Genomic DNA, 57184 nt, shown 5'->3' with positions numbered 1-57184 from the left:
GACGTCGCGCGCACCGTCGTGCGCGTGAACGCGGTGGGATCCGCCGACATCGCCGACGACCTCGCCGCCGTCGCGGCGACCCCGTTCCGCACCGTGATGCTGGCCAAGGCGGAGTCCTCCGAGCAGCTGGACGTGCTCGCCGACGCCCTCGATGGTGTGCGCGTGATCGCCTTGTGCGAGACGGCCCGTGGGGTGCTGGCCGCACCGGAGCTCGCGCGACACCCCGCCGTCGGCGCTCTCATGTGGGGCGCCGAAGACCTCGTCGTGTCGCTGGGCGGGGCATCCAGCAGGATGCCGGACGGCACCTACCGCGAGGTGGCGCGACACGCGCGCTCCGTCGTGCTCCTGGCCGCCGGTGCTGCGGAGGTCGACGCCATCGATGCGGTGCACATCGATCTCGACGATCTCGGCGGCCTGGCCGCCGAAGCACGGGATGCCGTCGCGTCGGGGTTCGCCGCGACCGCCTGCCTCCACCCGATGCAGGTCGGCGTCGTGAGGGCGGCGTACCGCCCGACGGACGACGAGGTGGCAAGCGCCCGTGCCGTGCTCGCTGCCGCAGACGGATCCCAAGGAGCCTTTCGTCATGAGGGTCGCATGATCGACGAGCCGCTGATCGCCCAGGCTCGCGCGGTGCTGCGTCGCGCCGGAGCGGAGAGACGCGAGCCGCCGCGAGCGTGAGGGTATCGACGCTGGCCGAGGCATCCCGGTCAGCGGTCGCGTTCCGCGGCTCCGGCTCGGAGCGGTCGCGTTCCGCGTGTGCGGCTCGGAGCGGTCGCGTTCCGCGACTCCGGCTCGGAGCGGTCGCGTTCCGCGACTCCGGCTCCGAGCCGGCGCTCCGCCCGCTGCCGCTAACGTTTCAGGCATGACCCGCACGCTGCGCAAGCCGCTCTGGCGCTGGGAGCCGGGCCCCTACGTGCTTCTCATCCTCCTGCTCATCGCGACCGGATCGATTCCGCCGCGACGCCTTCCGGTCCTCTACACCGTGCTCTTCGTGCTCACGGCGGTCGTCGCCGTCGTGCTGCTCGTGCTTCTGGTGCGGCAGGGCCTGCGGGGCAGGCGGAATCCGGACTCCGCGGGCATCCTGAACAGCCTCGACGACCTGGAGCTTGTGCCGCTGAGCGCGACGGATGCCCCGATCACCCCGGTCGCCGACACGGCGCGACACCAGGCGGCGCTGGAGAGCGTCAGGGTCAGGGCCGGCGCCTCGCCGGTCGCCGTGCTCGTTCCGGATGCCACCCGCTGGCTGGGCCTGCGCATCCGCATCGCCGTGCACCTCGTCGCAGGAGACCGGGTGTACCACGCCGGGTTCCTGCCGGATCGCGCCACCGAGCGCTACAACGAGGGACTGCGTGCGCTGGCCGCACGGCGGGCCTACGTCAGCGCCCGCTCCACCATCACCGGCGCCGCCGCACGGTACGGGCTGGACGTCGACCTCGGCGCCCTTCCCGCGCTTCTCGACACGGCCGGTTCGGAAGAAGCGCGAGCGTAGCATCTGCTGGACGCCGAACGCGCCTCGCCAGGCGACGGAGTCTCATTGTGGACTGTCGGCTGCCCCATGGCGGGTGCCCAGCCTGTCGGCAGCCGGCATCCAGCAGGCTCCGCCAAGCTGAGGCCATGTTCCGGCGGCATCCCTTTCTCAGTGTTCTGACGCTGATCTACCTGGCTGCCGTCGCCTGGATCACGCTCGGCCCCCAGCCGCAGGTGGCGAGCAAGAACAGCATCGTCATGCAGGTGCTGCGAGTGCTCTGGGAGCATCCCGCCACCGAGTGGATTACGTACAACGGGGTCGAGTTCACCGCCAACATCGCGATGTTCGTGCCGATCGGCCTCTTCTTCCTGCTCCTGTTCGGTCGCAGCAGATGGTGGCTCGCGATGGGCATCCCCTTCCTCATGACGCTCGGCATCGAGACAGCTCAGATCTGGGTCCCTGGACGAGTGTCCGACATCCGGGATGTGATCTCGAACACGCTGGGCGCGATGGTGGGCGTGCTCGTCGGGCTCGCGCTGACGGCGCCCAGGGCACGCAGGGAGCGCGCGTCCGCACGTGCGACGGCCTCGCTGACGCACCGCTGACCGACGCGGTCGGGCCGCGATGCCCTTCTCCCCCGACGGCTTCCGGCTGAGTAGCGTTGGACCGATGTCCGACACCATCGTGAAATCGAACGCGGATGCGCCCCCGCGCTTCTTCGAAGCGGAGGCGGCGGGACTCGCGTGGCTCGCCGACGCCGGCGGCGCCCGCGTGGTGCGGGTGGTGCACGTCGAGCCGGGCAGCATCGAACTGGAACGGATCCACACGGGCCGGCCTCAGGTGCGCGCCGCACGCGAATTCGGCTCCGCGCTCGCGGTGACCCACGACGCAGGCGCGGCAGCATTCGGCGCGCCGCCTCACGGCTGGAACGGCCCCCTCTTCATCGGCCGTCGGCCGCTCAGTGCCGCGCACGAGAGCACGTGGGGCGGGTTCTACGCCCGCGAGCGGGTGCTGCCGTACCTCGAGCTCGCGATCGAGTCGGGAGGGGTCGGCCGGGGCCAGGCATCCATCGTGCGACAGGCCTGCGAGGAGGTGGCGGCAGGCGTGTTCGATGACGACGACCCGCCCTCGCGCATCCACGGCGACCTGTGGAACGGCAACGTGCTGTGGTCGCCGACGGGCGTCGTGCTCATCGATCCGGCAGCGCACGGTGGACACCGCGAGACGGATCTGGCGATGCTCGCGCTGTTCGGATGCCCGTACCTCGACGAGATCGTCGAAGGGTACGAGCAGACGCATCCGCTCCGCCCCGGCTGGCGGGAGCGCATCCCGCTGCATCAGCTGCACCCGCTCGCCGTGCACGCCGCCGGCTACGGCCGGGGGTATGGGGACGCGCTGGCGGATGCCGCGGCTCGCGTGATCGCACTCGCGGACGCCACACGCCGTTGAAGAGGCCGGGCACTAATCGTCGGCGCAGACCGTGGTGCTGCCCACGGCCGCGCCGGCCGTGGGCTCCCGGGCCCGGAACCACCCTCTCTGCTAGGATCGTCAAGGTTCACGTACCACATGAAACTCGCCCTGCGGATCAGGCAGGCAGCTGGTCCTCGGTGGTGGAATCCCAACCGCACTCCGTTTCCGCTTCGATGGCGGCCGGCACTGGTGCGGGTGGTGCTCTTCTACTGATGGCCGGCGCGGAGCGACCTCGCTCGGTTACGCCTGTTCTCCCGCACGTTCGGCGAGCGCGCCACGTCCACACGGGACGGCGCACGAACAAAAGGAGAAGAGACCTTAAATGGAAGGTCCAGAAATCAAGTTCGCCGAGGCCGTTCTCGACAACGGCCGTTTCGGCACCCGAACGGTCCGGTTCGAGACCGGGCGGCTGGCCCAGCAGGCGCAGGGCGCCGTCGCCGCCTACCTCGACGAAGACACCATGCTGCTGTCTGCGACCAGCGTGAGCAAGCACCCGAAGGACAACTTCGACTTCTTCCCGCTCACGGTCGACGTCGAGGAGCGCTCGTACGCTGCTGGCAAGATTCCCGGCTCGTTCTTCCGTCGCGAGGGACGTCCTTCGACGGAGGCCATCCTGGTCTGCCGTCTCATCGACCGCCCGCTGCGTCCGTCGTTCGTCGACGGCCTGCGCAACGAGGTGCAGATAGTCGTCACGGTGCTGAGCATCGCGCCCGACGAGTTCTACGACGCGCTCGCGATCAACGCGGCGTCCGCGTCGACGCAGATCTCCGGACTTCCGTTCTCCGGCCCGATCGCGGGTGTGCGCATGGCGTTCATCCCGGGCAACGGGGCGCACGAAGACCAGTGGGTCGCGTTCCCGAAGGCATCGCAGCTCGAGGAGGCCGTCTTCGACATCGTCGTCGCCGGTCGCGTGCTGACCAACGATGACGGCTCCGAGGGCGACGTCGCGATCATGATGGTCGAGGCGGAGGCCACCGAGAACAGCTGGAACCTCATCCAGGCCGGTGCCACCAAGCCCAGCGAGGACATCGTCGCCCAGGGTCTGGAGGCGGCCAAGCCGTTCATCCGCCAGCTCGTGGGAGCACAGGTCGTGCTCGCGCAGCAGTCGGCGAAGGAGATCGCCGAGTACCCGGTGTTCCTGCCGTACTCGCAGCTGAGCTACGACAACGTCGCGGGCCTCGCCTACGACGAGCTCGTGAACGTCTACCAGATCGCCGACAAGATCGAGCGTCAGAACGCCGACGACGCGCTCAAGGAGCGCACGAAGGCCGCCGTCGCCGAGAAGGTCGAGACCGGACACCTGCCGGTCGAGGTGCTCGAGCAGTTCTCCGCCGCGTACAAGGCGGTCACGAAGGTGGTCGTGCGTGGTCGCATCCTCCGTGAGGGCGTGCGCATCGACGGACGCGGTCTGCGCGACATCCGGCCGCTCGACGCCGAGGTGCAGGTCATCCCGCGCGTGCACGGCTCCGCGATCTTCCAGCGCGGCGAGACCCAGATCCTGGGCGTCACGACTCTGAACATGCTCAAGATGGAGCAGCAGATCGACTCCCTGTCGCCGGTGACGAAGAAGCGCTACCTCCACCACTACAACTTCCCGCCGTACTCGACCGGTGAGACCGGCCGCGTCGGCAGCCCCAAGCGTCGCGAGATCGGGCACGGCTACCTGGCCGAGCGCGCGCTCGTGCCCGTGCTGCCCAGCCGCGAGGAGTTCCCGTACGCGATCCGTCAGGTGTCCGAGGCGCTCGGCTCCAACGGGTCCACGTCGATGGGTTCGGTGTGCGCGTCCACGCTGTCCCTGCTGAACGCGGGTGTGCCGCTTCGCGCCCCCGTCGCCGGCATCGCCATGGGCCTCGTCTCCGACACGGTCGACGGCGAGACCCGCTATGCGGCCCTCACCGACATCCTTGGCGCGGAGGATGCCCTCGGCGACATGGACTTCAAGGTGGCGGGCACGAGCGAGTTCGTGACGGCTATCCAGCTCGACACCAAGCTCGACGGCATCCCGTCGTCGGTGCTGGCCGGCGCGCTGCAGCAGGCGAAGGATGCCCGCACCACGATCCTCTCGGTGCTCAACGCGGCGATCGATCGTCCGGACGAGATGGCGCCGACCGCTCCGCGCGTGATCAGCGTTCAGATCCCCGTCGACAAGATCGGCGAGCTGATCGGGCCGAAGGGCAAGACGATCAACGCGATCCAGGACGAGACCGGCGCCGACATCTCCATCGAGGAGGACGGCACCGTCTACATCGGCGCCGTCGACGGTCCGAGCGCCGAGGCGGCTCGCGCGCAGGTGAACGCGATCGCGAACCCCACCAACCCGGAGGTCGGCGACCAGTTCCTCGGAACCGTCGTGAAGATCGCCACGTTCGGTGCGTTCGTCTCGCTGCTGCCGGGACGCGACGGCCTTCTGCACATCTCCGAGGTGCGCAAGCTCGCCGGAGGCAAGCGGGTGGAGAACGTCGAGGACGTGCTCTCGGTCGGACAGAAGATCCTGGTGCAGATCACCAAGGTCGACGACCGCGGCAAGCTGTCCCTTCAGCCCGTCGTGGCCGAGGAGGCCGCCGGTGATGCAGCCGGCTCCGCCCCTGAGGGCGCTGCGGCGACGACGGTGGAGTCGACGGAGAACGTCGAGGCCTGACCTTTCGTTCGCATGATGCGCCCGCCCGGCTCCGGCCGAGGCGGGCGCGTTTGCGTATGTGGCCGCTGCTACGCGCCCCGTTCGGGGCGAGGAGTCGCACCTGCGGGTGCGCAGCATGCCATGTCTCGGCGCAATTTCAAAGATTTGGTAACGGTTCAATCGTTTCGACCGTGTCGCGGCCGACCCGTCAATTACGCTCGCAGCAACAGATGTGATGCGGCATCCCGCGTCGTGTCGGCTCGTGGGGGGCCTGGAGAGCTGGAGGGGTGATGGCACAGCCGTATCCCGTACGCGCACGGGAGCACGCCGGCCGTGGTGCCTCCGGTGTCGGTCCGGTGTTCGATGCTCGCATTGCGCCGGCCGACTACGACGGCGTCGCCACCGCTCCGCTGCCCATCGTCGCTCCTCGCCGGCTCGGCGAGACCGAGCTCGCGGTGTACCCGCTCGGCCTCGGCACCGCGGCACTGGCGCGGGCCGACGACATCGAACACGCGCAGGCGGTTCTCGACAGGTATCTGCACCTCGGCGGCAACCTGATCGTCACGTCGGACGCGCATGCGCTAGGTCTCGGCAACGCGATCGTGGGCGGCTGGATGCACCGCAGAGACTCGAGAGACGAGGTCGTGCTCGACCTCAGGGTGGGACGCGGAGACGAGAGTCCCGGACTGGGACAGGTCAATCTGGTGCGTTCCGTCGAGTCCGCACTGCGCAGGCTCGGCACCGACCGGGTCGACATCGTGACGCTCGAGGGCCCGGATCCCGACACGGCACTCTCCGACACGCTCGCCACCGTCGAGTGGCTCATCGACTCCGGAAAGGCGAGGTTCGTCGCATTCTCCGGCTTCGCGGCCGAGAGCCTCATGGAGGCGCGCGTGCTGTCCTCGTTCGGACTGCCGAAGGTCGCCGCCATCGAGGTGCCGTACAGCCTGATGAACCGCGCCACGTTCGAGGGCGATCTCCGTATCGTCTCGTCCGCCCAGTCGCTCGGCGTGCTCCCCGTCACCCCGCTCGCCCATGGCTTTCTGGCGGGCGCGTACCGTTCACGCTCAAACCTGGATGCCGCGGCTCGCCTCGCAGGAGTCGGAGGCTACCTCGGGCGGCGCGGACATCGCGTGCTCCAGGTGCTCGACCGTATCGCCGCGGAGCACGGCTGCAGCATGGTCACCATCGCGGTCGCGTGGCTCCTGGCCAAGCGCGGCGTGGTCGCTCCCATCGTGAATGTGGCGTCGGCGGTCGAGGTCGACGACCTGATGTCGGCATGCAGCGTGAGCCTGAGCCGCACCGACATGCTGGAGCTCGACCGGATCTCGGAGTGAACCGTCCAGGGTCCGCCTTCGGTCAGCGTGGTTCCCGCACGCTCGTAGCCTGTCCGCTTGTAGCCCGTCCGTTCGCGGTCGCGTCTGCTCGGCGCTCCGTTCGTTCGCGGTCCCGGTTCGTGCACCGGGCGCCGGTCAGGGGAGCAGTCGCTGCAGCGTGCGGTGAAGCGACGCTTCCGTCGCTGCCGGGTCGGCGACAGGGGCACCGCCGAAGGCGCCGTCCCTGGCCAGCAGGAGGTCGTCGGCCGCCGCCTGCGGGTCGGCCGACCCGGAGTCGGAGAAGAGGTCCACGAGGGTCGAGCGCAGCCACTCTCGCCACGCGGTGACGGCAGGTGTGACTGGGCCGGCGGCATCCAGCTGCGACGTCATCGCGTCCGTGAACGGACACCCGCGGAAGGGGCCGCGCCGCGACTCGGCGGCGACGCGGTCGACCATCGCACGCAGCACCGCTGCGGAGTCGTCCAGCGTCTCGCGGTCGGCCGCGACGGCTTGCTGCTCGCGCTCCGTGCGAGCCGTGACGACCGCGGCGATGAGGAGGTCCTTCGAGCGGTAGTGCTTGTAGAACGTCGCCTTCGTCACGTGCGACTGGGCGATGATGCGATCGACGCCGACGGCATGGGCGCCCTCGTCGTAGAAGAGACGGTCGGCCGTGACGAGGATCTTCACCTTGGCGGGAGCGGGCGGGCGCGAAGCATGGGCAGCCTGGTCTGGCATCCGTTCTTCCTCAACTCGGTGGGCTCGGGTTGTTCCACGACGAGTTCCCGTCGGAGACCTGCTGCAATTATAAAGAGGTAGACAATACGGTTTGTCCTCAAGAATGCGGACAGGTTGTCACCCGATTTCCTCGCCGGCCGACCTTTGAATGCGGTTATCGCGACTTCGTCACTCAGCGACTCAATCGGGCCCGGGGATGACGCGAGCGTCATCCCCGGGCCCTCAATCGCCGTTATCGCGACTTCGTCACTCAACGACTCAATCGGGTCGGCTGATGACGCAAGCGTCCTCAGCCAACCCTCAATCGCCGTTAGGCTGAGGGTGATGAACGGTGCCGTTGACCTCCCACTCGACCGCGCCGATCTCACGTTCGCGGCGTCCGGCGACGCCCTCGTCTCCCGCACGGTACTGCCGAGCGGGGTGCGGGTGCTGAGCGAACGCGTGCCCGGCGTACGCAGCGCGACGATCGGCTTCTGGTTCGGCGTCGGATCCCGTGACGAGACCGGCGAGGTGCCGGGCTCGACGGGGCATCCGTCGAGCTTCGGATCCACCCACTTCCTCGAGCATCTGCTGTTCAAGGGCACCAGCTCGCGCACGGCGTTCGACATCGCGATCTCGTTCGATGCGGTGGGCGGCGAGCACAACGCACTGACCGCCAAAGAGCAGACCTGCTACTACGCGAAGGTGCAGGACCGCGATCTGAGCATGGCGACAGCGGTGCTGGCCGACATGGTCACCTCGTCCGTACTCGATCCCACCGAGTTCGAGAACGAACGGGGCGTCATCCTCGAAGAGCTCGCGATGGCGGAGGACGACCCGGCTGACGCGGTCAACGAGAGATTCTTCTCGAGCGTCCTCGGCACGCATCCGATCGCGCGGCCCATCGGCGGCAACCCGGGCACGATCAACTCGGCGACGCGGGATGCCGTCTGGCAGCACTACCGCGCGAACTACCGGCCGCACGATCTGGTGGTGGCGGCTGCGGGGGCGGTCGACCACGCCACACTGGTCGCCGACGTCCAGCGAGCGCTCGCTGCAGGCGGCTGGCCGATGAGCGAGGCGTCCGCGCCGGTCGCCCGTCGCAGCAACCAGGAGGCCACGCTGGAGGGCGCGAGGCAGCTGGTGACGGCACGACGACCCATCGAGCAGACCCACCTCGTGATCGGTTCGCAGGGGCTGCGCGCGACCGACGACGCTCGCACCACCATGAGCGTTCTCAACGCCGTGCTCGGCGGCGGCATGTCGAGCAGGCTGTTCCAGGAGGTGCGCGAGAAGCGCGGACTCGCGTACGCCGTGTACTCGTTCGCAGCCGGATACTCCGACACCGGCGTCTTCGGCATGTACGCGGCGTGCGCGCCGCAGAAGACCCGGTCGGTCGCCGGCATCATGCTCGACGAGCTGCGCAGGCTCGCCGCCGACGGCATCGACCACGACGAGCTGGTCCGGGCCGTTGGTCAGCTCTCAGGCGGCTCCGCTCTCGCCTTGGAGGACTCCGACACGCGCATGACCAGGCTCGGCCGCTCCGAGCTCACGACCGGGGAGTTCGCCGACCTCGACGAGACCCTGCGCAGGCTCGCCCTCGTCACGGCGGACGACGTGCGCGAGCTGGCTTCGACTCTCGCGTCCCGTCCGCTCACCATCGCCGCAGTCGGAGCCGTCGACGACGACGTGTTCTCCGGCCTCATCTGATCGCCCCGATCCGTAAGGAACCGCAGTTTGCCCCACTACCTCTACCTCGTGCGTCACGGCGAGCAGCAGGATGCCGAACACGGCATGCCCGACGGCCCGCTCTCGCCGCGCGGCAAGCGCCAGGCCATGCTCATCGCCGAGCGGCTGGGCGGCGTGCCGTTCACGTCCGTCTACCACTCGCCGCTGCGCCGGGCCGAGGAGACGGCGAAGATCATGGCGGAGCGTCTGCCCGCGCTCGAGCCGGAACCGTCCAGCCTGCTCTTCGACTGCATCCCGTCCGGTCCGACCCCTGACATGCCCAAGGCGTTCGAGTCGTTCTTCGGCGGCATCACCGAAGCCGAGATCGAAGCCGGCCGCGCCCAGATGGCGGATGCCGTGAGCGAGTTCCTCGCACCGGCTCGCGCGGACCGCCACGACCTCCTCATCACGCACAACTTCGTGATCGGATGGTTCGTGAGGCACGTCTTCGACGCTCCTGAGTGGCGGTGGCTGGGTCTGAATCAGGCCAACTGCGGTCTCACCATCATCAGGGTGCGCTCGGCGAAGCCGCCGGTGCTCGTCGTGCACAACGACCTCGGGCACCTCCCCGTCGAACTGCGCACCGGGATGCCGGAGCTGCAGTCCGTCTGACCGCGCCGGGTCGGGCGGCCGCCGGCGAGTGCCGACCGGCGAGGGCCGGCCGGCGAGTGCGGCATCGAGTGCGGGCCAGCAGCGTGGCATCGAGTGCCGGCTAGCGCCGCCCGCGGTGGCCGTCGCCGACGGTCGGCCGCAGGTTCGCCCGGCGTCGCCCTCGGTCAGGCGGGACGATCGACGTCCTTCGCGTACCAGTGCGTGGCGTTCGGGTTGTCGTTGTACGGCTCGACCGAAACGTACCCCATGGTGCGGTACAGGTGTCCGGCCGCCTGCAGGCTCTCGTGCGTGTCCAGCACGAGCCGCCGTGCTCCGAGGCCGATCGCGCGGCGCTCCAGCTCCGTCAGCAGGGCACGGCCCCTTCCTCCGCCGCGTACAGCGGGGTCGAGCCAGAGGTGCTTGATCTCGAACCGGGGGAGCGGCTCTCCCGTCTCGTCGACGCCGTCCGCGATCCTGCGCACGCCGCCGCATCCGCATGGCGTGCCGTCGACGGCGACGACGAGGAACTCGCCGGCCGGCGGAACGAACGCCTCGGGATCGGGCATCGTGATCGTGTACCCGCGGTGCACGTCGGGGAACGACTCGGACCGGTCGGTGAAGTAGCGCCTGAGCAGGTCCTCCGCGACAGGGTCATCCGTGCGGGCACTCGTGAACGTCAGCATCGGTGACAGCTTACGGTTTCGGGACCATCGCCCGCCGAGGCGAGCGTCTGGGCGCGGTCCCCGGCGTGCCGCCGTTGATATCGTGAATCGCATGTCCATTCGTGTGGCCGTCGTCGGCGCGACCGGAAAGCTCGGCAGCGTCGCGGTCGACCTCATCGAGGCGGCTCCCGACCTCGAGCTCGTCGCCGCTCTCGGCTCCAAGAGCGATCTCGCCGACATGCTCGGCACCGAAGCGGCGCCGTCGGAGGTGGTGCTCGACGTGTCGGTGCCGGCCGTGAGCCCGACCATCGTCGACTACGCGCTGGATGCCGGCAGGAACGTCGTCGTGGGCACGTCGGGCTGGTCGGCAGCACGGCTGGCACCTCTGGGCGCGCGTCTGCGAGACCTGCCCGAGCTCGGCGTCATCGTGGTGCCCAACTTCTCGCTCGGCTCGGCGCTGGGCACCGCGTTCGCTGCGACCGCAGCGAAGTACTTCGACTCGATCGAGATCGTCGAGGCGCACGCCGCGTCGAAGATCGATTCGCCGTCCGGGACCGCCGTCCGCACGGCGGAGCTCATCGCCAGGGCCAGGGATGAGCGCGGACCCGTCGTCGCGCCGCACACCGACCAGCGGGCTCGCGGCCAGCAGGTGGCCGGTGTCGCCGTGCACAGCCTGCGCCTCGACGGGGTGATCGCGAAGCAGAGCGTCGTGCTCGGCGGGCAGGGTGAGACGCTGACCATCACACACGACACGACGGACCCGCGGGCCTACGCCGCAGGCATCCTGCACGCGCTGCGGTCGGCACCCGCTGCGCGCGGGCTCACCGTCGGCCTCGATCAGCTCCTGGGCCTGTGAGGGGGCGCGTCGCGGCCATCGTGATGGCCGTGCTCCTCGTGCTGTACCTCGTGCTCGTGGTCCGCTACGGAGTCATCCTGCTGGTCAGCGGATCCGGGGTCGGGGCCGCCATGGCGATCGCGCTGTTCGTGTTGTCGGCGATCGCGGCCTGGGCTCTGCTTCGCGAGCTGTGGTTCGGCGTGCAGACGCAGAGGCTCGTGCGCCTTCTCGAGGCCGAAGGCGGCCTTCCGGTCGACGACCTCCCGCACAGGGCGAGCGGGCGCCCGCTGCGCGACGCGGCCGACGAGGAGTTCCCGCAGTACAAGGCGGAGGTCGAGAGCGCGCCGGAGAGCTGGCGTGCCTGGTTCCGGCTCGGGCTCGCCTACGACGCCTCGGGCGACAGACGCAGGGCGAGGCACGCCATGCGGGAGGCGATCAAGCTCCACAGGGCGCATCCCGCGCCGTCCCGGTGACCGCCCGGCCGCGCTGAGAAGCCGCTGCCTCAGTTCAGCTCGGCCTCGATGGTGATCGGGATGCCGGCAAGCGCCCTCGACACCGGGCACGTGCGTTTGGCTTCGTCGGCCAGCTTCTGGAACTCCGATTCCTCCAGCCCGGGAACCGAGGCGTTGACGAGCAGATGGCTCCCCGTGATGCCCTGGGCGGCATCGAACGTGACGGCAGCCGTCACCTGGATGTTCTCCGGCGGTGTTCCGTGCCCGGCCAGGATGTTCGAGAACGCCATCGCGAAGCACGCGGAGTGAGCGGCGCCGATCAGCTCCTCTGGCGTGGTGACGCCTGCCTCGCCTTCTGACCGGGCTCGCCAGTCGACACCGAAGTGCGCGGCGTTCGACGAGTCGAGACTGACCTCGCCCGACCCGCTGAAGAGCTCTCCCCGCCAGACGGTGGTCGCTTCGCTCGTGATCGCCATGGTCGCTCCCTTGCTCGTTGCCGGTTGTGATGTCGATGTCCTGCACGCCTGCCTCGACCGGCCGGCGAGAAAGGACCTCACGCGCCGCCGCGGTACTGCGTGCGGGCGCCGTCGCTCCAGCGTAGGTGCGGGCGGTGGCGGCCGGAAAGTGGTTCGCGCAGGCCGGTCGTCACGCATCGCGGCCCGCCGCGGCCGCTGGAAGCTCCGCATGAGCGGGGTGTTAGGCCTCGGCGCGGCCCCGCCCTCCGATGCCGGTGCGAACGAGCACGAGGTACAGCTGGCATCCGAGGCAGTACCCGAAGACCGCGTTGAGGAACGCGGCGACGAACGCGAGCGCCGCACCCACGACCACCGCGTAGGGAACGCCCAGCAGCTGCAGCACAACCCCGAGCGCGGTGATCACGAAGCCCACGCCCTGCGCGAACGTAGGCGGCGTCGGGTCTTCCCGGTGCGCGGGCGGCTTCAGTCGGGGCCGGATGAGCGTGCGGTAGAGCACGCCCCACGGATGCCTCCTGATGCCGGCGGCAGCGCCCCAGAGGAAGAGCAGCGCCAGCGCGGCCAGGAGCACGGTCGCCACCGGGGCCGTTCCCTCTGCCAGTCCGAGGAACACGGTCAGCAGGAGCAGGGCCGCGGTGATCCCGGCGCCGAATCGAGGCGCACGCGGATCGATGCCCTGCTGATCCTTGGTCGATCGCGTCGGGGTCTCAGGCGACGACATGGTCCTCCTCGGTGAGCTCTTCGATCCGCGCCGCCACGTCGGCGGCACGGGGGACGCCGACGATGCGCGAGGCGATGCGGCCCGCCGCGTCCAGCAGCAGGATCGTCGGGGTCTGCACGATTCCGAGCCGGCCCGCCAGTTGCGGTCGTCGGCCGAGATCCACGTCCGCGTACCGCACGCCGCGCGGTTCGGATGCCAGCGGCGTCAGGATGCGCTCGGCGACGCGACAGGGGCCGCAGTACACGGTCGAGAACTGCACGATCGTGGCGCTCGCCCCCAGCGGAGCATCCAGACCGAGCAGTTCCGCGGTGAGACGTTTGCCGGAAGCGTGCCGCACGCGGCCGGAGCGCACACGGCCGAGGACACCGATCAGCGTCGCGACCGCGACGAGCGCGGCGATGACGACGAGGGCGGTGAGCGGATTCATGGCGAAGGCCACGCTATGTGCCGCCCGGCCGCGCCGGGGCTCTGTGACGCAGCGTGACATGGCAGGCGATCCCGATGGCCGGGCCATGTCGTGTGCGCACGGAGATCGCCGATGCGAGCTTCCCTCCGCCAAGCCGCGATAGCCTGATTCACGTGTCCAGGTCAGAGAATCCCTTCGGTCAGGTCCTCGTCGCGCTCGTGACACCGTTCACCGCCGACGGTGAAGTCGACTGGCCGGGAGTGGAGAAGCACCTCGACGACGTGATCGCGCACGGTGCCGACGGCATCGTCATCTCCGGAACCACCGGTGAGACGTCGACTCTGACCGACCGGGAGAAGCTGCGTCTCATCGAGGTCGGCCTGGATGTCGCAGCGGGCCGCGCGAAGATCATCCAGGGCGGCGGGTCGAACGAGACGGCCCACGCCATCCAGCTGTACAAGGCGAGCGAGAAGGCGGGCGCCGACGGCGTCATGATCGTCACGCCGTACTACAACAAGCCGACTCAGGCCGGCATCCTCACCCACTTCCGCCTCATCGCCGACGCCACCGATCTGCCGGTGATCCTCTACGACATCCCCGGCCGCACGGGCGTGCCGATCAAGTACGACACCATCCTGCGAGCGGCGAAGCATCCGAACATCCTGGCCGTCAAGGATGCCAAGGGCGACTTCGCGGAGGTCTCGCGCGTTCTCAACAACACCGACCTCATGTACTTCTCCGGCGCTGACGAGAACATCCTGCCGCACCTCGCGATCGGAGCGACGGGACTCATCGGCGTGACGGCCAACATCGCCCCCGGCCCCTACCGGCAGATCGTGGACGCGGTCAACCGCGGCGACCTCGCCGCAGCGACGGCTCAGCACCAGAAGCTGGAGCCACTCGTGCGCGCCGTCATGACGCACGTGCCGGGCACGGTCGCCGCCAAGTACGTGCTGCACGGCCTTGGCCGCATCCAGAGCCCGCGCGTGCGTCTTCCGCTCGTCGGCCCCGAGGACTTCGAGGCGGCGCAGATCGAGTCCGACCTCGATCTCGTGCACGACATCGACGGTCTCGACCTCACGAACTTCCGTCCTGACCGCAACGCGGCTGCAGGTGGAGCGCTCCCCAAGGTGGCAGGCACGACGCGCTGACGCCACCGCACCGGTCGGCGTCGCCGGCCGGATCAGCACAGGCGGATCGGCCAGTCGGCGATCGGCCGGAAACAACGGAGGCACGGCATATGCCCGACTCGGTATACGACCCGCCCGCGCTCGAACCGGGAACGCTGCGCGTGATCCCCACCGGCGGCCTCGGCGAGGTCGGCCGCAACATGACGGTCTTCGAGATCGACGGCAAGATCCTCATCGTCGACTGCGGCGTGCTGTTCCCCGAGCAGGACCAGCCGGGTGTCGACCTCATCCTCCCGGATTTCTCTCCGGTACGGGACCGGCTCGACGACGTGCTGGGCGTCGTGCTGACGCACGGGCATGAGGACCACATCGGAGCCGTTCCCTATCTGCTCAGGCTGAAGCCGGACATCCCGCTCCTCGGTTCGAGCCTGACGCTCGCACTCGTCGAGGCGAAGCTCAAGGAACACCGCATCCAGCCCTACACACTCACCGTGAAAGAGGGCCAGCGGGAACAGCTCGGCCCGTTCTCGCTCGAGTTCGTGGCCGTCAATCACTCCATTCCCGACGCGCTCGCGGTGGCGATCCGCACGAGCGCAGGTCTCGTGCTGCACACGGGTGACTTCAAGATGGACCAGCTGCCGCTGGATGACCGGCTCACCGATCTGCGCGCGTTCGCCAGGCTCGGCGAAGAGGGCGTCGACCTGTTCCTCGTCGACTCCACGAACGCCGACGTCCCCGGCTTCACGGCGTTGGAGCGCTCGATCGGACCTGTGCTCGACACGGTCATCGCGCGAGCGCCTCGCCGTGTGATCGTCGCGAGCTTCTCCAGCCACGTGCACAGGGTTCAGCAGGTGCTGCATGCGGCGGCCGCGAACGGGCGTCGGGTCGCGCTCCTCGGAAGGTCGATGGTGCGCAACATGACGATCGCAGCAGACCTCGGCTACCTGCACGTCCCAGAGGGCGTCCTCATCGACTACAAGAAGGCCGCAGACCTGCCTGACGACCGCATCGTCTACATGTCGACGGGGTCGCAGGGCGAGCCCATGGCCGTGCTGGCGCGCATGGCGAACCTCGACCACCAGATCGAGGTGGGCAAGGGAGACACCGTCATCCTCGCGTCGAGCCTCATCCCAGGCAACGAGAACGCGGTGTACCGGGTGATCGACGGCCTGACCAAGCTGGGAGCCACCGTCGTGCACAAAGGCAACGCGAAGGTGCACGTGTCAGGTCACGCCGCCGCCGGCGAGCTGCTGTACTGCTACAACATCCTCAAGCCGCGCAACGTCATGCCCGTGCACGGCGAATACCGCCACCTGGTGGCCAATGCGAAGCTGGCCCAGGACACCGGAGTGCCGGAGCAGAACACGATCCTCGCCGAAGACGGCAGCGTGATCGACCTTCGCGACGGCGTCGCGAAGGTCGTCGGACAACTCGACCTCGGCTTCGTCTACGTCGACGGCGCTTCCGTCGGCGAGATCACGGATGCCGACCTCAAGGACCGCAGGATCCTCGGCGAAGAGGGCTTCATCTCGATCATCGTGGTGGTGGAGGCCGCCACGGGCCGCATCATCACGGGTCCCGAGATCCACGCCAAGGGCTTCGCCGAAGACGACGCGGTGTTCGACGACGTCAAACCCAAGATCGCGGCCGCACTCACGGATGCCTCCCAGAACGGCGTGCGGGATGCCCACGCGCTCAGCCAGGTCGTGCGCCGCACCGTCGGGCGGTGGGTGAACACGAGCTACCGTCGCCGCCCGATGATCGTGCCGCTGGTCATCGAGGCGTGACGCCGTAACGCGCGGCGCAGCGTCTGCACGCGCTCTCGAGCACGGCATGCATCATCTGGGCGACACCGCGCGCGCTCCCGGCCCGTGACGGATGCCGCCGCTACCTTTGTTCCATGGCCACGAGCACCAAGTCGACGTCGCGCGCCCGCGCGCGCAGCGCATCGGCCACGCGCGCACCCTCGAGGCAGGCGGCGACCCAGAAGACCAAGGTTCTGCCCACGGCGGAGCCTGAGCGCGGCGTCCTGTCGAAGGCATGGCTGGGCCTCGCCCATGTGGTCGGCGGTGCGGCGCGCGCCTTCGGCCCGGAGAAGCTCGCGAAAGAGGAGCGCAGGGACGGGCTGCCGTTCTTCATCGTGCTGCTCGCCGTCGCCGGCGCGGTCGTCGAATGGTTCCTGATCGACAACGCCGTGGCCCAGCAGCTGGATGCCTGGACGTTCGGCGGACTCTTCGGCCGCGTCGCGTTCGGGCTCCCGGTCGTGATGCTGCTGCTCGCGATCTGGCTGTTCCGGCATCCGGCGTCGGTCCACGACAACACGCGCATCGGGATCGGACTCGCGCTGCTGCTGGTCACGGTCTCCGCGCTGTGTGAGATCTTCTCGGCGCGCCCGCAGCCCAGCGACGGCATCGTCGAGCTGGCGAAGGCCGGGGGAGTGATCGGCTGGATGGTCGGCGCGCCGCTCGTCGCGGTCGCCACCCCGATCGGCGCAGGAGCGATCGTCGTCGTCCTGCTCCTACTGAGCATCCTGATCATCACCAAGACGCCGCCCAACCGCATCGGGCGGCGACTCGGCGAGCTGTACTCCTACCTCTTCGGTGCCCAGGCGCCGGCCGAGGATGCCGAACAGGTCGAAGCTGACGACGAGGAGTCAGGTCGCCGTAAGGCGCGTCGCGGCAAGGAATCGTCAGACGACGAGCAGCCGCCCCAGGACGAGAACATGCCCTGGTGGCGCCGCAACAAGAGCGGGCGCGAGGTCGACCCCGAGTTCGAGCCGGCAGGCACGTCGTTCACCGACGTGCTCGGGCTCGACTCTGCGGGCACCGGCGGCTTCGACACGGCTCTCGAACCGGCTCCGCAGGACTACAAGACCGAGGTGCTCGCCGATCTGCAGGATGCCGAGAACGCCGTGAGCCGGTTCACGGGCGACGTCGCTCGTGCAGGCAACCATCCGACGGGCCTGCGCCCCGACACGGCGACGGCCGTGCTGCCGGGGTTCGGCGGGCTCTCCGACGACGACTTCGACGCGGCGGCAGCTGAGGCGTCGAAGCCTCTCGAGCAGTTGCCTGACGCGCCCTACGTGCTGCCCGCCGCCTCAACGCTGTCGGCCGGCACACCGGCCAAGACGCGGTCGGCGGCCAACGACGAGGTGGTCGCCGCCATCACGTCCGTGCTTGACCAGTTCCAGGTGGATGCGCGCGTCACCGGGTTCTCCCGGGGCCCGACCGTGACTCAGTACGAGATCGAGCTCGGACCCGGCGTCAAGGTGGAGCGCGTCACGGCGCTCAGCAAGAACCTGGCGTACGCCGTCGCCTCGAACGAGGTGCGCATCCTGTCGCCCATCCCAGGCAAGAGCGCGATCGGCGTCGAGATCCCGAACTCCGATCGAGAGATCGTCTCGCTGGGAGACGTGCTGCGTTCGGCCGCCGCCACCAACAGCCACCATCCGATGACGATCGGCGTGGGCAAAGACGTGAGCGGCAACTTCGTCGTTGCGAACCTCGCGAAGATGCCTCACCTTCTCGTCGCAGGCTCGACCGGCTCCGGAAAGTCGAGCTTCGTGAACTCGATGATCACGAGCCTGCTGATGCGGGCGAAGCCGAGCGACGTCCGCATGGTGCTCGTCGACCCGAAGCGCGTCGAGCTCGCGGTCTATGCGGGAGTGCCCCACCTCATCACGCCCATCATCACGAGCCCGAAGAAGGCCGCCGAGGCGCTGCAGTGGGTCGTCAAAGAGATGGACATGCGCTACGACGATCTGGCGAGCTTCGGCTTCCGCCACATCGACGACTTCAACAAGGCGGTGCGCAACGACGAGATCGTGCTGCCTGAGGGCAGCGAGCGCAAGCTCAAGCCCTATCCGTACCTGCTCGTGGTCGTCGACGAGCTGGCCGACCTCATGATGGTCGCGCCGCGCGACGTCGAAGACTCGATCGTGCGCATCACGCAGCTGGCTCGCGCCTCCGGCATCCACCTCGTGCTCGCCACCCAGCGTCCGTCGGTCGACGTGGTCACCGGACTCATCAAGGCCAACGTGCCCTCCAGGCTCGCCTTCGCGGTGACCAGCGTGACGGACTCGCGCGTCATCCTCGACCAGCCGGGCGCGGACAAGCTCATCGGACAGGGCGACGGCCTCTTCCTGCCGATGGGGGCGTCGAAGGCCATCCGGGTGCAGGGCGCGTGGGTGGCCGAGAGCGAGATCCAGCGCGTCGTCGACCATGTGACGAGCCAGGCGCGGCCGGAGTACCGGCAGGATGTCGCGGCTGGCCCGGAGAAGAAGCAGATCGACTCCGACATCGGCGACGACCTTGAGCTGCTGCTCGCCGCAGCCGAGCTCGTCGTCTCGAGTCAGTTCGGGTCGACGTCGATGCTGCAGCGCAAGCTCCGCGTCGGATTCGCCAAGGCAGGCCGGCTCATGGACCTGCTGGAGTCCAGGGACATCGTCGGGCCCTCGGAGGGGTCGAAGGCGCGTGACGTGCTGGTCACACCAGAGCAGCTGCCGCAGGTCATGGCGCGACTGCGCGGAGGGGATGCCCAGCCCACGTCCGTCGCGGGCTCCGCCGGGCAGGGTGGGCAGCAGGGATCCCAGCAGCCGACGTTCCAGCAGCCGGCGAGCGAAGGGGACGAGCGCTACGACGACGATCCCGTCGGCCGGCAGTCGGCCGGCCTCGAAGAGGTCGACGGCGATCCCGACGAGGACGCCTGGGGACTCACCGGACGTGACTGACGCGGGAAAGGGGAGGGCGCGGGTCGCGCCTTCCCGCCGGGTCGCGCGCGACCGTAGGCTTGCAGCATGACCGATCCCGGCGGCGCCGCCGCGCCGACCGCTCCCGGCAACTTCAATCTGCCCAACCTCATCACCGTCGTGCGCATCCTGCTCGCGCCGGTGTTCTTCTGGCTGCTGCTGGCGGATGCCGGTGCCGACGGCGTCCTGCGCTGGATCGCCGCGGCGCTCTTCATCCTCGCGATCGCCACAGACGGCATCGACGGCGCGATCGCACGCCGGCGCGGCATGGTCACCGATCTCGGCAAGATCCTCGATCCCGTTGCAGACAAGCTGCTCACCTCCGGCGCTCTGGTCTGCCTGTCGATCCTCGGCGAACTGTGGTGGTGGGTGACGATCGTGATCGTGGTGCGCGAGGTCGGCATCACGGTGTGGCGCATGGTCGAGCTCCCGCGTGGGAACGTCATGCCGGCCGGGCGCGGCGGCAAGCTCAAGACCGTCGCGCAGGCCGTCGCCATCTCGTTCGCGCTCGCCCCGCTGTGGACGATCGTCGGCAACGGTGTGTTCTGGTTGAACTGGGTGCTCATGGGCATCGCTCTGGTGCTCACGGTGTGGTCGGGCCTCGACTACCTGTGGGAGGCGTACCGGTTGCGCAGAGCAGAGCGAGGCCGCGCGTGACGCCGTCGCAGGCGGTGGGACAGGATGCGACGGCCGCCCTTCTCGCGCGCCTCGCGGCGCAGGGGCTCACCATCGCGGTCGCCGAATCCCTCACGGGCGGAGCGCTCACCGCGGAGCTCACGAGGCCGGCCGGCGCGTCGGCGGTCGTCGTCGGCGGAGCGGTCGTATACGCCACGGCACTAAAGCACACGCTCATCGGAGTGGATGCCGCGCTCTTGGCGGAGCAGGGACCCGTGCATCCCGAGGTGGCCAGGCAGCTGGCGCGTGGCGTGCGCACAGCGCTCGAGGTCGACGGCAGACCGGCGGACGTCGGCGTGGCCACGACGGGTGTCGCCGGGCCGGACAGTCAGGGCGGACGCGATCCTGGCACGGTGTTCATCGGAGTATCCATCGGCGAGCAGGACGAGGCGATCGAGCTCGAGCTCGCCGGCGACCGCGCGGAGATCAGGCAGGCATCCGTGTGCGCTGCGGTGCAGGCGTTGACCGATCGGCTTCTCTAGCGCTGCGGCTTCGGAGCCGGGCTGCTGCCTGCCTTCCGGATGCGAGCCGTCGGGAGCCGGAATGACGGCGTGGAATAGCACACATACCGAGTTGGTTACACAAGATGTACTCACACCCAAACCCCAGTCATCGATGGTTAGAGTTTCAGGCACCGGATGCGCATAGCGTTGAAGCATCCTGAGCGATCGAAGGTTGTGGCAGGAAGAGAAAAGGAGGCTCCAATGATTCTTGTACGTCAAGAAATCGGCGACGTGCTACGGGACTTCCGCCTGCAGAAGGGGCGCACTCTTCGTCAGGTCGCGAGCCGGGCGAGTGTCGCTCTCGGCTATCTCAGCGAGGTCGAGCGTGGTCAGAAAGAGGCCTCGAGCGAGATCCTCGCCTCGGTCGCCGACGCACTGGACACGCCGATCTCCGTGATCATGCGCGAGGTGGGCGACAGGCTGGCTGTGCTCGAGGGCATCGACCAGGTCATCCCCGACACGGTTCCCGACGAGTTCGTGGCCGCGCTCGACGCGGATCTCGTCGCTCACTGAGCGACACCTCGCACGACGTCCGTGACGCCCCGCTTCGGCGGGGCGTCACCCGTTTAAACCGTCTGCACGGATGCGGGACGCGACCGGTCTGCGCCGATGCGGGACGCGATCGGCCCGGTCGTGCGGGACCGGGATCTATACCGAGTTCGACCGCGATCGTGCACGTCGCCTTATGCTGTCGCGGTGCGGGCGAGTGAATTCCGGCGGGCCGTGGCGACCGAGTTCGGCGAGCAGTATGGCCGCGCGCTGTTGCGCGACCTGGTGATCGACAAGCTCGGATATCGCACGGGGGATCAGGCGCTGGCGGCGGGCGTGCCCGAGCGTGACGTGTGGCTGGCGCTGTGCGAGACGATGGAGGTGCCGGTCGAACGGCGGCACGGTGTGGGGCTGCCCGACCCGAGGAAGCGTTGACGCGGCAGTCGTCAGGCGAGGGCGGCAACCGGCGGCGGGGCTAGTAGGACGACGTCTCGGCACGGGTGCCGATTCAGCGATGTGCGGCCTCGTCCGAGCCGCTGCATCCAGCCCCTGCAGGGTGCGACACGCCCCGGTGACATACGAAGACATGTTCGGTTGTTGGTACTCTGAGGCCACAGACCTAGTCGAAGCGACTTATCCACGTCAGGCCGGCCGAACACCTGATATGTCGTACGTGCGGCATACGGTACGAAGCAGCGATTCACGACGACTGTTCCGGCGAAAGGAAGCCACACCATGCCCACCCCAGCAGATCGCGAAAAGGCTCTCGAGACCGCGCTCGCCCAGATCGATCGGCAGTTCGGCAAGGGCTCCGTCATGCGCCTGGGCAGTGACGAGAGGGCTCCCGTCGAGGTCGTTCCGACCGGATCGATCGCGCTCGACGTGGCACTCGGCATCGGCGGCCTCCCGCGCGGGCGCATCGTGGAGATCTACGGTCCCGAGTCCTCCGGCAAGACCACGTTGACCCTCCACGCGATCGCCAACGCCCAGAAGGGCGGCGGCATCGCCGCGTTCGTCGACGCCGAGCACGCCCTCGACCCCGAGTACGCGAAGAAGCTCGGCGTCGATATCGACTCGCTCCTCGTCTCACAGCCCGACACGGGGGAGCAGGCGCTCGAGATCGCCGACATGCTCGTGCGAAGCGGATCGATCGACCTCATCGTCATCGACTCGGTGGCCGCGCTCGTGCCGCGGGCGGAGATCGAAGGCGAGATGGGCGACTCGCATGTGGGCTTGCAGGCGCGTCTGATGTCGCAGGCGCTGCGCAAGCTGACCGGCGCGCTCAACCAAACGAACACCACGATGATCTTCATCAACCAGCTGCGCGAGAAGGTCGGCGTGTTCTTCGGGAGCCCCGAGACCACATCGGGCGGCAAGGCGCTCAAGTTCTATGCGTCGGTTCGCCTCGACATCCGTCGTATCGAGACGCTCAAGGACGGGACGGACGCCGTCGGAAACCGTACGCGCGTCAAGGTCGTCAAGAACAAGATGGCTCCGCCCTTCAAGCAGGCCGAGTTCGACATCCTGTACGGCGTCGGCATCTCCCGTGAGGGCAGCCTGCTCGACTACGGCGTCGATCAGGGCATCGTGAAGAAGTCCGGTGCCTGGTACACGTACGACGGCGACCAGCTCGGGCAGGGCAAGGAGAACTCCCGCAACTTCCTGATCGCCAATCCCGATATCGCGGCGGATATCGAGCACAAGATCCTGGTCAAGCTCGGTGTGATCACCGATCCGAACGCCACAGCGGACAGCGCGTCTAACGTCGAGTCGATCGAGCCGAAGATCGCTCAGCGCAAGGGCGCCTGACCGGAACGAGATCACGATGGTGGTGCAGTTTCCGCCGGCGGGATCCGGCAGCGGCCGGGCAGGTGGCCGCACCGGATCGGGTGAGCGTCTGGCGCCCGTGACGTACCTGCCGGGGGCCAAGCCGTCGGATGCCGCGCAGCAGGCGCTCGCCCGCGTGCGCGAGGTCGAGCCGCGGGAGTCCCGTTCCGACGGCACGGGAAGGTCCGACCGCACGGGAAGGTCCGACGGATCAGCCAGGTCCGACGGCACAGGCAGGCGCGACCGCAAGGCCGCAAGGGCCAACAACGTCGCCATCCATCAGCTTGCGCGTCGTGGCATGTCCAGATGGGAGCTCGAACAGGTGCTCGCCAAGCGCGAGGTGGACGAACGAACGGCCGCGGCCGAGCTCGACCGCCTCGAGAGCATCGGCTTGGTGGACGACGCGGCCCTCGCGGTGTCCCTGGTCTACGCCATGCACACCCGCAAGGGCGCCGGCCGGTCGGCCATCGAACTAGAGCTCCGCAGACGGCATCTCGACGAGACGGTCATCGGCGACGCCATGGCCGAACTCGATGGAGACGACGAGCTGGAGCGTGCGACCGAGCTGGCGGTTGCGCGAGCCAGACAGCTGCGCGCGCTCGACTACGAGGTCGCGGCGCGTCGGTTGAGCGGATACCTGGCGCGCAAAGGCTACGACGGCGACGTCGTGCGCGGTGCCGTCCGGCAGGCGTTGAGCGGCCATCCGCCTGGCTCCGACGGCGGCGGAAGCGTGCGATTCCGGTGAGAGGCGTGCGTTCCCGGTGAACCGGGCTCGGGTCCATCGCACCGGAACGCAAACGTAGACTAGTGCGCACTATGAGCATTGCCGATCGAATCCGACCCAGTTCGGCGCCGACGTCGATCGCGGTGTCGGATGCCGCCATCGAGCCCGACGGGCGCGTGCGCACGTACGAGGTGCGCACCTTCGGCTGCCAGATGAACGTGCACGACTCCGAACGGCTGAGCGGCTCGCTCGAGGCGGCCGGCTACGTTCCGGCGGCCGGAGCCGAAGCCGATGTCGTGGTGATCAACACGTGCGCGGTTCGCGAGAACGCGGACAACAAGCTGTATGGCAACCTCGGCCACCTGGCTTCGGTGAAGCGCAGGCACGCAGGCATGCAGATCGCCGTCGGCGGATGCCTCGCGCAGAAGGACAAGAACGTCATCCTCGAGAAGGCGCCGTGGGTCGACGTGGTCTTCGGCACGCACAACATGGGTTCGCTGCCGAACCTGCTCGAGCGTGCCAGGCACAACCACGAGGCGCAGCTCGAGATCCTCGACTCGCTCGAGACCTTCCCCTCCACCCTGCCGACCAAGCGGGACTCGACGTACAGCGGCTGGGTGTCCATCTCGGTGGGATGCAACAACACCTGCACGTTCTGCATCGTGCCGTCGCTGCGCGGCAAGGAGAACGACCGCCGCCCTGGCGACGTGCTCTCCGAGATCAAGTCCCTCGTCGACGACGGCGCGATCGAGGTCACCTTGCTCGGACAGAACGTGAACTCCTACGGGGTGGACTTCGGCGACCGGCTCGCCTTCGGCAAGCTGCTGCGTGCTGCGGGAGAGATCGAAGGGCTGGAGCGCATCCGATTCACCTCGCCGCATCCGGCCGCGTTCACCGACGATGTCATCGACGCCATGGCGGAGACGCCGGCGGTGATGCCCCAGTTGCACATGCCGCTCCAGTCCGGATCCGACCGCATCCTCCGGGCCATGCGGCGCAGCTACCGCTCGGCCAAGTTCCTGGGCATCCTCGAGCGCGTTCGCGATCGCATCCCGGATGCCGCGATCAGCACGGACATCATCGTCGGATTCCCCGGCGAGACGGAAGAGGACTTCCAGGACACCCTCCGCGTGGTCGAGCAGGCGCGGTTCGCGTCGGCGTTCACGTTCCAGTACTCGGCGCGTCCGGGAACCCCAGCGGCCACCATGGACGCGCAGGTGCCGAAAGACGTCGTGCAGGACCGTTACGACCGCCTCATCGCGCTGCAGGAGCGAATCGGTCTGGAAGAGAACGAGAAGCTGGTCGGCCGCGAGGTGCGCGTACTCGTGTCGACGGGCGAGGGCAAGAAGGACGCCGAGACGCACCGGATGAGCGGTCGCGCCGAGGACAGCAGGCTCGTGCATTTCGAGATCCCCGACGGATCCGACGTTCCCCGGCCGGGAGACGTCGTGACGGTTCGCATCACGCACGCCGCCCCCTTCCACCTGCTTGCGGATGCCCAGGCGGGAGTGCCGCTCGCCGTGCGTCGCACCCGTGCCGGCGACGCCTGGGATCGCGCGGAGGCCGAGTCGTGCGCCGTCCCGTCTCATGGGGCATCCGGCGCGGAAGGCCGCGTCTCGCTCGGGCTTCCGACGTTGCGGTCGCGCCTCGACGTCGGCACATCGGCGGGACCGACGACGCCGATCTACGACCTGGCAGACGGCGAGCGGTGACCCGCCGCGGTGAGTAGAACGCCCGAGCGGGCGGGTCTGCCTTCCGGCGGCGGTGACGGGCAACCCACTGAGCGGAAAGACCGCGTCGGGATCGACCTCGAGCCGGAGCACGCCGGCGGAATGCATGCCGAGCGCGAGCACGCGGAACGGGAGCATGCCGCACGCGAGCACGAAGCGCGGGAGCGAGCCGAGCTGGAGCACGCGGTGCAGGAGCACGCAGCACGGGAGCACGCTGCGCACGGCCCGTCCCCTTACCTCGCCATCGTCGGGGCGACCGGCACGGGTAAGAGCGATCTTGGGGTGGATGTCGCCGTCGCCTTGCGGGAGGAGGGAGTGCGCGCCGAGATCGTGGGTGCCGACGCCATGCAGCTGTACCGCGGCATGGACATCGGCACGGCCAAGCTCTCCACACAGGAGCGGCGCGGGATCCCACACCATCTGCTCGACGTGCTCGAGGTCACGGAGGAGGCCACGGTCGCCTGGTACCAGCCGCGCGCACGCGAGGCGATAGCGGACATCCGGGGCCGTGGAGCGCTGCCCATCCTGGTCGGTGGATCCGGCCTCTACGTCTCATCCGTGTTGTATGACTTCGCCTTTCCTGGGCGGGACGCGGAGCTGCGCGCGCGACTCGAGTTCGAGGCGGCGTCGTCGGGCATCGGGCCGCTGTTGGATCGCCTGCGGACGCTCGACCCTGTCACGGCCGACCGAGTCGACGTGGCGAACACCCGGCGCGTGATCCGCGCGTTGGAGGTGGCGGAGCTGCGCGAGACGGGCCACGGCGCGTCGCTGCCGGAGCGGCCCGTGGAATGGTCGCCGGTCACCGTCGTCGGGCTCGGCGCGCAACGGAACGTGCTGGTCGATCGTCTGGACCTGCGCGTGCGCCGCATGTGGGAGTCCGGACTTCTCGACGAGGTGCGCGGGCTGCTCGCCCAGGGGCTGGAACGCGGCACCACGGCCTCGCGGGCGATCGGATACGTGCAGGCGGCGGCGCAGCTGCGCGGCGAGCTGACAGAGGACGACGCGATCGCCGAGACGCAGCGACTCACGCGCCGTTACGCCAGGCGTCAGGTCTCGTGGTTCAAGCGCTATCCAGGACTCCACTGGCTCGATGCCTCTGATCGCGGTGAGGAGGACAGGGCGCGAATCGTGGCAGCCGTACTGGATAGGCTTGCGCGGTGACCACACTCTCGTTCAGCAAGGGACACGGCGCGGGGAACGACTTCGTGCTCTTCGCCGATCCCGAAGGCGCCATCGACCTGACCGCCGCGCAGATCGCGCTGATCTGCAACCGGCATTTCGGCGTGGGTGCTGACGGCGTGATCCGAGCGGTGAAGTCATCCGCCATCCCGGAGGGCGCGGTCGCGCTCGCAGAGGATCCGACGGCCGAGTGGTTCATGGACTACCACAACGCCGACGGGACGCCAGCGGAGATGTGCGGCAACGGCATCCGTGTGTTCGCGCGCTATCTGATCGACGGCGGGTTCACGGATCTGCGGCCCGGTCAGACGCTTCCCGTGGGAACGCGATCCGGGGTGCGCGATGTGCAGCACAGTGGAAACGGCTTCCAGGTGGACCTCGGCAGATGGCACCTCACCGGGGACGACCCGTTGGTGCGAGCGAAAGGCCTGGGCGTCTCGCGCCCCGGTATCGGGATCGACGTCGGCAACCCACACGTGGTCGTCGCGCTCGCCGACGACGATGAGCTCGACCGTCTGGATCTGGGACCGACCCCGGTGCTGGATCCGGCACCTGTCAACGGTGCGAACGTGGAGTTCGTCGTGCCGTTCGAGCCGCTGGTGGACGACGGCGTCGGACGCATCCGGATGCGCGTGCACGAGCGGGGGAGCGGGGAGACGCTCGCGTGCGGGACGGGCACTGTCGCGGCGGCGCTGGCCACGCGCTACTGGGCGGGAGACGGAGCACCCGACAACTGGAAGGTGCGCACCCCGGGCGGGACCCTCGGCGTGCGGATGTTCCCGGCCGAAGACGGCGAGCACGTCGCGCTGTCCGGGCCGGCAGAGCTGGTCTACGACGGAGAGGTGACCGTCGGCTGACGGCCGGGCCCGCCCCGGTGCACGTTGAGCACGCGGTACCCCTTGCTGGAGGATGCCCGCCGCACGGCGAAGTCGTCGTCGAGCTCGCTCTCGAGCCAGCGCTGGAGCGAGTCTGAGCCGAGGTTGCGCTGCACCACGAGCCAGGCATCGGCGTCGGTGTCCAGCCGGGGAAGCCAGCGCAGCAGCAAGGCGTGCAGCTCGGCCTTGCCGATGCGGATCGGAGGATTCGACCAGATGGCTCGGAACCCGACGTCGTCGGGAACATCGTCGGGCAGCACGGCGTTGATATTGGTGAGGCCAAGGACGTTCGCGTTCATGCGCACCAGATCGAGCGCTCGCTCGTTGACGTCCACAGCCCAGACCGTGGCGTTCGGAGATTCCAGAGCGAGAGTGAGGGCGATGGGCCCCCAGCCGCACCCCAGGTCGAGCACATCGCCGGCGTCGGGAGCGGCGGGTGGATCATCCAGCAGAACCTGAGTGCCAGCGTCGATCCGGTCGGGGCTGAAAATGCCGGCGGCGGTGGTGAGGTGCACGGTGCGGCCGGCGAGACGAACGCTCAGCGGATGCAGCTTGGCGTCCCCGCCGGGTCGGGACGTGAAGTAGTGCTCGCCGCTCGCCATACAAAGGAAAGTACCGGAAGTGGGCGGCCGACCTTCGGCGAGGGGCCGGCGGCGCCGGACGGTCGACGGGGACGCCACCGGATGTTCGTCGAGGAGGAAGGCCGGGCGGACCGGCGAGGAGCACGACCGGGCGGGTCGGCGAGGAGCACGGTCGGCCCTTCCGGCGAGGAGCACGACCGGGCGGGTCGGCGAGGAGTACGGCCGCTCGAGACGTCGAAGAACACAGTCGGCGGACCGGCCGAGGCGCCCGAGAAGACGCACGAGAAGAGATGAGAGCACGGCAGGAACACTGTCGGCAGGGAGAACTATGGTTGATCACACGATGACGTACACCGACAGTGGCAGGCGCGCACCCCGCGATGAGTCCGCGGCAGAGAGTTGGAACACCGCCGGAGAGGGCTCGCAGCTTACGCCGGACTCGGCTGCGACCGGCATGGCCGAGCACGGCGACGATGTCGTCGCGCGCGTGCTGGCGCGCGCCGAGCAGCCGTCGGCGCGCACCCGAATCTTCGGCCAGGGCGCCCAGGCGCTGCAGCGGCAGGCGACGAGCGGGCACGACGCGGATGGGGACCAGTTCGATCGCGAAGAGCGCGCCGCGCTGCGCAGGGTCAGCGGGCTCTCCACGGAGCTCGAAGACGTCACCGAGGTCGAATACCGGCAGTTGCGACTAGAGAACGTCGTGCTGATCGGCGTCTACTCCGGCTCGACGGTCGCCGACGCGGAGAACTCGCTGCGTGAGCTCGCCGCCCTCGCCGAGACCGCGGGCGCCGTCGTGCTCGACGGTCTGCTGCAGAGGCGCACGCATCCGGATGCCAGCACCTACTTCGGCAGCGGGAAGGCGCAGGAGCTGCACGATGTCGTGGCGGCACTCGGCGCCGACACGGTCATCGCCGACACCGAGCTCGCGCCGAGCCAACGTCGCGCACTCGAGGACATCGTGAAGGTCAAGGTCATCGACCGCACGGCCGTGATCCTCGACATCTTCAGCCAGCATGCGAAGAGCCGCGAGGGCAAGGCGCAGGTCGAGCTCGCCCAGCTCGAGTACCTTCTTCCCCGGCTCCGCGGCTGGGGTGAATCGATGAGCCGGCAGGCCGGTGGTCAGGTCGGCGGCGCCGGCGCCGGAATGGGCAGCAGGGGCCCAGGTGAGACCAAGATCGAGCTGGACCGGCGGCGCATCCACTCCCGCATGGCGAAGCTGCGCAGGCAGATCAAGGACTTCGCACCGGCACGAGAGGCCAAGCGCGCGAATCGTCGCCGCAACAGCGTTCCCTCGGTGGCGATCGCCGGGTACACGAACGCCGGCAAGTCCAGCCTGCTCAACCGCATCACAAAGGCGGGCGTGCTCGTCGAGAACGCGCTGTTCGCAACGCTGGATGCCACCGTGCGGCGATCCATCACGGCAGACGGCCGTCTCTACACGTTGGCCGACACCGTGGGATTCGTGCGCAACCTGCCCCACCAGCTCGTCGAGGCGTTCCGCTCGACCCTGGAGGAGGTCGCGGACTCGGACGTGATCGTGCACGTCGTCGATGCCTCGCATCCCGACCCGGCCGCTCAGCTTGCGACCGTGCGCGACGTGATCGGGGAGGTCGGCGGGCGCGACATCCCTGAGCTCGTCGTGTTCAACAAGTCGGACCTGATCGACGAGGGTCGTCGCCTGGAGCTGCGCGGGCTGGAGCCGAACGCGATCTTCGCCTCCGCGAGAACGGGTGAGGGCATCGACGAGGTGCTCGCTGCCATTGCGCGCACGCTGCCCGACCGGTCGGTCGAGATCGATGTGCTGCTTCCGTACGACCGAGGTGATCTCGTCTCGGCGCTGCACGAACGGGGGCGGGTCGTGCGCACGGACTACGAGCCGGAGGGCACCAGGATCACGGCGAAGATCGCTCCGGAGTTCGTTCCGGTGTTCGATCCGTTCCGGGCTGCGCCCGCCGCGGTGTGACGGCCGGTTCCCGCCGCGCACGAGGACCCTCGGCGGTGTGTTCCGCCTCGATGAGTGCGAGGCTGTAGCGCTGCGTAACACGAAGCATCCGTTCGGTCGGTCGGTTGCTACTGTTTCGGCAAGTTCGTCGAGCGACGTCGAGTCGCGCGACGGGAGCGACAGCCGAGCCCGGCGCCCGCCCCACCCGTAGACCGGTCGTGACAGCGACCGGGCCGAACGCGGTGCGGATGCCATCGGCCACCACGTGCGAGAACGTCCGCGCCGCCCAGCAGGGAGGCGTGATGAGCGCAGAGCATGCCGGTGGCGCGTGGCCGCGTGTCCTGGCCGCCTCGCCAGGCGACACCCCGCGATGTCCGAGCGGCACGCGCTTCTCGTTCGAGCTGTACCCGCCCCGCAACCAGGCGGCGAGCAGGGCGTTGCCCGCCACCATCCGGCGTCTCGCCTCCGTCGCGCCCCAGTTCATCTCGGTCACATACGGCGCAGGCGGATCCTCGCACGCATCGTCGCTCGACGTCGTGAAGCACATCACGCAGTCCACCGACGTTCCCGCCATGGCGCACCTGACATGCGTCGGTTCGTCGCCCGAAGGCGCGGCGCGCATGATCCGGGAATTCCTCGACGCCGGAGTCACGCGATTCCTCGCAGTGCGGGGCGATCCGCAGACGGACACCTCGACGCGATCCGTTCCGCAGCAGTCCGGGCGGCCTCCGGCATCGGAGAACGGGGACCTCGGCTCCGCTGCCGAGCTCGTGCAGCTGATCCACCGCATCCAGGCCGAGCACGCCCCCTACCGGGAGATCCCTGTGCCTGGGCTCCCGCACGCCAGCGCGGTCGGGCGACGCGAGAAGGTGACCATCGCCGTCGCGGCGTTCCCGAACGGGCATCCGCAGTCCCGTTCGGTGGCACAGGACATCGATGCGCTGTTGGCCAAACAGGCGGCCGGCGCGAACCTCGCCATCACCCAGTTGTTCTTCCACGCCGAGGACTACTTCGCGTTCACCGAGCGGGCGAGGAGTGCAGGCGTGCTGTTCCCGATCCTGCCCGGCATCATGCCGGTCACGTCGCCCGCGCGCCTGAAGCGCATGCTCGAGCTCAGCGGCGAAGACCTGCCCAGCGATCTCGGCATCCGGCTCGAGGTGGAGCCCACCGACGAAGGACGGCTTCAGATCGGCATCGACCATGCCGCACGATTCGCCGAACGGCTCGTCGCGGGCGGTGCGCCGGGCATCCATCTCTACACGTTCAATCAGCCCGAGACGTCGCTCGCCGTGCTCGAACGCTGCGGCCTGATCGAATCCGCGGCACGCGACGATCGGCAGCAGGGCGTTCCCACCGAGACGGCTCCTACGCTCCACCGGCACACCACGCAGAAGGAAGAAGCATGACCTCCTCCCCGTTCCCGATCGGCACCATCCTCGGCTACCCGCGGATCGGACGCCGCAGAGAGCTCAAGAAGGCTGTCGAGGCGTTCTGGGCCGGATCCCTGACACCCGACGAGCTGGAGGATGCCGCTGCCGAGCTGCGTCGCGCCACCCGCGCCCGTCTGGCATCCCTGGGCCTCGGTGCGACCGACTCCTCGATCCCCGAATCGTTCAGCTACTACGACCAGGTGCTGGATGCCGCCGTCACGGTCGGCGCCGTGCCCGCACGCTTCGCATCGCTGCAGGACGCCGACGGCGGCGTCGACCTCGCCGGCTACTTCATGATCGCCCGGGGATCGGGGGAGGATGCGCCGCTCGAGATGACGAAGTGGTTCGACTCGAACTACCACTATCTGGTTCCGGAGATCGGTCCTGACACCCGGTTCCGCCTCGCCTCCGACCGCCTCGTGCGCGAGTTCGAGGAGGCGAAGGCAGACGGATACCTGACCAGGCCTGTCATCGTCGGCCCCGTCACGTTCCTCGCGCTGAGCAAGCCGGCCGATGGCGCGCCGGAGGGATTCAGGCCGCTGTCGCGTCTGGCGGACCTTCTCCCGGTCTACCTCGACCTGCTCGAGCGCCTGAAGGCGGCGGGAGCGCACTGGGTGCAGCTCGACGAGCCCGCGCTCGTGAGCGAGACTCTCGACGACTCCCGCACCGACCTCCTCGCCGCTACGGCCCAAGCGTACGACCGGCTCGGTGCCGCCCGCGAGAGGCCGCAGCTGTTCGTAGCCGCGCCATACGGAAGCCTCGACGACGCGCTGCCCGTTCTGGCCGGCACCGCCGTCGAGGCGATCTCCCTCGATCTGGTGCACGGAGGCATCCCTTCGGGGCAGGATGCGGCCACGAAGGCCGCACTGCAAGGCAAGACGATCGTGGGCGGCGTGATCGACGGCCACAACGTGTGGCGAGGAGACCTCGAGGCCGCGTTCGGCACCCTCGAGTCGCTGCTGGCGCTGTCGCCGAACGTCTCGGCATCCACGTCGACCTCGCTGCTGCACGTTCCGCACGACGTTGACGACGAGCCGGCCCTGCATGCGCGTCTGAGCTCGTGGCTGGCGTTCGCCGACCAGAAGGTGCGCCAGGTCGCGACCCTTGCGCGTGGCCTCGACGAGGGACACGAGGCGATCCAGACCGAGCTCGCGCAGGCATCCGCAGCGCTCTCGGACCGGGCGAACGCACCCGGCGTGCGCGACGGCGCCGTGCGGGCCCGAGCGGAGGCTCTCACAGCGGCCGACTTCAGCCGCGGTAAGTACACCGACCGACTCGCCGCACAGGATGCCGCACTCGAGCTGCCCCTTCTGCCCACGACGACGATAGGTTCGTTCCCGCAGACGGGCGACATCCGGCGAGCAAGGGCGCAGTTCGGCAAGGGCGTCATCACGGAGGCCGAGTACCTGGATCTCATGCGAGCGGAGATCAAACGGGTCGTCGACCTGCAGGAGGAGATCGGCGTCGACGTCGTGGTGCACGGCGAGCCGGAGCGCAACGACATGGTGCAGTACTTCGCCGAGCACCTCGACGGATTCGCGGTGACCCAGAACGGCTGGGTGCAGTCGTACGGAAGCAGGTGCACGCGCCCGTCGATTCTCTGGGGCGATGTGTCGAGGCCGGCGCCGATCACCGTCGACTGGTCAACGTACGCGCAGTCGCTGACGTCCAAACCGGTGAAGGGCATGCTCACGGGACCCGTGACGATCCTCGCGTGGTCGTTCGTGCGCGACGACCAGCCGCTGGCCGACACGGCACGGCAGGTGGCACTGTCGCTCCGCGACGAGATAGCGGATCTCGAACGAGCGGGCATCCGCGTCGTCCAGGTCGACGAGCCTGCTCTTCGCGAACTGCTGCCCCTGAAGAAGAGAGACCAGCCGGCCTATCTCGACTGGTCGGTCGGGTCGTTCCGCCTCGCCACGAGCGGTGTCGGCGACGCCACCCAGATCCACACGCATCTCTGCTACTCGGAGTTCGGCGTGGTGATCGACGCCATCCGCGATCTGGATGCCGACGTGACCAGCATCGAAGCGGCCAGGAGCCGCATGGAGGTGGTCGACGACATCTCGGCCAGCGGATTCGACCACGGCATCGGACCGGGCGTGTACGACATCCATTCGCCGCGCGTGCCGTCCGTCGCCGAGGTGACCGAACTGATCGAGAAGGCGCTGAGCGGCGTTCCCGGCCGTCAGCTCTGGATCAATCCGGACTGCGGACTCAAGACCAGAGGCTACGAGGAGACTGTCGCCTCGCTGCGCAACATCATCGAGGCCACCAGGACCGTGCGGGAGAAGCAATCGGCCTAGGGCGCGGCCCGCCGCCGGATGCCGTTGCCCGGCGGGCGAGCACCGGATCTGTCCCTCGTGAACGCACGACGTCCTGGTGAACGCCCGACGTCCCCGGTGAACGCACGACGCGGACCGGATCGGCCGGACGCCGGGCGCCGGTGGCCGATCTTGCAGTCGCGCGAGCCGTGCGCCTCAGACCGCGCGCAGCACCGCCACGACCTTGCCGACGACCTCGGCGAAGTCGCCGAGGATCGGTTCGAACGCGGAGTTGCGCGGCAGCAGCCAGGTGTGGCCGTCGCGCTGTCTGAAGACCTTGACCGTGGCTTCGCCGTCGAGCATCGCGGCGACGATGTCGCCGTTCTCCGCCGTCTTCTGCTGGCGCACGACGACCCAGTCCCCGTCGCAGATCGCCGCGTCGATCATCGACTCGCCCTGCACCTTGAGCATGAAGAGCTCGCCGTTGCCGACCAGCTGGCGGGGGAGCGGGAACACCTCCTCGACCTGCTGCTCGGCCGTGATCGGAACACCTGCCGCGATGCGTCCGACCATGGGCACCATGGTGGCGTCGCCGACCGGAATGGATGCCTCGAAGTCGGCCGCCTGTTCCGCTCGCCCTGTCGTCTCCGGCAGGTCGATCAGCACCTCCAGAGCCCTCGGTCTATTCGGGTCGCGACGCAGGTATCCGCTCAGCTCGAGCTGTCCCAGCTGGTGCGCAACGCTGGAGAGCGAGGCGAGCCCGACCGCGTCACCGATCTCGCGCATGCTCGGCGGATAGCCGCGCTGGCTCACCGATCGCTGGATGACCTCCAGGATCGCGCGCTGCTTCTCGCTGAGATTCTTCCTGCGCCGTGTTCGCGGCTTCTCCGGCGCCCGTGCGGCCCGGCCCTCGACCGGTGCGACGGCTCCGGCTGTCGCAGCACCTCGTGCTCTGTCGACCTCGGACAACGTGGGTTCCTCTCCTCGGCGACGCCCTGATCGGCTCGATGGCCCTGGCGCCGTGTGGATACCTGGTCTGCGACGACGTTCCGAGACTGCCCCGGATGCATTCTCCGGTGCCCGCGCAACGAATGTCGGTGGTGCGTGATGGTCTTTGTTCCGACGATCGAAACTCTATCTGCGTTCGGGGCCAGATCGTCGATTCTGTTCGAGCGTGTCAGGTACTCGCTCGCACGACATCCGAACATAGCGTTGAAAAAGCCGGGAATCGAAGATAGGTTCGGAACAGGGCTTCGAAACTGGAAGGACACGGCCATGACGAGCATCGCACTGGGACGGCTGCAGGCGACGCCTGCGCGATCCTCGCGAGCAGGCGGTCCTGACCTTTCGGAATCCGGTAGGAGCGGAGACCGCACGGGCCGCACCCGCACCCGCACACGTCTGACCCGCAGGGGGCGAGTTGTCCTGACGGCGCTCGTCGTGCTTCCGCTTCTCGCGGGCGGCGGGGCGCTGGCCGCGAGCAGCGGCGCGTTCGCGGGAATCCAGGGTCAGAGCGCCTCGTCGTTCCGGTATCTCACGGTGCAGCCGGGCGAGTCGCTGTGGAGCATCGCCCAGCGCATCGCTCCGCGCAGCGACCCCCGTGACGTGATCGCAGCGTTCGTGGACCTCAACGGCCTGTCGTCCGGGATGGTCCAGGCGGGCGAACGGCTGGCGGTTCCCCATCAGTTCGACGGCGCCGCGCGCTGACCCGCCCTCCCGTTCGGCAAGACCCGCTCCTGCTCGGCAAGACTCGCCTCCTGTGTGCAACGGGCCTCTGGGGCAGACGGGCCTCCTGCGGTCAAGCGGGCCTCCTGGGGGCAAGCAGGCCCGCTGCTCCTCCGCTGCCGCGACTCGTACATCCTGGGCGCCCTAGCATGGAACGGTGACCTCGTTCTCCGACCTTCCGATCCGCGACGACCTCCGGGGCCTGTCGCCGTACGGTGCCCCGCAGGCACCTGTTCCGGTGGCTCTCAACGTGAACGAGAACACGCATCCGATTCCCGACGACGTTGTCGCGGACATCCTGCGGTCCGTCGGCGTCGCGCTGAAGGGGGCGAACCGCTACCCGGACCGCGAGTTCACGGAGCTGCGCCGGTCGCTCGCCCGGTACCTGGGCCACGGCCTGGACGAGTCCAACGTGTGGGCGGCGAACGGTTCCAACGAGGTGCTGCAGCAGATCCTGCAGGCGTTCGGCGGACCAGGACGCACCGCGCTCGGCTTCGCGCCCACCTACTCGATGTATCCGCTGCTCGCGTCGGGCACGGGCACAGCATGGATCGCGGCCGACAGGGGACCGGACTTCGTGATAGACCCGGCCGAGGCTGCCGCCGTCGTGCGGGAACGCCGTCCCGATGTGGTGATCCTCTGCGCGCCCAACAACCCGACGGGAACGCCGCTGGGCCTGGACGTCGTGCGGGCGGTCTACGACGCGGCGCCCGGAATGGTCGTCGTGGACGAGGCCTACGCCGAGTTCATGCCGGGAGACGCGGGGACCGCGCTCAGCCTGCTGCCCGGCAGAGAGCGACTCATCGTGTCGCGCACCATGAGCAAGGCGTTCGCGTTCGCAGGTGTGCGGCTGGGCTATCTCGCCGCCGATCCCGCCGTGTCGGACGCCCTTCGCCTCGTGCGGCTGCCGTATCACCTCTCGGCGCTCACGCAGGCCGCGGCCATCGCCGCGCTCCGCCACTCCGACGAGATGCTCGCGACGGTCCACGACATCGTCGTGCAACGCGACCGCATCGCCGCCAGACTGGCCGAACTGGGATACACCGTGCACGAGTCCGGCAGCAACTTCGTGCTGTTCGGAGGCCTCGACGACCCGCACGCCACGTTCCGTGCGCTCAAGGAGCGCGGCATCCTCGTTCGCGACGTGGGCATCGAGCACCACCTCAGGGTCAGCGCCGGCACGCAGGACGAGACGACGGCCTTCCTGGATGCGATGGCCGAGCTCGCCTCCTCGCGCTCGTCGCACGCCGCGTGATCGTGCGGATGCGACCCATAGGATCGATGGCATGAGCAGCCGCACCGCGAGCATCCGACGCGAGACCAGCGAGTCCAGCATCGAGCTGTCGCTGGACCTGGACGGAACCGGTCGCAGCAGCATCCACACCACGGTGCCGTTCTACGACCACCTCCTCACCGCGTTCGCCAAGCACTCGCTCACCGACCTGACGGTGCGCGCGAAGGGCGACATCGAGATCGACGTGCACCACACGGTGGAAGACGTGGGAATCGTGCTGGGGCTGGCGATCAAGGATGCGCTCGGCGACAAAGCGGGCATCTCACGTTACGGCGACGCGACGGTTCCCCTCGACGAGGCGCTGGTGCAGGCCGTCGTCGACATCTCGGGACGTCCGTATCTCGTGCACACCGGCGAGCCGGCCGGATTCGAGCACCACCTCATCGGCGGCCACTTCACCGGGTCGATGGTGCGGCACGTGTTCGAGGCGATCGCGTTCAACGCCGCGCTCACCGTGCACGTCCGGGTTCTGAACGGGCGCGATCCGCACCACATCGCCGAGACCGAGTTCAAGGCGTTCGCGCGCGCATTCCGGCAGGCGAAGGCGCTCGACCCGTTCGTGGAGGGCATCCCGTCGACGAAGGGCGCACTGTGACGGAGGCGAACGTCGCCGCTTCCGAGCTGACGCACTCGGATGACGTTCGCCGCCCATCGGTGGTGGTGCTCGACTACGGCTCGGGTAACGTGCACTCGGCGGCCAAGGCGCTCGAGGCGGCTGGGGCAGACGTGACGCTCACCGCCGACAAGGCCGCGGCGCTCGATGCCGACGGACTCGTCGTGCCGGGCGTCGGGGCGTTCAAGGCCGTCGTCGACCAGCTCAACGCCGTCCGGGGTGCCGAGATCATCGACCGGCGGCTGGCAGGCGGCCGCCCGGTGCTGGGCATCTGCGTGGGCATGCAGGTACTGTTCGACCACGGGGTCGAGCACGGACACGACGCAGAGGGGCTCGGCGAATGGCCGGGCACCGTCGAGCGGCTGAAGGCCGACGTGCTGCCCCACATGGGCTGGAACACGGTCGACGCGCCGGCGGACTCCGTGCTGTTCGACGGTGTGCGCGACGCCCGCTTCTACTTCGTTCACTCCTACGCCGCTCAGGATTGGCAGCTGCAGGCATCCGGTGCGTTCGCGCCCGCCAAGCTCACCTGGGCCGATCACGGCGGGCGCTTCCTCGCGGCCGTCGAGAACGGACCGCTGTCGGCAACCCAGTTCCACCCCGAGAAGTCGGGTCAGGCGGGCATGCGGTTGCTGCGCAACTGGGTGCAAGCGCTCCCCGTGAAGGCCGCGTAGCGGCCGTTTCTCGCAACCCTCCCGTTCGTCCTTCCCTCCTGTCCCGTCGTCGAAAGAGCCAGCCGCAGATGACCCCCATGACCGACACTCCTGTCCTCGTGCTGCTTCCCGCCGTCGACATCGCCGACGGCAAGGCGGTGCGCCTGACCCAGGGGGAGGCGGGCAGCGAGACGAGCTACGGGGATCCGGTCGACGCGGCCGAGGAGTGGGTCGAACAGGGTGCCGAATGGATCCACCTCGTCGACCTCGACGCCGCGTTCGGCAGGGGGCACAACCGCGACGTGCTCAAGGCCGTCATGCGATCGAGGCGCGACGTCAAGATCGAGCTCTCCGGCGGCATCCGCGACGACAGGTCGCTGGAACAGGCCCTGGAGCTCGGCGCCAAACGGGTCAACCTCGGCACGGCCGCGCTGGAGAACCCGCAGTGGGCGGCGGACGTGATCTCGCGCTATGGCGAGGCGATCGCGGTCGGACTGGATGTGCGCGGCACCACCCTGGCCGCTCGCGGCTGGACGCAGGACGGCGGTGACCTCTGGGACGTGCTCGCGCAGCTGGAGGACGCCGGATGCGCGCGCTACGTCGTGACGGACGTGACGAAGGACGGCACCCTGCGCGGCCCCAATCTGGATCTGCTGCGCCAGGTCACCGCCCGCACCGACCGGCCGGTCGTCGCCTCGGGAGGCGTGGCGAGCCTCGACGACATCGTCGCGCTGCGTGAACTGGTGCCTGACGGCGTGGAGGGCGCCATCGTCGGCAAGGCCCTCTACTCGGGAGCCTTCACCCTGCCGGAGGCGCTCGACGTTGCCGGACGCTGACGACGGGATGCCGGCGGGCGACGCGTCGCGCGCGCACGCCCATCTCTTCGGGTCCGACGACCGTGCCGACTCCGCGGGCTTCCCGTGGCAGGGGCGCCGATTCGAGCCCAACCCGGCATCGAGCGACGACGGTTCGCCGGACGCCGGCCTGGTCGCCGCGCTGACCGCGTTCGCGTCTGGTTCGGGCGACGTCGTCGCCGTCATCGACGCCGTACGCTCCGCCCGGCTTCTCGTGCCCCTTCTCGCGCACGCCGGCGAGGTGGGGGAGACGCCGGACGGGCATCTCGTGGACAAGACCCAGGAACTGTCGATCGCGACGGTGCGGGCTCCCGACGGCCGCGCCGTGCTGCCGGCGTTCTCCTCGGTGCAGACCATGTCGGCCTGGAACCCGCTGGCCCGCCCTGTTCCCGCTGTGGGCCCGCGGATCGCCCTTGCGGCCGCGAGCGAGCAGACCGAGCTGGTGGTGATCGACCCGACGGCCGCCACGGAATTCGTGCTCCGCAGACCCGCGGTGAAGGCGCTCGCCACGGGGGAGCCATGGACGCCGCCGTGGGCGGACGCTCAGCTGCTCGAGGAGTTCAGGGCGGGGTGTGCAGGTGAGCACGAGGTGGTCGCGCTGACCCTGTCCAACGGCGACCCGACGGCGCGGCTGGCCGGCCCCGAGGTCGAGATCCTGCTCACGCTCGTTCCCGGGCTGGGCCAGGAAGCCCTGAGCGCCGTGATCGCGCGTCTGACGGCCGCCTGGGGTGCCTCCGCCCGCATCGCCGACCGTGTCGACTCGATGACATTGCGCCTGCGGTCAGCGGCCTGACGTTTCCCGCGGGTCCGCGGCATCCGGCCGAGGGTCGGACGTCGGGCGCGCGACCGCGTCAGACCACCGGTCCGGTGTACTTCTCGCCAGGGCCCGCACCGGGGGCGTCCTGGATCGTGGATGCCTCACGAAAAGCGAGCTGCAGGCTGCGCAGTCCGTCCCGCAGGCTCCTGGCGTGCTGATCGCCGATGTGCTGCGCACTGGCCGTGACAAGGCCGGCCAGCGCGTCGATCAGCTTGCGAGCCTCGTCCAGGTCGGTCTGCGTCTCTGGGTCGTCGGCCAGCCCGCATTTGACGGCCGCCGCGCTCATCAGGTGCACGGCAGTGGTGGTGATGACCTCGACGGCGGGCACGTCGGCGATGTCTCGCGCGGCATCCGCGACGGTGGCTGAATCGGAGTCGAGCGCGACATCAGTGTCGTCGAATCGGTGGACGTGCTGATCGGACATGGTGCCTTTCGCGGCGTGAGGGAAGGGTGGCAGCGCCGATTCGGCGCGCGGTCCGCTGTCTGCTAGACTGTGTCGGGCTTTCGGAGCGTCATGCGACGAAAGTGCAAAGTGGAGATTCTCCCACCCGCGATTGACCGCTTCATCAGGTTACCGGGTCGTTACGCACTCCGCCGAGGCGACGAACGTCGTCGAGGTTGACGAAAAGGGTGCGGAATGCACGGCCGTGCGTGAGCTGCGGATCGTACGTGTGTGAGACCTCTGCCGACCATCCCCGGCGCCGCCGGTGATGCCTTCACAGCAATGTTCGATCAGAGGAGACACGCATCAGCGATCCCCGTACCAATGACCGTATCCGCGTCCCCGAGGTTCGTCTCGTGGGCCCCAGCGGAGAGCAGATCGGCGTCGTCAAAATCGAGGTCGCCGTCCGCCTCGCGCAGGAGGCCGACATGGACCTCGTCGAGGTGGCTCCGAATTCGAAGCCACCCGTGGCCAAGATCATGGACTACGGCAAGTACAAGTACGAGGCTGCGCAGAAGGCCAAGGAGGCCAGGCGCAACCAGGCGAACACCGTGCTCAAAGAGGTGCGGTTCCGCCTCAAGATCGACAAACACGACTACGAGACGAAGCGCAAGCGCGCAGAGGGATTCCTCAAGGCGGGGGACAAGGTCAAAGCGATGATCCTGTTCCGCGGTCGTGAGCAGTCCCGCCCCGAGCAGGGTGTGCGCTTGCTGCAGCGGTTCGCCGAGGATGTGGCCGATTTCGGTTCCGTGGAATCGACGCCCACCATCGACGGCCGCAACATGGTCATGGTCATCGGCCCCCTGAAGAACAAGTCGGAGGCCAAGGCCGAGGCCAACGCACAACGTGCCGCGAACCGAGCGCGCTCCCAGCAGCAGCGATCGGGTGAGGCGGCCACCGAGGCGGTAACCCAATCCGCCACCGATGAGGAGAAATAATGCCCAAGCAGAAGACCCATTCCGGGGCCAAGAAGCGTTTCAAGCTCACCGGCAGCGGCAAGGTGATGAAGCAGCAGTCCGGCATGCGGCACAACCTGGAGCTGAAGTCGAGCCGCCGCACGCGTCGACTGAACCAGGACCAGGTGCTTCCCACCGTCGACGCCAAGGTCGCCAAGAAGCTTCTCGGCAAGTAAGCCGATTCGACGCACAGAAGGATATTGAGCAATGGCAAGAGTGAAGAGGGCCGTCAACGCCCACAAGAAGCGTCGCGTCATCCTCGAGCGCGCCGAGGGCTACCGCGGACAGCGGTCGCGTCTCTACCGCAAGGCCAAGGAGCAGGTCACCCACTCACTGGTCTACAGCTACCGTGACCGCCGTGCCCGCAAGGGCGACTTCCGTCGCCTGTGGATCCAGCGCATCAACGCCGCGAGCCGCCAGAACGGCCTCACGTACAACCGTTTCATCCAGGGCCTGAGCCTCGCCGGTGTCGAGGTCGACCGTCGCATCCTGGCCGAGCTGGCGGTGAACGAGCCCGCCACGTTCGCGGCGCTCGTCGAGACCGCCAAGAAGGCGCTGCCTGCCGACACGTCGGCCCCCAAGGCGGCCTGAGTCTCGCACCGCGAATCGGCATCGAACGGCCCGGCTCCTCGTGGAGCCGGGCCGTTTCCGCGTCTGCGTCGGCGGAACACCGGAGACCGCCACGCACAGACGGTCCGGCGTGGCGGCGACGGGCCGCGCACCGGCTAGGCTGAGCGCGTGCTCGACAACCCCCGTTCGCCTCGGGTTCGGTCGGTCGCCAAACTGGCGAAGAAGGCGGCGAGAGCAGAGACCGGCGCGTTCCTTCTCGAGGGTCCGCAAGCAGCACGCGAGGCGCTCACCTGGCGTCCCGAGCTCGTCGTCGACCTCTATGCCACGACCCACGCGTTCCAGAAGCACGACGACGTCGCGGCGCTCGCGAAACAGGCGGATGTCCGCACCGAGTTCGTCACGGAACAGGTGCTGGACGCCATGGCCGACACGGTCACGCCCCAGGGCTTCGTCGCCGTGTGCCGCACGTTCCCCACCTCGCTCGACGACATCTTCGGGTCGTCGCCGCGACTCATCGCGGTGCTCGAGGAGGTGCGGGACCCCGGCAACGCGGGCACGATCATCCGGGCGGCCGACTCGGCGGGTGCGGATGCCGTCGTCTTCTCCGGCCACACCGTCGACCTCTACAACCCCAAGGTCGTGCGCTCCACCACCGGCTCGTTGTTCCACCTCCCGGTGGCCGTCGGCGCCACGATCGAGGACGTGCTCGCCCGATCCCGCTCTGCCAGTCTGCACGTGATCGCCGCGGACATGGCGGGCGACGACCTGCTCGTCGCGCGCACGAGCGGCGAGCTCGCATTGCCGACGGCCTGGGTCTTCGGCAACGAGGCGCACGGGCTCTCCGACGCGGCGGTCGCGCTCGTCGACCGGGTGATCACGGTGCCCATCTACGGCCATGCCGAGTCGATGAATCTGGCGACAGCGGCATCCGTCTGCCTGTACGAGTCGGCGTTCGCACAACGCAGCTGATCGGCGAAGAGACGGACGGGCGCGCGGCCGGGCCGGCCCTGGCGCCTGCGTAGACTTGGTGCTCGTGCCAGAACCCATCCAGATCACCGAATCAGCGGTGCGCGAGGCGGTCGAGGCGGCGCTGGCCGCCGCGGAATCCGCCTCCGACGTCGCCGAGCTCAAGGCGGCTCGCACGCTCCACGCGGCGGAGCACTCCACGCTCGCCAGGCTCAACGCCGGCCTGCGCGACGTGCCTGCCGACCAGAAGGCGGCACTCGGCAAGCTCGTGGGGCAGGCCAGGGGCCGGGTGAACCAGGCGTTCGCCGCTCGCGAGACGGTGCTGGCCGAGGCCGAGAACGCCAGGCGGCTGGCCGAGGAGACCCTGGATGTCACGGCCATCGGCGTGCCGGGTCGCGCGGGTGCTAGGCATCCGCTCTCCCTGCTGCAGGAGCGCATCGCCGACATCTTCGTCGGCATGGGCTGGGAGGTCGCGGAAGGGCCGGAGCTCGAGAGCGAGTGGTTCAACTTCGACGCGCTGAATTTCGCCCCCGACCACCCGGCGCGGGCGCTGCAGGACACATTCTTCGTCGAGCCGCCCGAGGCGCACCTGGTGCTGCGCACCCACACGTCGCCCGTGCAGGTGCGCGCGCTTCTCGAGCGAGAGCTGCCCGTGTACGTCGTCGCGCCCGGGCGCGTCTACCGCACGGACGAGCTCGACTCCACGCACACCCCGGTCTTCAGCCAGGTCGAGGGCATCGCCGTCGACAAGGGACTCACCATGGCGCACCTGCGAGGCACGCTCGAGCACTTCGCCAGGGCCATGTTCGGCGACGACGCGAAGATCCGCCTCCGCCCCAACTACTTCCCGTTCACCGAGCCGAGCGCCGAGATGGACGTCTGGCACCCCGGTGCGAAGGGCGGCCCGCAGTGGATCGAGTGGGGCGGTTGCGGCATGGTGAACCGCAACGTGCTGCGATCGGCGGGCATCGACCCGGACGTCTACAGCGGCTTCGCCTTCGGCATGGGCATCGAGCGCACGCTCCAGTTCCGGAACGGGCTGAACGACATGCGCGACATGATCGAGGGCGACATCCGGTTCTCGCAGCAGTTCGGAATGGTGGTTTAAGGGCATGCGCATCCCCCTCAGTTGGCTCGCCGAGTACGTCGACGTCCTTCCCGGCTCCACGCCGGAAGACGTGCATGCCGCACTCGTCAAGGTCGGTCTGGAAGAGGAGGAGATCCACCGCTTCGAGATCTCCGGTCCGGTCGTCGTCGGCGAGGTGCTCGACTTCGTCGAGGAGCCGCAGACGAACGGCAAGACCATCCGCTGGTGCCAGGTGCGAGTCGCGCCGGACGGCGAGAGAGCGGCGGACGGCGGCGAATCCGTTCACGGGATCGTGTGCGGTGCACACAACTTCTTCCCGGGCGACAAGGTGGTGGTGACCCTGCCGGGCTCCGTGCTGCCTGGACCGTTCCCGATCGCAGCCCGCAAGACGTACGGTCACGTGTCCGACGGCATGATCGCCTCCGCTCGCGAGCTCGGCCTCGGCGACGAGCACAACGGCATCCTCCGGCTGGCGGAGCTGGGCATCGACGCGCCCGTCGGCACGGATGCCATCGCGCTGCTCGGGCTCGACGATGCGGCCGTCGAGGTCAACGTCACGCCCGATCGCGGATACGCGCTGTCCATCCGCGGCATCGCCAGGGAGTACGCGCACTCGACCAAGCAGGCGTTCCGCGACCCCGCGGCCGCGGTGACGGCCGCCGACGGCACGGGATTCTCGGTCCTGATCGACGACGAGGCGCCGATCCGTGGCCGGACCGGCGCGAGCGTCTTCATCACGAGGGTCGTCCGCGGCATCGATCCTGCCGCGCCGACGCCGGCGTGGATGATCGCCAGGCTCGTCCTCGCAGGCATCCGCTCGATCTCGCTCGTCGTGGACGTGACCAACTACGTGATGATCGAGCTCGGCCAGCCGATCCACGCCTACGACCTGGCGAAGCTTCAGGGCGGCATCACTGTGCGCAGGGCGAAGCAGGGGGAGACGCTGCGCACGCTGGACGGGCAGACGCGCACGCTCGACCCCGAGGATCTGCTCATCACCGACGAGTCCGGTCCGATCGGGCTCGCCGGCGTGATGGGAGGCGCGAGCACCGAAGTCGGCGACACCACGGCCGACGTGCTCATCGAGGCGGCCAACTTCGACCCGGTCTCCGTCGCGCGCACGGCGAGAAGGCACAAGCTGCCCAGCGAGGCGTCCCGCCGGTTCGAACGCGGAGTGGATCCGCAGGTGGGCCGTGCCGCCGCAGCAAGGGTGGTCCAGCTGCTGGAGCAGCTCGGCGGTGGACATGCGGACGAACTCGGCTCCTCCACCGGCGAGTTCGAATCCGGCACGCCGATCCTGCTTCCGCACGGCTTCGTCGGCACCATCGTCGGGGTCGAGTTCTCGGACGACGAGGTGCGCTCGACGCTGGCCGAGATCGGAGGGGAGATCCGGGAGACCGAGGGCGGACTGCTCGTCACGCCGCCCAGCTGGCGGCCGGATCTGAAAGACGAGGTCGACCTCGCCGAGGAGGTCGCTCGCATCGTCGGTTACGACCGCATCCCCTCCGTGCTGCCGGTTGCCCCTCCCGGCCGCGGGCTCACCCGCGACCAGCACCTGCGCAGGCAGGTGGCGACGGCGCTGGCTGCGAGCGGGCTGACCGAGGTGCTGGTGTACCCGTTCGTGACGCAGGCGCAGAACGACCTCTTCGGGTCGCCCGGCGACGAGTCGGTTCCCTCGGTGCGGCTGGCGAATGCGCTGGATGCCTCGGTGCCGCTGCTGCGCGCCTCGTTGCTCCCCGGACTCCTGGAGACCGCCAAGCGCAACCTCTCCCGTGGGCTGACCGACCTCGCGCTGTTCGAGATCGGGCTCGTGTTCCGTCCGGACTCGGCAGTGACCGGGACGGCCGAGCTGCCGCCAGGCGCTGTGCTTCCGGAGGCCGACGTGCTCGCTCGTCTTGAGCAGGGCATCCCTGCCCAGCCCCGCATGGTGGGTGCGCTCTTCACCGGCGACTCCACGCTCAAGCAGCCGGGCCTCGCCGCAGTACCGGCCGGCATCACGGATGCGCTTGCTGCAGTGCGAACGCTGGAGACGGCACTCGGCGTCCACCTCGCTGTGCGACAGGGGTCGCACAAGGCGCTCCATCCCGGACGCACCGCTGAGGTGCTCGTCGACGGCGAGCGCGTCGGATACGCGGGGGAGCTGCTGCCCCGGCTGGCGGAGGACTCCGACCTGCCGCGCGTCGTCGGCGTGCTCGAGCTGAACCTCGACCGGCTGCTCGCCTCGGCGGGACGCGAGATCGATGTGAAGCCCATCTCCTCGTTCCCGGCCGCCACCCAGGACCTGTCCCTCGTGGTCGGGCGCACGGTCGCAGCGGCCGACGTGCTCGCCGCTGTCGTGGAGGGCGCTGGTGAGCTGCTGGAGGACGCACGTGTGGTGGACGACTACCGCGGCAGCGGCGTTCCGGACGACAGCAAGAGTCTGACGTTCGCGCTGCGCTTCCGCGCTGCCGACCGCACGCTCACTGCCGCAGAGGCGAGCGAGGCCAAGCTGGCCGGCGCCCGTCTCGCCGGAGAGCGATTCGGCGCTGCCGTTCGCGAGTAGCAAGGATGCCCGTGCGCCGATTCGCGCGCCACGCGGAGCGCCCGCTATGCTGAGCGTCATGTCTTGCACCCGGCGCACCTCGATCGCACAGGTCTTCTCGACCCGTGCGGTGCGCCGACGTCTGGGCGGGCGCCGAAGCTAGGCGACGCGTACTCGACCGCGAACTGCGGTCCGTCGTGGGCGTCGCCGTGTCGACCTCAGTCCATCCAGTCCTCTGGCGGCTTTGCCGCCCACCGACTCCACCGCCTCGGTCAGGCGAGCAAGCTCGCACGACTCCCGGCTCAGTCGTCAATAAGGTAGAGACATGTCCTATTCGGTTGCCGTCGCCGGCGCCTCGGGCTACGCAGGGGGAGAGGTCCTCCGCCTCCTGGCCGATCATCCCTCGTTCGAGATCCGTACGGTGACCGCCGGCTCCAACGCCGGGTCGCCGCTCATCGAGCATCAGCCGCATCTTCGCTCTCTGGCGCACCTGACGCTTCAGGAGACGAACGCCGAGACCCTCGCCGGCCACGACGTCGTGTTCCTGGCGCTTCCGCACGGCGCCTCTGGCGCCATCAGTGCGCAGCTCGGCGACGAGGTGCTCGTCGTCGATTGCGGCGCCGACCACCGGCTGACGTCCGAGGCGGACTGGAACGCGTTCTACGGCGGCGAATACGCCGGAGCGTGGGCGTACGGCGTTCCCGAGCTGCCGTCCGTCGGAGGCAAGCAACGGGATGCCCTGGCCGGGGTCACGCGCATCGCAGCGCCCGGCTGCAACGCGAGCTCCGTCTCCCTCGCCATGGCTCCCGGCGTGGCCGCCGGCATCGTCGACGAGACGGGCATCGTTGCCGTGCTCGCCGTGGGGCCGAGCGGCGCGGGCAAGAATCTGAAGACCACATACCTGGCATCCGAACTGCTCGGAAACGCCGTGCCGTACGGCGTCGGCGGAACGCACAGGCACATCCCGGAGATCCTGCAGGCCCTTCGCTCGGCGGGCGCCACGAACCCTGCCATCTCGTTCACCCCGGTGCTCGTGCCCATGGCCCGCGGCATCCTCGCGACGGTCTCTGCGCCCCTCAAGCCCGGCGTGACGGTCGACGAGGTCAGGGCGGCATGGACGGATGCCTACTCTGGCGAACCGTTCGTTCAGGTGCTGCCGGCCGGCACGTTCCCCCGCACGTCCGACGTGCTGGGCGCGAACACCGCCCTCATCGGCATCGCGGTCGACGCGGCGGCGAACCGGGTGGTGTCGGTGATCGCCGTCGACAATCTCGTGAAGGGCACGGCGGGTGCCGCCATCCAGTGTGCGAACATCGCGCTCGGTCTGCCGGAGACGACCGGCCTCAGCGTGAACGGAGTCGCACCGTGAGCATCACGGCCCCAGCCGGATTCGCGGCGACAGGTGTCGCCGCCGGTCTCAAGTCGAGCGGCGGACTGGACCTGGCGCTCGTGCGCAACCTCGGCCCGCTGCAGAACGCCGCCGCAGTCTTCACCTCGAACCGGTGCAAGGCGAACCCGGTGCTGTGGAGCGAGCGGGCTGCGGCCGACGGCGTGGTGTCGGCTGTCGTGCTCAACTCCGGCGGCGCCAACTGCTACACCGGGGCCGAGGGCTTCCAGACGTCGCACGCCACAGCCGAATCCGTGGCAGACCATCTCGGCGTCTCCGCCGGGGACGTCGTCGTGTGCTCGACGGGCCTCATCGGAGAGCAACTGAACCGGGCCGCCGTGCTCGAGGGAGTGGCGGCCGCCGCGTCGGCACTCGACGCCGGCTCGGCAGGAGGCCTCGCGGCAGCACAGGCGATCATGACGACCGACACCCGTCCGAAACAGGCGCACGTGGAGCAGGACGGCTGGTCGATCGGCGGTATGGCGAAGGGAGCAGGGATGCTCGCGCCCGGCCTCGCCACCATGCTCGTCGTGCTCACCACCGACGCGGCGCTCGATTCCGATGTTCTCGACGGCGCGCTCCGTGCTGCCACGCGGGTGACGTTCGACCGCCTGGACTCCGACGGATGCATGTCCACGAACGACACGGTCGTGCTCATGGCGTCGGGCGCGTCCGGCGTGACGCCGACGGCCGACGAGTTCGCGCTCGCGTTGACCGACCTCTGCCGGGATCTCGCCCTGCAGCTCCAGAGCGACGCCGAGGGCGCGGCCCACGACATCGCGATCGAGGTGGTTCACGCCGCCACGGAGGACGACGCCGTCGACGTCGCACGGGCCGTGTCCCGCAGCAACCTGTTCAAGGCGGCGATCTTCGGCCGGGACCCCAACTGGGGACGCGTCCTCGCCGCCGTCGGCACCACTGACGCGCAGTTCGACCCCTACGGCATCGACGTGTCGATCAACGGCGTCCAGGTGTGCACGGCCGGGCAGCCGGACGAGCCGCGCGACCTCGTCGACCTGAGCCCGAGAGCGACGTCCGTGGTCATCGACCTGCACGCGGGCGACGTCTCGGCCACCATCCTCACCAACGACCTCACGCACGACTACGTGCACGAGAACAGCGCCTACTCGAGCTAGCCGACGACGTCATGACGGATCCCGCGAACACCGAACCCCAGCCGCTTCCCCTGATCGGCCACAACAGCGCAAAGGCCGCCGTCCTCATCGAGGCGCTTCCGTGGCTCAAGTCCTTCCACGGCGAGACCATCGTCATCAAGTTCGGCGGCAACGCCATGGTCGACGAGCGTCTCGTCCGCGCGTTCGCCGATGACATCGCGTTCCTGCGCTTCGCCGGCATCCGGCCGGTCGTGGTGCACGGCGGCGGTCCGCAGATCTCCGCCATGCTCGACCGGCTCGGCATCGTCAGCGAGTTCCGCGCCGGCTACCGGGTCACGAGCCCGGAGGCCATGGAGGTCGTGCGGATGGTGCTCACCGGGCAGATCAGCAGGGACATCGTCGGCCACATCAACCGGCACGGCGCGCTCGCCACCGGAATCTCGGGCGAGGACGCGAGACTCTTCGAGGGCCGGGTGCGCATGGAGCTCATCGACGGCGAGGCCGTGGATCTCGGACTGGTCGGCGATGTCGTGGGCGTGAACCCCGAGGGCGTACTGGCCGAGGTGCACGCCGGCCGCATCCCCGTCGTCTCCTCCATCGCCCTCGACGCCGATGTGCCCGGGCGCACCCTGAACGTGAACGCGGATGCCGCGGCCTCGGCGCTGGCGATCGCACTCCGCGCCCGCAAGCTCGTCATCCTCACCAACGTTCCCGGCCTTTACCGCGACTGGCCGGATCGCGACTCGCTCGTCTCCTCGATCGGATCCGCCGAGCTGCGGGAGCTGCTTCCGTCGCTCGACGCTGGCATGATCCCCAAGATGGCGGCATGCCTGCATGCGGTGGAGGCCGGCGTTCCCAAGGCGGCCGTGATCGACGGTCGCGACGAGCACTCTCTTCTCTTCGAGCTCTTCACCAGCAGCGGCAGCGGAACGGAGGTGACCGCGTGACGGCCACATCGACCACCATCGGCATCGAGCAGGACTGGCACCAGCGATTCGGCGACGTGATGATGGGCTCCCTCGCGGTGCCCGCCGTCATGCTTGAGCGCGGCAGCGGCGCGTACGTCTGGGACGTGGACGGCAAGGAGTACCTCGACTTCCTGGCCGGCATCGCCGTGAACGCGCTCGGGCACGCGCATCCGGTGCTCGTGGATGCGGTCTCCGCGCAGGCGGCGAAACTCGTGCACGTCTCCAACTACTTCGCCACTCCGCCCCAGGTGGCGCTGGCGGAGCGTCTCCTGCGCATCACCGGAGCGGGTGCAGGCGGGAGGGTGTACTTCGCCAATTCCGGAACCGAGGCCAACGAGGCAGCTTTCAAGCTGGCCAGGCTGAACTCCGCCGGCGCCCGCACCCGCATCCTGGCGCTGAACAACAGCTTCCACGGCAGGACGATGGGCTCGCTGGCCCTCACCGGTAAGCCGCACATGCGCGAACCGTTCGAGCCCATGGTGCCGGGCGTCGAGCACATCGACTCGACGATCGCCACGCTGGAAGCGGCGATGGATGACACGGTGGCTGCGTTGTTCGTCGAGCCCATCAAGGGCGAGGCAGGCGTCATCGACCTTCCGGAGGGATACCTCGCGGCGGCGCGCCGACTCACCGAACGGCACGGCGCACTGCTCATCCTCGACGAGATCCAGACCGGTGTCGGCCGCACCGGCACCTGGTTCGGCTACCACCAGGCGGGCATCGTCCCCGACGCGATCACGCTGGCGAAGGGCATGGCGGGCGGAGTCCCGATCGGGGCGCTCGTCACGTTCGGCGCCGCGTCCGAGCTGTTCAGCCGCGGCCAGCACGGCAGCACGTTCGGCGGCAATCCGCTGGCCACCGCGGTCGCCGGCGCGGTGCTGGAGGAGATCGAGCGCGCAGGTCTGGTGGACAACGCCAAGGTGCGCGGTGAGCAGCTCCGCAATGCGCTGCACGCCATCGGCTCGCCGCTCATCGCCGAGACCAGGGGAGCGGGACTCCTCATCGGCATCGGTCTGTCCGAGCCGGTCGCTGACCAGCTGTCGGCGGCCGCGCTGCGCAACGGCCTCATCGTGAACGCCCCCAACGAGTCGAGCATCAGGCTGGCGCCGCCGCTCATCATCGGCGACGACGAGGTGGCCGAGTTCGATCGCCGTTTCCGCGCCGCGCTCGCCGACCTCGATCACCAGACCTTCGACCCTCAGCACCAGGGAGCCTGATACGTGACCCGTCACTTTCTGCGCGACGACGACCTCAGCGCCGCCGAGCAAACCGAGATCCTCGACCTCGCGGCGCGCATCCGGAACGACCGCTGGGGAACGAAGCCTCTCGCCGGCCCGCAGACCGTTGCCGTCATCTTCGACAAGTCCTCCACGCGTACGCGCGTGTCGTTCGCCGTGGGCATCGCCGACCTGGGCGGTATCCCGCTCATCATCAGCACGGCGAACAGCCAGTTAGGCGGCAAGGAGACGCCGTCGGACACCGCGCGGGTGTTGGAGCGCATGGTGTCCGCCATCGTCTGGCGCACGTACGCGCAGTCGGGATTGGAGGAGATGGCGGCGGACACGACGGTTCCGGTGATCAACGCGCTCTCGGACGACTTCCATCCCTGCCAGCTTCTGGCCGACCTGCTCACGATCCGCGATTCGTTCGGGTCGCTGTCGGGGCTCACGGTGACGTTCCTCGGCGACGGCGCGAGCAACATGGCGCAGTCCTATCTGCTGGCCGGTGCGGTGGCCGGCATGAACGTGCGCGTGGCATCCCCGGACGAGTTCGCGCCGAACAGCGCCGTGGTCGCCGACGCGGATGCCATCGCAGCGGGCACGGGCGGCTCCGTCACGCTCTACACCGACCCGTTCGAAGCGGTGGCCGGTGCCGATGTCGTGGTGACGGACACCTGGGTGTCGATGGGCAAGGAGGAGGAGAAGGCGCACCGCATCGCCGCGATGGGCAGCTACAAGGTGACGCCCGAGCTGATGGGACTGGCGAAGCCGAACGCCATCTTCCTGCACTGCCTGCCCGCCGACCGCGGCTATGAAGTGGATCCGGCCGTCATCGATGGACCGCAGAGCGCGATCTGGGACGAGGCGGAGAACCGTCTGCACGCGCAGAAGGCGCTGCTCGTCTGGCTGCTGGAGAAGAACGCGGCATGAGCGATTCGACGAGTCACGACGCACCGGGCGACGGCCCGTCCGGCCACGACGCACAGGTCTCCGACGGTGCCGGCCGCGACGCATCCGAGCGGCAGGAGAACCAGCCCGGCGGCAATCGGGCGGGAGAGGCCGGCGCGCTGTGGGGAGGCCGGTTCGCGGGAGGCCCGGCACCTGAGCTCACGGAGCTCAGCCGCTCCACGCACTTCGACTGGCGCCTCGCCGTGTACGACATCGCGGGCTCGCAAGCGCACGCGCAGGCGCTGGCGGCGGCCGGTTACCTGACGCCTGACGAGCTGACCGCGATGTCGGCAGCACTCGACGCCCTGCTCTCGGATGTTCGTTCTGGTGCGTTTCGTCCGCGGCCGTCGGACGAAGACGTGCACTCCGCACTGGAGCGCGGCCTCGTGGATCGTGCGGGCACCGAGCTGGGCGGAAAGCTGAGGGCTGGCAGGAGCCGCAACGACCAGATCGCGACGCTCGTGCGGCTGTTCCTCCGCGACCACTCGGAGCGGCTGGCGCGCCTCGTGCTCGACCTGGTCGACGCGCTCGCGGCGCAGGCAGAAGCCAACGCCGACGCCGTCATGCCCGGTCGAACCCACCTGCAGCATGCGCAGCCCGTGCTGCTCTCGCACCATCTGCTCGCCCATTGCTGGCCCCTGGTTCGCGACCTGGAACGCATCAGGGACTGGCGATCCAGATCGGATGCCTCGCCGTACGGCTCCGGAGCCCTCGCGGGCAACACGCTCGGCCTGGATGCCGGTCTCGTCGCGTCCCGGCTCGGGTTCTCGGCCGTCGTCGAGAACTCGATCGACGGCACGGCCTCGCGCGACCTCGTCGCCGAGTTCGCCTACATCACGGCGCAGCTCGGCGTGGACGTCTCCCGGCTCGCCGAGGAGATCATCCTGTGGAACACGAGGGAGTTCGGGTTCGTGACCCTCAGCGACTCGTACTCCACAGGCTCGTCGATCATGCCGCAGAAGAAGAACCCCGACATCGCCGAGCTCGCACGGGGCAAGGCCGGGCGTCTCATCGGCAACCTCAGCGGCCTGCTCGCCACGCTCAAGGGGCTGCCGCTCGCGTACAACCGCGACCTGCAGGAGGACAAGGAGCCGGTCTTCGATTCGATCGACACGCTCGAAGTGCTGCTTCCGGCGTTCACCGGCATGGTGGCCACGCTGCGCTTCCACACCGAGCGGATGCGCGAGCTCGCGCCTCAGGGATTCTCCCTGGCCACCGACGTGGCCGAGTGGCTGGTCAAGCAGCACGTGCCGTTCCGCGACGCCCACGAGATCACGGGCAGGCTGGTCGCCTACGCGGAATCGCATGCCCTGGAGCTCGATGAGGTCGACGACGCGGCGCTCGCCGCCATCTCGCCCAACCTCACGCCGCAGGTCAGAGAGGTGCTGACGGTCGAAGGGTCGGTGGCCTCACGCAATGGCAGGGGAGGCACCGCCGCCGAGCGGGTCTCCGAGCAGCGAGCCCACCTGACGGAGCGGGTGCGCATCCTCTCCGACGCGCTCTTCGGCGGTGAGGCATGACGTCGAGGCGCAGGCAGCGCCTGACGACCGCCATCGCGATCGTCGCGGCCGGCGTCGTGATCCTCGCCATCGTCGCCACGCTCGTCATCGGCGGCCGGCTCTTCTAGGCCTGGGCAGGCATGTTCGTTCCCGATCGGTCGTTCTTCGAACGCAGCTCGCTCGACGTGGCTCCCGAGCTGCTCGGCGCCCACCTCACCCATCTGACCGACGAGGGCCCCGTGACGCTGCGTCTGACGGAGGTCGAGGCGTACCTCGGCGACGGAACGGATCCGGGTTCGCACGCGTTCCGGGGCAAGACGCGCAGGAACGCCGTCATGTTCGGTCCCGCAGGGCACGTGTACACGTACTTCACGTACGGCATGCACACGTGCGCCAACCTGGTCTGTTCCCAGGAGGGGGAGGCATCCGGTGTGCTGCTGCGGGGCGCCGAAGTCGTGCTGGGCGAGGAGCTCGCGGCAGAGCGCAGAGGGAGAGCGGTGTCCCATCGGGATCTCGCGCGCGGCCCGGCGCGCCTGACGGTGGCGTCCGGGATCCGCCTCGACGAGAACGGGTCGGATGTCTTCGCCTCGCCGTTCTCCATCGAGCTTCCCGACGTTCCCGTCGCCCCGTTCGCCACCGGGCCGCGCACCGGGGTCAGCGGGCCAGGCGGCGACGAAGCGCTCTATCCCTGGCGGTTCTGGATTCCGGGCGACCCGACGGTGTCGCCGTACAAGCGGCATCCCAGGGCGCTGTCCGGCGTGCAGGAGGCCGGGGCGCGGAGACCCGAGCGTCCGAGCGTCGTGGACGTGCAGCCGGCTGACGCGACCTGAAGGACGAGTAGCGGGATCGATCAGAGCCCGGGCCAAGAGAGATCGATCAGAGCCCGGTCAGAGCCCGATCGCGAACTTGAAGAGCGCGCCGCATGCTGCCGCCCACACCAGGCTGACCAGCGTGCCGATGATGAAGCGCTCGCGCGCCTCGGCGACGTCCAGCTCGGTGAATCGCCCGACGCTCTTGATCGCCACGATCACCGCTATCGCCTCGGGAAAGCCGGCCATGATCGTCGCGGTCGTCGCGATGCGCTCGAACACGCCGATCACGGTTCCGCCGCGCAGCACCTCGCCGCGCACGAACTCGCCGTTCGGCTCCTGAACGGCTCGATCGACGACGATGCCGCCGTGGTGGCCCTCGCGGACGCTGCCCTTCGACGCGATCGCCAGCACGAAGAGCACGGCCGGGCCTCCGCCCAGCACGCTCAGCGCGAGCACGGCGAGGCCGAGGATGACGCTGACGGCGGGAAACGGTCTGACGTGCGGCAGCACGGTGGCCACGATTCCGACCACGATGGCTGCAGCCGCGGCGATCACGAGCCAGCGACGCGGCACCCGCAGCGTCACACTCGCGGCAGCGACACCGAGACCGACGACGACGATCACGAAGACCCAGTAGGCCGCGGCGAGCGTCAGCGGGAGCAAGGTCATCTACGAATCTCCTTCGGCCGAGCGTCGGTCCAGGTCCTGCATCAGCCTACTGATGGCGGGCACCGCGGCCGCCTCGGGATGGATGCCTGCAGCGCGGGCCCTCGAGCTCACGGCGGGCTCGCTGATGCCCAGCCGGGCGGCGGCATCGCGCTGGGTCAGGCCCTGCTCCATCAGGTCGTACAGCTCCCACCCTGCTGCGCTGCGTCTGGAGCGCACGGTGATGAGCAGGTCGACCATGGCTTCGACGTCGGATGCCCGCCCCGCCTCGGCATCCAGGCCCGAGCGCACCGCGACCCGCGTCACACGCTTCTTCGCGGCATCCACAGCGTCGCGGGCCGCGAAGAAGGCCGGCCCGGTCGCGGCGCGAGCAGTGCTGGGGAGCGGTTCCCGCACGGTTCCGCATCCGATCCCCACGCTCCACTCCCGCGTTCGTTCCAGCATCAGCGCAATGCCGAGGGCCGCTGCGGCGTCCTCGGTGAGAGCCTGGATCTCGTCGCCCGCGTTACGGTCGACCTCGAGCGCGAGTGCCGAGCCGAACCGGTCCTGGATGGCGCGCCTGGTGTCCTCGACCACGTCCGGCTGGTGGCGGCTGTCCACCTGGTCTGCTGTGATGACGAACATGCGGAACCTCCGAGATAAGGCCTCAAGCCTAATCCATGCGAGGTTAAGCCTCAAGCCTTCATATTGGCCGGAATAAGGCTCAAGGCATTGCTACTGTTGTCGCGTGCCAGCCGACGTCCTTTCTGCGCAACGCAACGACCCGAGTTTCGACGACATCTGGGATGAGTTGCTGTGGCGCGGCCACGTGCACGTCTCCACCGACCAGGAAGCGCTGCGCGAGGCGCTCGCATCCGGCCCCATCACGTTCTACTGCGGTTTCGATCCGACGGCGCCGAGCCTTCATCTGGGGCACCTCGTCCAGCTCATCATCATGAGGCGGCTCCAACTGGCGGGCCATCGCCCGCTCGGCCTGGTCGGGGGATCGACGGGACTCATCGGCGATCCGCGGCCGACGTCGGAGCGCACGCTCAACGATCCGCAGACGGTGGCGCAGTGGGTCACCCGTCTGCAGGGCCAGGTGGCGGGGTACCTGAGCTTCGAGGGTGACAACGCCGCGGCGATGGTGAACAACCTCGACTGGACGGCGCCGCTCTCCGCGATCGACTTCCTACGCACGATCGGCAAGCACTTCCGGGTCGGAACCATGCTGAAGAAGGATGCCGTCAGCGCCCGCCTCAACTCCGAGGCCGGCATCAGCTACACCGAGTTCAGCTACCAGATTCTGCAGGCCATCGACTTCCTCGAGCTCTACCGCTCCCGGGGGTGCATCCTCCAGTTCGGCGGCAGCGATCAATGGGGCAATCTGACGGCGGGGATCGACCTCATCCACCGCGTGGAGGGCAAGACGGTCCATGCATTCGGGACCCCGCTGCTGACGCGCGCCGACGGCACGAAGTTCAGCAAGAGCGAGGGGACGGCCATCTGGATCGACCCGGAGCAGACGAGCCCGTACGCGTTCTACCAGTTCTGGCTCAACGCCGAAGACTCGGAGGTGATCGACCGTCTCAAGGTGTTCACGTTCCTTCCGCGTTCGGAGATCGAACGACTGGAGCGTGCCGTCCAGGAGGAGCCGTACCGGCGCGAGGCCCAGCGCACGCTCGCACGAGAGGTGACGACGCTCGTGCACGGCCCCGTTGCGACTCAGGCGGTGATCGCCGCGGCCGAGGCGCTCTTCGGCAACGGAGACCTGGCAGCGACGGATCCCGGCACGCTGGAGGCCGCGCTTCGCGAGCTTCCCAACACCACGACGTCTCCCCAGGCTCCCATCGCGCAGCTCTTGGTCGACACCGGCCTGACCTCGAGTCTGTCGGAGGCACGCAGAGCGATCGCGCAGGGCGGCGTCTACGTGAACAACACGAAGGTGAGCGACGAGTCGGCAACCGTCGACGCGAGCGTTCCCCCTAGCGGCATCGTGGTTCTCCGCCGCGGAAAGAAGACCCTCGCCGGCGTCTTCGTGGAGTGAACGCGACGGCGGATGTGCGCGACACGCCCGAGGCTCGGTCGCGATTTGCGGCACCAGCCGCCACTTCCGTAAAGTAATCACTCGTCACCCCAAAGGTGCGGAAGGCTCGAAGAGCTTCCGGCCTCAAGCGGGACCAGTCCTCGGCCGAAGAGCTACTCCTGTTGCAGGAGAGAACCACTGGCTTGTAGGATGAAAAACCCACTCGGAGATCACGTCTTCAGATCGTCTCCATCGCGTAGTTGCAGCATGTCTGACATGCGATGGACGAAGCGAGGACGGACTTGACAAGTCTGGCTCGAGTGGTAAGGTAGTGAAGTTGCCTCGGGGGAGGGTCGAGAGACCTGAAACCGAGTGCGTCCGATCCTTGAGAACTCAACAGCGTGCACTATGTCATATGCCAAATAACCTCCGGCACTGATCTTTTTGGTTGGTGTTGGGATTCCTTTGGATTAGATAATGATTGTCAGTTGACTTTCGATGCTAGTCAGATCTGCTC

The 57184-nt window shown here is 68.9% G+C and carries 55 protein-coding genes (1 of these 55 cut by a window edge); 45 read left to right on the top strand and 10 right to left on the bottom strand.

The features are described 5' to 3' along the window. From VHB92_RS00295 to VHB92_RS00270, 6 genes are all read left to right on the top strand, one after another. Positions 1-678, top strand: the 3' portion of a protein-coding gene (locus VHB92_RS00295; RefSeq protein ID WP_325450227.1) for a CoA ester lyase. 336 nt of this gene lie to the left of the window's left edge; only the last 678 of its 1014 coding nucleotides appear in the window; its start codon lies off the left edge, out of view; the stop codon is at positions 676-678. Positions 679-862: 184 nt separating this feature from the next. Further along, positions 863-1489, top strand: a complete 627-nt coding sequence (locus tag VHB92_RS00290) for a hypothetical protein (protein ID WP_325450225.1) — start codon at positions 863-865, stop codon at positions 1487-1489. 125 nt (positions 1490-1614) lie between these two features. Next, positions 1615-2073, top strand: coding sequence for a VanZ family protein (locus VHB92_RS00285; RefSeq protein ID WP_325450223.1), 459 nt, complete (start codon positions 1615-1617; stop codon positions 2071-2073). Positions 2074-2137: 64 nt separating this feature from the next. After that, a complete protein-coding gene (locus VHB92_RS00280; RefSeq protein WP_325450221.1) occupies positions 2138-2917 on the top strand; it encodes a fructosamine kinase family protein in 780 nt (259 codons plus the stop codon). A 343-nt stretch (positions 2918-3260) separates the two neighbouring features. Further along, on the top strand, positions 3261-5576 hold the full coding sequence (locus VHB92_RS00275) for a polyribonucleotide nucleotidyltransferase (protein WP_325450220.1): 2316 nt from the start codon (positions 3261-3263) through the stop codon (positions 5574-5576). Positions 5577-5845: 269 nt separating this feature from the next. Further along, on the top strand, positions 5846-6892 hold the full coding sequence (locus VHB92_RS00270) for an aldo/keto reductase (RefSeq protein ID WP_325450219.1): 1047 nt from the start codon (positions 5846-5848) through the stop codon (positions 6890-6892). 135 nt (positions 6893-7027) lie between these two features. Here the strand turns inward: VHB92_RS00270 and VHB92_RS00265 are convergent, their stop codons facing one another. Continuing rightward, positions 7028-7606 carry a helix-turn-helix domain-containing protein gene (locus VHB92_RS00265; protein ID WP_325450217.1) on the bottom strand — a complete coding sequence of 193 codons (579 nt, stop codon included), beginning with the start codon at positions 7604-7606 and terminating at the stop codon, positions 7028-7030. A 324-nt stretch (positions 7607-7930) separates the two neighbouring features. Here VHB92_RS00265 and VHB92_RS00260 point away from each other — a divergent pair, with 324 nt between their 5' ends. Together VHB92_RS00260 and VHB92_RS00255 are read left to right on the top strand one after the other, a co-directional pair. Further along, positions 7931-9295: a pitrilysin family protein gene (locus VHB92_RS00260; RefSeq protein ID WP_325450215.1), complete on the top strand. Its 1365-nt coding sequence runs from the start codon at positions 7931-7933 to the stop codon at positions 9293-9295. A gap of 27 nt (positions 9296-9322) precedes the next feature. Next, complete coding sequence (locus VHB92_RS00255; RefSeq protein WP_325450213.1) at positions 9323-9925, top strand: histidine phosphatase family protein; 603 nt, start codon at positions 9323-9325, stop codon at positions 9923-9925. A 164-nt stretch (positions 9926-10089) separates the two neighbouring features. Here VHB92_RS00255 and VHB92_RS00250 read toward each other — a convergent pair whose 3' ends face one another. Further along, on the bottom strand, positions 10090-10587 hold the full coding sequence (locus VHB92_RS00250) for a GNAT family N-acetyltransferase (RefSeq protein WP_325450211.1): 498 nt from the start codon (positions 10585-10587) through the stop codon (positions 10090-10092). 91 nt (positions 10588-10678) lie between these two features. On the opposite strand from VHB92_RS00250, the gene dapB reads away from it, so the two are divergent. Together dapB and VHB92_RS00240 are read left to right on the top strand one after the other, a co-directional pair. Then, positions 10679-11422, top strand: coding sequence for a 4-hydroxy-tetrahydrodipicolinate reductase (gene dapB, locus VHB92_RS00245; RefSeq protein WP_325450209.1), 744 nt, complete (start codon positions 10679-10681; stop codon positions 11420-11422). A 23-nt stretch (positions 11423-11445) separates the two neighbouring features. Further along, positions 11446-11874 carry a tetratricopeptide repeat protein gene (locus VHB92_RS00240; protein ID WP_325450386.1) on the top strand — a complete coding sequence of 143 codons (429 nt, stop codon included), beginning with the start codon at positions 11446-11448 and terminating at the stop codon, positions 11872-11874. 29 nt (positions 11875-11903) lie between these two features. Here VHB92_RS00240 and VHB92_RS00235 read toward each other — a convergent pair whose 3' ends face one another. The 3 genes from VHB92_RS00235 to VHB92_RS00225 form a co-directional block, all read right to left on the bottom strand. Then, positions 11904-12329, bottom strand: a complete 426-nt coding sequence (locus VHB92_RS00235; protein ID WP_325450207.1) for an OsmC family peroxiredoxin — start codon at positions 12327-12329, stop codon at positions 11904-11906. A gap of 220 nt (positions 12330-12549) precedes the next feature. After that, the gene (locus tag VHB92_RS00230; RefSeq protein ID WP_325450205.1) at positions 12550-13047 is read right to left on the bottom strand and encodes a DUF4395 domain-containing protein; all 498 of its coding nucleotides are present in this window, start codon (positions 13045-13047) and stop codon (positions 12550-12552) included. Beyond that, complete coding sequence (locus VHB92_RS00225; RefSeq protein WP_325450203.1) at positions 13034-13474, bottom strand: thioredoxin family protein; 441 nt, start codon at positions 13472-13474, stop codon at positions 13034-13036. The genes VHB92_RS00230 and VHB92_RS00225 overlap by 14 nt, the downstream gene beginning before the upstream one ends. A gap of 152 nt (positions 13475-13626) precedes the next feature. Between VHB92_RS00225 and dapA the strand changes: the two genes are divergently transcribed. From dapA to dapF, 12 genes are all read left to right on the top strand, one after another. Continuing rightward, complete coding sequence (gene dapA / locus VHB92_RS00220) at positions 13627-14604, top strand: 4-hydroxy-tetrahydrodipicolinate synthase (RefSeq protein WP_325450201.1); 978 nt, start codon at positions 13627-13629, stop codon at positions 14602-14604. Positions 14605-14693: 89 nt separating this feature from the next. Next, positions 14694-16370, top strand: a complete 1677-nt coding sequence (locus VHB92_RS00215; protein ID WP_325450199.1) for a ribonuclease J — start codon at positions 14694-14696, stop codon at positions 16368-16370. Between the two features lie 113 nt (positions 16371-16483). Beyond that, positions 16484-19312, top strand: coding sequence for an FtsK/SpoIIIE family DNA translocase (locus VHB92_RS00210; RefSeq protein WP_325450197.1), 2829 nt, complete (start codon positions 16484-16486; stop codon positions 19310-19312). A 66-nt stretch (positions 19313-19378) separates the two neighbouring features. Continuing rightward, positions 19379-19987, top strand: a complete 609-nt coding sequence (gene pgsA / locus VHB92_RS00205) for a CDP-diacylglycerol--glycerol-3-phosphate 3-phosphatidyltransferase (protein ID WP_325450195.1) — start codon at positions 19379-19381, stop codon at positions 19985-19987. Next, complete coding sequence (locus VHB92_RS00200) at positions 19984-20487, top strand: CinA family protein (protein WP_414653037.1); 504 nt, start codon at positions 19984-19986, stop codon at positions 20485-20487. The genes pgsA and VHB92_RS00200 overlap by 4 nt, the downstream gene beginning before the upstream one ends. Before the next feature lie 222 nt (positions 20488-20709). Beyond that, positions 20710-21021, top strand: coding sequence for a helix-turn-helix transcriptional regulator (locus VHB92_RS00195; protein WP_325450193.1), 312 nt, complete (start codon positions 20710-20712; stop codon positions 21019-21021). A 183-nt stretch (positions 21022-21204) separates the two neighbouring features. After that, entirely contained in the window at positions 21205-21432 is a 228-nt protein-coding gene (locus VHB92_RS00190) for a DUF3046 domain-containing protein (protein WP_325450191.1), read from the top strand. A 300-nt stretch (positions 21433-21732) separates the two neighbouring features. After that, complete coding sequence (recA, locus tag VHB92_RS00185; RefSeq protein ID WP_325450189.1) at positions 21733-22806, top strand: recombinase RecA; 1074 nt, start codon at positions 21733-21735, stop codon at positions 22804-22806. 16 nt (positions 22807-22822) lie between these two features. Further along, the gene (locus tag VHB92_RS00180) at positions 22823-23569 is read left to right on the top strand and encodes a regulatory protein RecX (RefSeq protein ID WP_325450187.1); all 747 of its coding nucleotides are present in this window, start codon (positions 22823-22825) and stop codon (positions 23567-23569) included. Positions 23570-23640: 71 nt separating this feature from the next. Then, a complete protein-coding gene (gene miaB, locus VHB92_RS00175) occupies positions 23641-25260 on the top strand; it encodes a tRNA (N6-isopentenyl adenosine(37)-C2)-methylthiotransferase MiaB (protein ID WP_325450185.1) in 1620 nt (539 codons plus the stop codon). A 9-nt stretch (positions 25261-25269) separates the two neighbouring features. Then, complete coding sequence (miaA, locus tag VHB92_RS00170; RefSeq protein ID WP_325450183.1) at positions 25270-26439, top strand: tRNA (adenosine(37)-N6)-dimethylallyltransferase MiaA; 1170 nt, start codon at positions 25270-25272, stop codon at positions 26437-26439. Then, positions 26436-27314 carry a diaminopimelate epimerase gene (gene dapF, locus VHB92_RS00165; protein ID WP_325450181.1) on the top strand — a complete coding sequence of 293 codons (879 nt, stop codon included), beginning with the start codon at positions 26436-26438 and terminating at the stop codon, positions 27312-27314. The genes miaA and dapF overlap by 4 nt, the downstream gene beginning before the upstream one ends. On the opposite strand, the gene VHB92_RS00160 is transcribed toward dapF, so the two are convergent. Beyond that, complete coding sequence (locus tag VHB92_RS00160; protein ID WP_325450179.1) at positions 27287-27934, bottom strand: class I SAM-dependent methyltransferase; 648 nt, start codon at positions 27932-27934, stop codon at positions 27287-27289. The two genes, dapF and VHB92_RS00160, sit on opposite strands and share 28 nt — an antisense overlap. Before the next feature lie 433 nt (positions 27935-28367). Between VHB92_RS00160 and hflX the strand changes: the two genes are divergently transcribed. From hflX to metE, 3 genes are all read left to right on the top strand, one after another. After that, the gene (hflX, locus tag VHB92_RS00155) at positions 28368-29876 is read left to right on the top strand and encodes a GTPase HflX (protein WP_325450384.1); all 1509 of its coding nucleotides are present in this window, start codon (positions 28368-28370) and stop codon (positions 29874-29876) included. Between the two features lie 227 nt (positions 29877-30103). Beyond that, positions 30104-31261: a methylenetetrahydrofolate reductase gene (locus VHB92_RS00150; protein WP_325450177.1), complete on the top strand. Its 1158-nt coding sequence runs from the start codon at positions 30104-30106 to the stop codon at positions 31259-31261. Continuing rightward, positions 31258-33591, top strand: coding sequence for a 5-methyltetrahydropteroyltriglutamate--homocysteine S-methyltransferase (metE, locus tag VHB92_RS00145; RefSeq protein ID WP_325450175.1), 2334 nt, complete (start codon positions 31258-31260; stop codon positions 33589-33591). The genes VHB92_RS00150 and metE overlap by 4 nt, the downstream gene beginning before the upstream one ends. A gap of 174 nt (positions 33592-33765) precedes the next feature. Here metE and lexA read toward each other — a convergent pair whose 3' ends face one another. Continuing rightward, complete coding sequence (lexA, locus tag VHB92_RS00140; protein ID WP_414653040.1) at positions 33766-34386, bottom strand: transcriptional repressor LexA; 621 nt, start codon at positions 34384-34386, stop codon at positions 33766-33768. Between the two features lie 438 nt (positions 34387-34824). Here lexA and VHB92_RS00135 point away from each other — a divergent pair, with 438 nt between their 5' ends. From VHB92_RS00135 to VHB92_RS00110, 6 genes are all read left to right on the top strand, one after another. Then, positions 34825-35256 carry a LysM peptidoglycan-binding domain-containing protein gene (locus VHB92_RS00135; protein ID WP_325450171.1) on the top strand — a complete coding sequence of 144 codons (432 nt, stop codon included), beginning with the start codon at positions 34825-34827 and terminating at the stop codon, positions 35254-35256. Between the two features lie 175 nt (positions 35257-35431). After that, positions 35432-36529 (top strand): histidinol-phosphate transaminase, encoded by a 1098-nt coding sequence (locus VHB92_RS00130; protein WP_325450169.1) that lies wholly within the window; start codon positions 35432-35434, stop codon positions 36527-36529. 31 nt (positions 36530-36560) lie between these two features. Beyond that, on the top strand, positions 36561-37163 hold the full coding sequence (gene hisB / locus VHB92_RS00125) for an imidazoleglycerol-phosphate dehydratase HisB (RefSeq protein WP_325450167.1): 603 nt from the start codon (positions 36561-36563) through the stop codon (positions 37161-37163). Beyond that, a complete protein-coding gene (gene hisH / locus VHB92_RS00120; RefSeq protein WP_325450165.1) occupies positions 37160-37855 on the top strand; it encodes an imidazole glycerol phosphate synthase subunit HisH in 696 nt (231 codons plus the stop codon). The genes hisB and hisH overlap by 4 nt, the downstream gene beginning before the upstream one ends. Before the next feature lie 68 nt (positions 37856-37923). Beyond that, entirely contained in the window at positions 37924-38670 is a 747-nt protein-coding gene (gene priA / locus VHB92_RS00115; protein WP_325450163.1) for a bifunctional 1-(5-phosphoribosyl)-5-((5-phosphoribosylamino)methylideneamino)imidazole-4-carboxamide isomerase/phosphoribosylanthranilate isomerase PriA, read from the top strand. A gap of 7 nt (positions 38671-38677) precedes the next feature. Continuing rightward, positions 38678-39481, top strand: a complete 804-nt coding sequence (locus VHB92_RS00110) for an SseB family protein (protein WP_414653039.1) — start codon at positions 38678-38680, stop codon at positions 39479-39481. Positions 39482-39539: 58 nt separating this feature from the next. Here the strand turns inward: VHB92_RS00110 and VHB92_RS00105 are convergent, their stop codons facing one another. Continuing rightward, positions 39540-39929, bottom strand: a complete 390-nt coding sequence (locus VHB92_RS00105; RefSeq protein WP_325450159.1) for a DUF1844 domain-containing protein — start codon at positions 39927-39929, stop codon at positions 39540-39542. Positions 39930-40252: 323 nt separating this feature from the next. Here VHB92_RS00105 and infC point away from each other — a divergent pair, with 323 nt between their 5' ends. The 13 genes from infC to VHB92_RS00040 all read left to right on the top strand — a co-directional run bounded on the left by infC (position 40253) and on the right by VHB92_RS00040 (position 54014). Next, on the top strand, positions 40253-40885 hold the full coding sequence (gene infC, locus VHB92_RS00100) for a translation initiation factor IF-3 (protein ID WP_325450383.1): 633 nt from the start codon (positions 40253-40255) through the stop codon (positions 40883-40885). Further along, the gene (gene rpmI, locus VHB92_RS00095; RefSeq protein WP_325450157.1) at positions 40885-41079 is read left to right on the top strand and encodes a 50S ribosomal protein L35; all 195 of its coding nucleotides are present in this window, start codon (positions 40885-40887) and stop codon (positions 41077-41079) included. Before infC ends, rpmI begins: the two co-directional genes overlap by 1 nt. A 31-nt stretch (positions 41080-41110) precedes the next feature. Continuing rightward, entirely contained in the window at positions 41111-41494 is a 384-nt protein-coding gene (rplT, locus tag VHB92_RS00090; RefSeq protein WP_325450155.1) for a 50S ribosomal protein L20, read from the top strand. A gap of 147 nt (positions 41495-41641) precedes the next feature. Continuing rightward, entirely contained in the window at positions 41642-42442 is an 801-nt protein-coding gene (locus VHB92_RS00085; RefSeq protein WP_325450153.1) for an RNA methyltransferase, read from the top strand. Between the two features lie 64 nt (positions 42443-42506). Further along, complete coding sequence (gene pheS, locus VHB92_RS00080) at positions 42507-43547, top strand: phenylalanine--tRNA ligase subunit alpha (RefSeq protein ID WP_325450151.1); 1041 nt, start codon at positions 42507-42509, stop codon at positions 43545-43547. A gap of 4 nt (positions 43548-43551) precedes the next feature. After that, positions 43552-46068, top strand: coding sequence for a phenylalanine--tRNA ligase subunit beta (pheT, locus tag VHB92_RS00075; protein WP_325450149.1), 2517 nt, complete (start codon positions 43552-43554; stop codon positions 46066-46068). Positions 46069-46372: 304 nt separating this feature from the next. Further along, positions 46373-47416 carry an N-acetyl-gamma-glutamyl-phosphate reductase gene (gene argC, locus VHB92_RS00070; protein WP_325450147.1) on the top strand — a complete coding sequence of 348 codons (1044 nt, stop codon included), beginning with the start codon at positions 46373-46375 and terminating at the stop codon, positions 47414-47416. Next, positions 47413-48570, top strand: a complete 1158-nt coding sequence (gene argJ / locus VHB92_RS00065; RefSeq protein WP_325450145.1) for a bifunctional glutamate N-acetyltransferase/amino-acid acetyltransferase ArgJ — start codon at positions 47413-47415, stop codon at positions 48568-48570. The genes argC and argJ overlap by 4 nt, the downstream gene beginning before the upstream one ends. Positions 48571-48581: 11 nt before the next feature. After that, positions 48582-49496 carry an acetylglutamate kinase gene (gene argB, locus VHB92_RS00060; protein ID WP_325450143.1) on the top strand — a complete coding sequence of 305 codons (915 nt, stop codon included), beginning with the start codon at positions 48582-48584 and terminating at the stop codon, positions 49494-49496. Beyond that, a complete protein-coding gene (locus tag VHB92_RS00055; protein WP_325450141.1) occupies positions 49493-50734 on the top strand; it encodes an acetylornithine transaminase in 1242 nt (413 codons plus the stop codon). The genes argB and VHB92_RS00055 overlap by 4 nt, the downstream gene beginning before the upstream one ends. 3 nt (positions 50735-50737) lie before the next feature. Next, a complete protein-coding gene (gene argF, locus VHB92_RS00050; protein ID WP_325450140.1) occupies positions 50738-51667 on the top strand; it encodes an ornithine carbamoyltransferase in 930 nt (309 codons plus the stop codon). After that, entirely contained in the window at positions 51664-53205 is a 1542-nt protein-coding gene (gene argH, locus VHB92_RS00045; protein ID WP_325450138.1) for an argininosuccinate lyase, read from the top strand. The genes argF and argH overlap by 4 nt, the downstream gene beginning before the upstream one ends. A gap of 119 nt (positions 53206-53324) precedes the next feature. Beyond that, positions 53325-54014, top strand: a complete 690-nt coding sequence (locus VHB92_RS00040; RefSeq protein ID WP_325450136.1) for a DNA-3-methyladenine glycosylase — start codon at positions 53325-53327, stop codon at positions 54012-54014. A 57-nt stretch (positions 54015-54071) separates the two neighbouring features. Here VHB92_RS00040 and VHB92_RS00035 read toward each other — a convergent pair whose 3' ends face one another. Beyond that, positions 54072-54665, bottom strand: coding sequence for a hypothetical protein (locus VHB92_RS00035; protein ID WP_325450135.1), 594 nt, complete (start codon positions 54663-54665; stop codon positions 54072-54074). Continuing rightward, complete coding sequence (locus VHB92_RS00030) at positions 54666-55286, bottom strand: DNA-binding protein (protein ID WP_325450133.1); 621 nt, start codon at positions 55284-55286, stop codon at positions 54666-54668. It lies immediately after the preceding gene. Between the two features lie 103 nt (positions 55287-55389). Between VHB92_RS00030 and tyrS the strand changes: the two genes are divergently transcribed. Next, entirely contained in the window at positions 55390-56688 is a 1299-nt protein-coding gene (gene tyrS, locus VHB92_RS00025; RefSeq protein WP_325450131.1) for a tyrosine--tRNA ligase, read from the top strand. Positions 56689-57184: the final 496 nt, after the last annotated feature.

Origin of the sequence: Humibacter sp. (assembly GCF_035547335.1) — a bacterium.
Taxonomy (GTDB): domain Bacteria; phylum Actinomycetota; class Actinomycetes; order Actinomycetales; family Microbacteriaceae; genus Humibacter.
Note: the sequence above shows the minus strand (reverse complement) of the source record. Positions and strands in the feature narration are given on the sequence as shown.

Coding starts and splice junctions, on each gene's coding strand:
- hflX (WP_325450384.1), top strand. CDS start 28,368: ATGGCCGAGCACGGCGACGATGTCGTCGCGCGCGTGCTGGCGCGCGCC.
- VHB92_RS00235 (WP_325450207.1), bottom strand. CDS start 12,329: ATGGCGATCACGAGCGAAGCGACCACCGTCTGGCGGGGAGAGCTCTTC.
- VHB92_RS00275 (WP_325450220.1), top strand. CDS start 3,261: ATGGAAGGTCCAGAAATCAAGTTCGCCGAGGCCGTTCTCGACAACGGC.
- rpmI (WP_325450157.1), top strand. CDS start 40,885: ATGCCCAAGCAGAAGACCCATTCCGGGGCCAAGAAGCGTTTCAAGCTC.
- priA (WP_325450163.1), top strand. CDS start 37,924: ATGACCCCCATGACCGACACTCCTGTCCTCGTGCTGCTTCCCGCCGTC.
- VHB92_RS00240 (WP_325450386.1), top strand. CDS start 11,446: ATGGCCGTGCTCCTCGTGCTGTACCTCGTGCTCGTGGTCCGCTACGGA.
- VHB92_RS00105 (WP_325450159.1), bottom strand. CDS start 39,929: ATGTCCGATCAGCACGTCCACCGATTCGACGACACTGATGTCGCGCTC.
- VHB92_RS00110 (WP_414653039.1), top strand. CDS start 38,678: ATGCCGGCGGGCGACGCGTCGCGCGCGCACGCCCATCTCTTCGGGTCC.
- VHB92_RS00290 (WP_325450225.1), top strand. CDS start 863: ATGACCCGCACGCTGCGCAAGCCGCTCTGGCGCTGGGAGCCGGGCCCC.
- VHB92_RS00225 (WP_325450203.1), bottom strand. CDS start 13,474: ATGAATCCGCTCACCGCCCTCGTCGTCATCGCCGCGCTCGTCGCGGTC.
- VHB92_RS00215 (WP_325450199.1), top strand. CDS start 14,694: ATGCCCGACTCGGTATACGACCCGCCCGCGCTCGAACCGGGAACGCTG.
- VHB92_RS00160 (WP_325450179.1), bottom strand. CDS start 27,934: ATGGCGAGCGGCGAGCACTACTTCACGTCCCGACCCGGCGGGGACGCC.
- VHB92_RS00265 (WP_325450217.1), bottom strand. CDS start 7,606: ATGCCAGACCAGGCTGCCCATGCTTCGCGCCCGCCCGCTCCCGCCAAG.
- VHB92_RS00270 (WP_325450219.1), top strand. CDS start 5,846: ATGGCACAGCCGTATCCCGTACGCGCACGGGAGCACGCCGGCCGTGGT.
- pheT (WP_325450149.1), top strand. CDS start 43,552: ATGCGCATCCCCCTCAGTTGGCTCGCCGAGTACGTCGACGTCCTTCCC.
- rplT (WP_325450155.1), top strand. CDS start 41,111: ATGGCAAGAGTGAAGAGGGCCGTCAACGCCCACAAGAAGCGTCGCGTC.
- VHB92_RS00260 (WP_325450215.1), top strand. CDS start 7,931: ATGAACGGTGCCGTTGACCTCCCACTCGACCGCGCCGATCTCACGTTC.
- VHB92_RS00195 (WP_325450193.1), top strand. CDS start 20,710: ATGATTCTTGTACGTCAAGAAATCGGCGACGTGCTACGGGACTTCCGC.
- VHB92_RS00135 (WP_325450171.1), top strand. CDS start 34,825: ATGACGAGCATCGCACTGGGACGGCTGCAGGCGACGCCTGCGCGATCC.
- miaB (WP_325450185.1), top strand. CDS start 23,641: ATGAGCATTGCCGATCGAATCCGACCCAGTTCGGCGCCGACGTCGATC.
- VHB92_RS00040 (WP_325450136.1), top strand. CDS start 53,325: ATGTTCGTTCCCGATCGGTCGTTCTTCGAACGCAGCTCGCTCGACGTG.
- VHB92_RS00285 (WP_325450223.1), top strand. CDS start 1,615: ATGTTCCGGCGGCATCCCTTTCTCAGTGTTCTGACGCTGATCTACCTG.
- metE (WP_325450175.1), top strand. CDS start 31,258: ATGACCTCCTCCCCGTTCCCGATCGGCACCATCCTCGGCTACCCGCGG.
- VHB92_RS00035 (WP_325450135.1), bottom strand. CDS start 54,665: ATGACCTTGCTCCCGCTGACGCTCGCCGCGGCCTACTGGGTCTTCGTG.
- argC (WP_325450147.1), top strand. CDS start 46,373: ATGTCCTATTCGGTTGCCGTCGCCGGCGCCTCGGGCTACGCAGGGGGA.
- VHB92_RS00150 (WP_325450177.1), top strand. CDS start 30,104: ATGCCATCGGCCACCACGTGCGAGAACGTCCGCGCCGCCCAGCAGGGA.
- argB (WP_325450143.1), top strand. CDS start 48,582: ATGACGGATCCCGCGAACACCGAACCCCAGCCGCTTCCCCTGATCGGC.
- hisB (WP_325450167.1), top strand. CDS start 36,561: ATGAGCAGCCGCACCGCGAGCATCCGACGCGAGACCAGCGAGTCCAGC.
- pgsA (WP_325450195.1), top strand. CDS start 19,379: ATGACCGATCCCGGCGGCGCCGCCGCGCCGACCGCTCCCGGCAACTTC.
- VHB92_RS00030 (WP_325450133.1), bottom strand. CDS start 55,286: ATGTTCGTCATCACAGCAGACCAGGTGGACAGCCGCCACCAGCCGGAC.
- VHB92_RS00250 (WP_325450211.1), bottom strand. CDS start 10,587: ATGCTGACGTTCACGAGTGCCCGCACGGATGACCCTGTCGCGGAGGAC.
- argH (WP_325450138.1), top strand. CDS start 51,664: ATGAGCGATTCGACGAGTCACGACGCACCGGGCGACGGCCCGTCCGGC.
- recA (WP_325450189.1), top strand. CDS start 21,733: ATGCCCACCCCAGCAGATCGCGAAAAGGCTCTCGAGACCGCGCTCGCC.
- VHB92_RS00210 (WP_325450197.1), top strand. CDS start 16,484: ATGGCCACGAGCACCAAGTCGACGTCGCGCGCCCGCGCGCGCAGCGCA.
- VHB92_RS00280 (WP_325450221.1), top strand. CDS start 2,138: ATGTCCGACACCATCGTGAAATCGAACGCGGATGCGCCCCCGCGCTTC.
- VHB92_RS00180 (WP_325450187.1), top strand. CDS start 22,823: ATGGTGGTGCAGTTTCCGCCGGCGGGATCCGGCAGCGGCCGGGCAGGT.
- VHB92_RS00230 (WP_325450205.1), bottom strand. CDS start 13,047: ATGTCGTCGCCTGAGACCCCGACGCGATCGACCAAGGATCAGCAGGGC.
- dapB (WP_325450209.1), top strand. CDS start 10,679: ATGTCCATTCGTGTGGCCGTCGTCGGCGCGACCGGAAAGCTCGGCAGC.